The 57671-nt window shown below is 45.5% G+C and carries 36 protein-coding genes (1 of these 36 running past the window's edge); 19 read left to right on the top strand and 17 right to left on the bottom strand.

All coding sequences use genetic code 11. From position 1 onward, the window contains the following. On the top strand, nt 1-1009 hold the final stretch of the coding sequence (locus QUB77_RS26085) for a DUF4347 domain-containing protein (protein ID WP_333178730.1). The gene continues 2237 nt to the left of window position 1, outside the view; 1009 of the gene's 3246 nt are visible here — the last part of the coding sequence; the start codon falls outside the window, past its left edge; it ends in the stop codon at nt 1007-1009. 265 nt (nt 1010-1274) lie between these two features. Here QUB77_RS26085 and QUB77_RS26080 read toward each other — a convergent pair whose 3' ends face one another. The 5 genes from QUB77_RS26080 to QUB77_RS26060 form a co-directional block, all read right to left on the bottom strand. Next, entirely contained in the window at nt 1275-4805 is a 3531-nt protein-coding gene (locus tag QUB77_RS26080) for a WD40 domain-containing protein (RefSeq protein WP_333178733.1), read from the bottom strand. A 27-nt stretch (nt 4806-4832) separates the two neighbouring features. Continuing rightward, nucleotides 4833-8372, bottom strand: coding sequence for an AAA-like domain-containing protein (locus tag QUB77_RS26075; RefSeq protein WP_333178736.1), 3540 nt, complete (start codon nt 8370-8372; stop codon nt 4833-4835). A gap of 27 nt (nt 8373-8399) precedes the next feature. Beyond that, entirely contained in the window at nt 8400-11876 is a 3477-nt protein-coding gene (locus QUB77_RS26070; protein ID WP_333178738.1) for a WD40 domain-containing protein, read from the bottom strand. Nucleotides 11877-11903: 27 nt separating this feature from the next. After that, the gene (locus QUB77_RS26065) at nt 11904-15485 is read right to left on the bottom strand and encodes a WD40 domain-containing protein (RefSeq protein ID WP_333178740.1); all 3582 of its coding nucleotides are present in this window, start codon (nt 15483-15485) and stop codon (nt 11904-11906) included. Between the two features lie 357 nt (nt 15486-15842). Then, a complete protein-coding gene (locus QUB77_RS26060) occupies nt 15843-17165 on the bottom strand; it encodes an AAA-like domain-containing protein (RefSeq protein WP_333178742.1) in 1323 nt (440 codons plus the stop codon). Between the two features lie 650 nt (nt 17166-17815). On the opposite strand from QUB77_RS26060, the gene QUB77_RS26055 reads away from it, so the two are divergent. The 3 genes from QUB77_RS26055 to QUB77_RS26045 all read left to right on the top strand — a co-directional run bounded on the left by QUB77_RS26055 (nt 17816) and on the right by QUB77_RS26045 (nt 24569). After that, nucleotides 17816-19384: an ATP-binding protein gene (locus tag QUB77_RS26055; RefSeq protein ID WP_333178744.1), complete on the top strand. Its 1569-nt coding sequence runs from the start codon at nt 17816-17818 to the stop codon at nt 19382-19384. A 92-nt stretch (nt 19385-19476) separates the two neighbouring features. Further along, nucleotides 19477-23157 (top strand): GAF domain-containing protein, encoded by a 3681-nt coding sequence (locus QUB77_RS26050; RefSeq protein WP_333178746.1) that lies wholly within the window; start codon nt 19477-19479, stop codon nt 23155-23157. Between the two features lie 194 nt (nt 23158-23351). Then, entirely contained in the window at nt 23352-24569 is a 1218-nt protein-coding gene (locus QUB77_RS26045) for an adenylate/guanylate cyclase domain-containing protein (RefSeq protein ID WP_333178815.1), read from the top strand. Nucleotides 24570-24618: 49 nt separating this feature from the next. Here the strand turns inward: QUB77_RS26045 and QUB77_RS26040 are convergent, their stop codons facing one another. Both QUB77_RS26040 and QUB77_RS26035 read right to left on the bottom strand, forming a co-directional pair. Next, nucleotides 24619-25899, bottom strand: a complete 1281-nt coding sequence (locus QUB77_RS26040) for a recombinase family protein (protein ID WP_333178749.1) — start codon at nt 25897-25899, stop codon at nt 24619-24621. A 3-nt stretch (nt 25900-25902) separates the two neighbouring features. Then, nucleotides 25903-26262 carry a VOC family protein gene (locus QUB77_RS26035; protein ID WP_333178752.1) on the bottom strand — a complete coding sequence of 120 codons (360 nt, stop codon included), beginning with the start codon at nt 26260-26262 and terminating at the stop codon, nt 25903-25905. Between the two features lie 175 nt (nt 26263-26437). Here QUB77_RS26035 and QUB77_RS26030 point away from each other — a divergent pair, with 175 nt between their 5' ends. The 4 genes from QUB77_RS26030 (at nt 26438) to QUB77_RS26015 (ending at nt 31037) form a co-directional block, all read left to right on the top strand. Next, nucleotides 26438-28582, top strand: coding sequence for a SpoIIE family protein phosphatase (locus tag QUB77_RS26030; protein WP_333178754.1), 2145 nt, complete (start codon nt 26438-26440; stop codon nt 28580-28582). Between the two features lie 156 nt (nt 28583-28738). Next, a complete protein-coding gene (locus QUB77_RS26025) occupies nt 28739-29974 on the top strand; it encodes an adenylate/guanylate cyclase domain-containing protein (protein WP_333178756.1) in 1236 nt (411 codons plus the stop codon). A gap of 31 nt (nt 29975-30005) precedes the next feature. After that, complete coding sequence (locus QUB77_RS26020; RefSeq protein WP_333178759.1) at nt 30006-30617, top strand: DUF6272 family protein; 612 nt, start codon at nt 30006-30008, stop codon at nt 30615-30617. Nucleotides 30618-30683: 66 nt separating this feature from the next. Continuing rightward, nucleotides 30684-31037: a slr1659 superfamily regulator gene (locus QUB77_RS26015; protein ID WP_333178762.1), complete on the top strand. Its 354-nt coding sequence runs from the start codon at nt 30684-30686 to the stop codon at nt 31035-31037. 303 nt (nt 31038-31340) lie between these two features. On the opposite strand, the gene QUB77_RS26010 is transcribed toward QUB77_RS26015, so the two are convergent. Both QUB77_RS26010 and QUB77_RS26005 read right to left on the bottom strand, forming a co-directional pair. Next, a complete protein-coding gene (locus QUB77_RS26010; RefSeq protein ID WP_333296128.1) occupies nt 31341-32759 on the bottom strand; it encodes an ATP-binding protein in 1419 nt (472 codons plus the stop codon). A gap of 193 nt (nt 32760-32952) precedes the next feature. Beyond that, a complete protein-coding gene (locus QUB77_RS26005; RefSeq protein WP_333178767.1) occupies nt 32953-33783 on the bottom strand; it encodes an alpha/beta hydrolase in 831 nt (276 codons plus the stop codon). 158 nt (nt 33784-33941) lie between these two features. On the opposite strand from QUB77_RS26005, the gene QUB77_RS26000 reads away from it, so the two are divergent. Both QUB77_RS26000 and QUB77_RS25995 read left to right on the top strand, forming a co-directional pair. Next, the gene (locus QUB77_RS26000) at nt 33942-34142 is read left to right on the top strand and encodes a hypothetical protein (protein WP_006634481.1); all 201 of its coding nucleotides are present in this window, start codon (nt 33942-33944) and stop codon (nt 34140-34142) included. A gap of 168 nt (nt 34143-34310) precedes the next feature. Then, nucleotides 34311-36212: a BamA/TamA family outer membrane protein gene (locus QUB77_RS25995; RefSeq protein WP_333178769.1), complete on the top strand. Its 1902-nt coding sequence runs from the start codon at nt 34311-34313 to the stop codon at nt 36210-36212. 506 nt (nt 36213-36718) lie between these two features. Here QUB77_RS25995 and QUB77_RS25990 read toward each other — a convergent pair. Both QUB77_RS25990 and QUB77_RS25985 read right to left on the bottom strand, forming a co-directional pair. Then, nucleotides 36719-38053: a HEAT repeat domain-containing protein gene (locus tag QUB77_RS25990; RefSeq protein WP_333178771.1), complete on the bottom strand. Its 1335-nt coding sequence runs from the start codon at nt 38051-38053 to the stop codon at nt 36719-36721. A 45-nt stretch (nt 38054-38098) separates the two neighbouring features. Continuing rightward, nucleotides 38099-38650 (bottom strand): CPBP family glutamic-type intramembrane protease, encoded by a 552-nt coding sequence (locus QUB77_RS25985; RefSeq protein ID WP_333178774.1) that lies wholly within the window; start codon nt 38648-38650, stop codon nt 38099-38101. Nucleotides 38651-38706: 56 nt separating this feature from the next. Between QUB77_RS25985 and QUB77_RS25980 the strand changes: the two genes are divergently transcribed. Continuing rightward, entirely contained in the window at nt 38707-39021 is a 315-nt protein-coding gene (locus tag QUB77_RS25980; RefSeq protein ID WP_333178776.1) for an acylphosphatase, read from the top strand. 131 nt (nt 39022-39152) lie between these two features. On the opposite strand, the gene QUB77_RS25975 is transcribed toward QUB77_RS25980, so the two are convergent. Continuing rightward, a complete protein-coding gene (locus QUB77_RS25975) occupies nt 39153-39803 on the bottom strand; it encodes a phosphoribosylanthranilate isomerase (protein ID WP_333178779.1) in 651 nt (216 codons plus the stop codon). Nucleotides 39804-39936: 133 nt separating this feature from the next. Between QUB77_RS25975 and psaK the strand changes: the two genes are divergently transcribed. The 4 genes from psaK (at nt 39937) to QUB77_RS25955 (ending at nt 44342) form a co-directional block, all read left to right on the top strand. Further along, entirely contained in the window at nt 39937-40221 is a 285-nt protein-coding gene (gene psaK, locus QUB77_RS25970; RefSeq protein WP_333178782.1) for a photosystem I reaction center subunit PsaK, read from the top strand. An 80-nt stretch (nt 40222-40301) separates the two neighbouring features. Then, complete coding sequence (locus tag QUB77_RS25965) at nt 40302-41498, top strand: site-2 protease family protein (protein ID WP_333178785.1); 1197 nt, start codon at nt 40302-40304, stop codon at nt 41496-41498. A 4-nt stretch (nt 41499-41502) separates the two neighbouring features. Further along, nucleotides 41503-43545, top strand: a complete 2043-nt coding sequence (locus QUB77_RS25960; protein WP_333178787.1) for an adenylate/guanylate cyclase domain-containing protein — start codon at nt 41503-41505, stop codon at nt 43543-43545. Between the two features lie 17 nt (nt 43546-43562). Continuing rightward, nucleotides 43563-44342, top strand: coding sequence for a DUF928 domain-containing protein (locus QUB77_RS25955; RefSeq protein WP_333178790.1), 780 nt, complete (start codon nt 43563-43565; stop codon nt 44340-44342). Between the two features lie 265 nt (nt 44343-44607). Here QUB77_RS25955 and QUB77_RS25950 read toward each other — a convergent pair whose 3' ends face one another. Continuing rightward, nucleotides 44608-45360, bottom strand: a complete 753-nt coding sequence (locus tag QUB77_RS25950; RefSeq protein WP_333178793.1) for a biotin/lipoate A/B protein ligase family protein — start codon at nt 45358-45360, stop codon at nt 44608-44610. 144 nt (nt 45361-45504) lie between these two features. Here QUB77_RS25950 and QUB77_RS25945 point away from each other — a divergent pair, with 144 nt between their 5' ends. Further along, nucleotides 45505-45831 carry a thioredoxin family protein gene (locus tag QUB77_RS25945; RefSeq protein WP_015177073.1) on the top strand — a complete coding sequence of 109 codons (327 nt, stop codon included), beginning with the start codon at nt 45505-45507 and terminating at the stop codon, nt 45829-45831. 224 nt (nt 45832-46055) lie between these two features. Beyond that, complete coding sequence (locus tag QUB77_RS25940; RefSeq protein ID WP_333178796.1) at nt 46056-47288, top strand: LL-diaminopimelate aminotransferase; 1233 nt, start codon at nt 46056-46058, stop codon at nt 47286-47288. A 244-nt stretch (nt 47289-47532) separates the two neighbouring features. Here the strand turns inward: QUB77_RS25940 and QUB77_RS25935 are convergent, their stop codons facing one another. Beyond that, nucleotides 47533-47931 (bottom strand): hypothetical protein, encoded by a 399-nt coding sequence (locus tag QUB77_RS25935; protein ID WP_333178799.1) that lies wholly within the window; start codon nt 47929-47931, stop codon nt 47533-47535. Nucleotides 47932-48058: 127 nt separating this feature from the next. Further along, nucleotides 48059-48865, bottom strand: a complete 807-nt coding sequence (gene surE / locus QUB77_RS25930; protein ID WP_333178802.1) for a 5'/3'-nucleotidase SurE — start codon at nt 48863-48865, stop codon at nt 48059-48061. 223 nt (nt 48866-49088) lie between these two features. Here surE and pheS point away from each other — a divergent pair, with 223 nt between their 5' ends. Beyond that, nucleotides 49089-50093 (top strand): phenylalanine--tRNA ligase subunit alpha, encoded by a 1005-nt coding sequence (pheS, locus tag QUB77_RS25925; protein WP_333076865.1) that lies wholly within the window; start codon nt 49089-49091, stop codon nt 50091-50093. Nucleotides 50094-50408: 315 nt separating this feature from the next. Here the strand turns inward: pheS and QUB77_RS25920 are convergent, their stop codons facing one another. Next, nucleotides 50409-50855 carry a hypothetical protein gene (locus tag QUB77_RS25920; RefSeq protein ID WP_333323589.1) on the bottom strand — a complete coding sequence of 149 codons (447 nt, stop codon included), beginning with the start codon at nt 50853-50855 and terminating at the stop codon, nt 50409-50411. 565 nt (nt 50856-51420) lie between these two features. Next, a complete protein-coding gene (locus QUB77_RS25915; protein WP_333178809.1) occupies nt 51421-54945 on the bottom strand; it encodes a response regulator in 3525 nt (1174 codons plus the stop codon). 1652 nt (nt 54946-56597) lie between these two features. Here QUB77_RS25915 and QUB77_RS25910 point away from each other — a divergent pair. Then, nucleotides 56598-57221 carry a GNAT family N-acetyltransferase gene (locus tag QUB77_RS25910; RefSeq protein WP_333178813.1) on the top strand — a complete coding sequence of 208 codons (624 nt, stop codon included), beginning with the start codon at nt 56598-56600 and terminating at the stop codon, nt 57219-57221. The last annotated feature ends 450 nt before the right edge of the window (nt 57222-57671 follow it).

Here is a 57671-nt window from a genome sequence, read left to right as displayed (position 1 = left end):
CGAACCGACACCCACGCCCACCCCAACTCCGGCGGTAGATGATTGCCTACTCGATAGCCTCAACGCCCCGCAACTAGATCCTGCCACCATCACCCCCAACCCCGTCCAACAAACTATCAACGGCGGCGACACTACCGATTTCATAATGGGCGGTGGCATCAACGACTCAATTAACGGACAAGCCGGCAACGATACTCTCTACGGCATGGCCGGCAATGACAACATTGACGGCGCAGCAGATAACGACTCAATCTTCGGCAATGAAGGCAGCGATTTCATCTCTGGCAGCGCTGGCAACGATACCATCTACGCTGGCAAGGATAATGACACTGTTGTTGGTGGTGATGGCGACGACTTGTTGAGGGGAGATTTAGGCAATGATACAGTTGCCGGCGGCGTTGGTAACGACAGCATTTTCGGTGGCAAAGATGACGATATCTTGCTGGGTGAAGAGGGGGACGACTACATTTTAGGCAACTTAGGAAATGACACAATTAATGCCGGAAACGGCAACGATATTGCCTTTGGCAATGAAGGTGCAGACCTGATTTTTGGCGAGGAGGGAAATGACACGCTTTACGGAGGCCAAGAAAACGGCAGTCTCGATGGCGGTGAGGGCAACGACTTGCTGTTTGGTGGCAATGAAAACGATGTGCTTTGCGGCGACATCGGTAACGATACCATCTACGGCGGCAAAGGTAACGATCTTCTCAGCGGTGGCAGCGGTTCCGATTTCCTTTCCGGGGAGCTTGGGGACGATACATTGACTGGTGGTTCGGGAAATGATGTATTTGTCCTCAGTCAAAGCATGGGTAGCGACATCATTAATGATTTTCGCAAGGGAGAGGATTTAATTGGGTTGAATCCGGGTTTGAGTTTCAATCAACTCAGTATTACTTCCAGCAACAATCAAACTTTGATTACTGTGACGAATACCAATCAATTGTTGGCGAAGCTTAACAATATTACCCCCGGTATTCTCGCCGCTAGCGATTTCATTACTCTGTAGTTATTATAATTAAATCCGGTTTGTCTATACCCTCGCTCGTGCTGCGTATCCTTCGGCGGTTGAAACCAGGGAAACCACGGGGGGATTGCCCCTACAAAAACGAAGTCCGCCTCTGCCGACTGAGAGATAAAGGGAGTAGTTAAGCCGGGTTTGTTATTATACTATATTTCAATAAAAAGTAGCCAAGCATGATAAATATTCTCTAATCTGCTGATGCTCTAGCCACACATATTAATCTATTATTCCTAATCAAGCGGACTTGATATTATTCGGTTTTAATACGATCGCACAAATGTCTATCCTCCTCCTTCACTTCGGCATTCGTCCGCAGGTAATCTCGCACGCGATCGCACGCATAACCTAATAAATCCAGGTTGAGAATTCGCGGTACATTCCACAGAATCAGGGTGTTATCGTCACCGACGGAAGCGACAAACTTTCCATCAGAACTGTACGCCACTCCCCTAATTGCCGCAGTGTGACCCCTAAGCGTCGTCAGTTCCGTACCGTCTAGCTTCCATAACTTCACCGTGTTGTCTACGCCGCCAGAAGCGATAATTTGACCGTCGGGACTAAACGCCACTCCCCACACTGCTGCTGTGTGACCTGAAAGCGTTCTGAGTAATTTACCGTCAATTGTCCAAAGCTTAACGGTTTTGTCTCCACTGCTAGAAGCGATGATATTACCTTGACGGTTAAAAGCAAGTCTCCAAACTGCCGCAGTGTGACCTCGGAAAGTTCTCACCAAACTACCGTCAAGCTTCCACAACTTTACAGTACCGTCTCCCCCGGCGGAGGCAACTAACTGACCGTCGGGACTAAATGCTACCTGCCAAACAGGAGCGTGATGTCCGGTCATGGTATGCAATAATGTACCGTCGCGCCGCCAAAGCTTAATTGTCTTATCTAGACTTCCCGTAGCAATAATTTGAGCGTCTGGACTGAAAGCGACTGTAAAGACGGTAGCTTGATGACCTGTTAAAGTTGCGATCGCTTCCCCATTTCGATCCCAAATATTCACCTTATTATCGTTTCTGGTAGCAGCAATTAACTTGCCATCCGCACTGTTAGCAACACCAACACCATAGAGTACGAAGTTCTTTCCAGTGAAAGTCGCCAAACATTTGCCTTCCCGACTCCAAAGTTTAACTGTACCGTCCTCGCTACAAGTAGTGATCGTAGAACTATCAGCACTGATATCGATTCCCCAAATTGCACCTTTATGGGCAGTAATAGTTGTCTGTAAGGGATTTTGACTTTCCCACAATCTGACGGTGTTTTCTGCACCCGCCGAAGCAATATAGCTGCCGTCGCGACTCCAAGCTACATCCCAAATCGACGCGCTGTGACCGCTGAAGGTAGTCAGTTCTGGGCCGTCAATATGCCAAATTTTGATAGTTTTATCCCGACTAGCCGAGACGATTTTTTGGCCGTCGGGACTAAACGCCACTGAAGATACGACAGCAGTATGACCTACAAGCGTCCTGAGCAAAGTACCATCAAGCTTCCAAAGTTTTATGGTTTTGTCTCCACTTGTTGATGCAATTATTTTGCCATCGGGACTAAACGCCACCGAAGATACGACAGCAGTATGACCTACAAGCGTCCTCAGCAAAGTACCGTCAAGATTCCAAAGTTTTATGGTTTTGTCTCCACTTGTTGATGCAATTATTTTGCCATCGGGACTAAATGCCACTGAAGTTGGGGTACCACCAGTACGAGCTGGGAAAGTTTTTAATAAAGTACCGTCTAACTTCCAGAGTTTCACAGTGTTATCCTGACTTGCAGAGGCAATTATTTGACCGTCAGGACTAAAAGCAACTCCCCACACGGCAAGACTGTGGCCCGGAAGAGTTTTCAGCAAAGTGCCGTCTAACTTCCAGATTTTTACGCTATTATCGTCACCTCCAGAAGCAATTAGCTGACCGTTGGGGCTAAATTTGACTCTGCGAACGAGTGCTTGATGACCTTTGAGGGTGGCAATTTCCGTTCCATCTCGCCGCCAAAGTTTAACGGTTTTATCTACGCTTGCCGAGGCAATTAGCTTGCTGTCAGGACTGATATCGACTGTCATCACAGCCGCTTGATGCCCGAAAAAACGGTTGTATTCATCTGCTTGATAAACAGCTTGCCTGAGTGCATTTCCAAGTGTGCGATCGATGCTGGCATCTGCCAATCCTAATCTTTGTAATTTTCGTTTAGCTTTGATGGCTTCTATCAGGGCGTCTAATCTTTGGTTTGAGGCAAACAATCCCTCAGAAGAGGATACTAGCGCTCGAATTTCACTAATTCTGGCTTGACGTTCGCTTTCTGTTACACGCCGATACTGAAAATAAGTTATTACTCCTAATCCGCAGGCAAGAATAAATGCTGCGCTGACTGCAAACAGCAATATTTTTTGGCGTTTTGCAGCTTCTTTTTCTTGAATTAATCGTCTTTGTTCTTCTTTTAATCGCGCTTCTACTTCTTTAGTTCGTTCTGCCTCTAGAATCAGTTGGAATTCTTTGCTATCGAGTTCTTGACTGGCTGCGATATACTGATAATCCAAGTCACTCAAGCTTTTTCCCTGCGCCCAAGTTTGGGCATCTTTTAAAGCTTGTCCTCGCAACAGTCGCGAATAATCTGTTTGTTTTGATGCCAACCAAGCATCAAATACTTGGGAGTAGGGGCGCAGTTTCCCTAATTGCTTTTCTACCCAGTCGAGATTAAATACTTCTCGATAAATGCGGTTTTTTACCTGTAAACAACCTTGCTGTTTGATAACTAATCCCGATAGCAATAGTTCAATTTGCTCTCCACAGTCGTCTGTAGGTACTTCTACACCTTGTAATATTTGCTGGTAAATTCCGAGCAATCTTCCGGCGCGTTGTTCGTTGCGAAGAATGCGATCGCGGATGGTTTTCAAATGCTCCGGTTCGTCTTGGGATTCCCAGTTGTCGATGATGTGCGATCGCACTATCGATTCCACAAAAAATTCCTCTGTTCCAGGTGGTATTTTTAAATGGCCGTTACGAGATTCTCCTACCGTTTTTACTAGCAAATCGCAGATTTTTTGAGTTAAGAATGGTTGCCCTTCTGTCCGAGTTAAGATTTCTTTGAGAATTGCTTGCGGATTATTGACTACATTTTCTAATCCTGGGGCTAGGGGCTGTGCTTCTGCTAAACTAAATCCTGACAAATCGATCGCCACTCCGATATTAAAAGGTGTCCGATTTTTATCGGCGATTAAATCGCTGGGTGTAGCTACTCCGAAAATTGCGAAAGTAATGCGGCTATATTCGGGATTGATAGCTCGTTGATTGTAGCAGAAACGAATCAAGGCGAAAAAATCATCTACCGGAAAATCTAAACTTAAAATACTATCAATCTCATCCACAAATATAATAATTCGATTTTTCGCAAATCCGGTTAATAAAATATCTTCAATAAACAGACTCAATCTTTGCAGGAGAGAAACTTCTTCTTGTTCTTTCCACCAAGTTTTAAAATTAAGTTTTCCTAATAAATTAAAGCTGCGCCACAAATCACCAACGATTCCTTTGTACCATTGTAAAGGAGTAATGTTTTCGCTGCCGATGCGGGTCATGTCGATCGCGCTACATTGAAACCCTTCGGCTTGCAGTCGGTGCAGGGTGCGAACGAGAAGGGAAGATTTGCCCATTTGCCGGGAATTGAGAACGTAGCAAAACTCGCCAGCTTTTAAGGCTTGATAAAGTTCGATATCTGCTTGTCGTTGGACGTATGTAGGCGCATCATTTGTGAGACTACCACCAATTTGGTAAGAGTAATTTTTCATAATTGATAGTTCATGGTTTCGGATAATTTAACGATCGCCCACGGCATCGCACAAATGTCTATCTTCCTCTTTCACATCAGCATTTGTTCGCAAATAATCTCGCACGCGATCGCAAGCATAAGCCAGTTCATCGAGTTTGAGAATCCGCTCCACATCCCACAGAATGATTGTGCGATCGTCCCCAACAGAAGCAATCTGTTTGCCATCGGGACTAAACGCAACTCCCCAAACGTTCCCTTCATGTCCAGTTAGCGTCGTTATTTCTGTCCCGTCGGTTTTCCAGAGTTTGAGTGCGCCAGTTGAGCCTCCCGCCACCAGTATTTGACCGTCAGGACTGAAATCAACAGCCATCATGCCTCTAGTATTTCCCTTGATGGTTTTGAGCAACGTGCCATCGATCGTCCAGAGTTTAATCGTGTCATCCATGCTGGCAGTTGCCAAAGTGCGACCATCTGGACTGATAGCCACTTCCCAAACCCCACTGCCATGACCTTTCAAAGTCTTGGAAAAGCGACCGTCCACATTCCACAACCGAACTGTACCATCTGCACTGACGGAAACGAGCCTCTTTCCGTCGGGGGTAAAGTCCACATCGTAAACCCTAGCTTGATGCCCTTGGAACGTTCTCAGTAAAGTACCGTCCTCGTTCCACAGTTTTACTGTTTTATCGTCGCTGCCAGAAGCCAGTAGCTGACCATCTGGACTTGCGGAGATGTCCCAAACTCCCGCCCCATGCCCTGTTATGGTTTTCAGTAACGTCCCATCGAACTGCCAGAATTTAATAGTTTTATCTGTACTGGTGGCAGCAAGGATAGGCGCGATCGCTTCTTTGGCAAAGCTGGCACGAGAGAGGAAAGCAACGGAGTAAACGGCAGCTTTGTATCCGTCAAACGACTTTAGCAACGTACCGTCTTGTGCCCACACTTTGAAGCTGCGATCTGCACTAGCTGAAGCGAGCATCTGACCTTCGGCGTTGAAATCCACATCCAAAATCGTGCCGCGATGCCCGTGCAGGACTTTCGAGAAGGGATTTGTCGGATTCCAGACTCGAGCGGTATTGTCATCGCTGGCGGAAACTAGGAGTTGACTGTGGGGAATAAAGGTCACGCCGCGAATTCCAGATTGATGCCCTTTGAGGACTTTCAACAGCGTCCCGTCTGGCTTCCAAAGGCGAACGGTTTGGTCGGCGCTAGCAGAAGCAATCATATCTCCTGCGTTGCTGACAGCGACTTCAAACACATCCCCACTATGGCCGCTGAGAGTTCTGAGCAGCGTTCCGTCGGGTTGCCAAAGTTTAACAGTGTCAGCGCTGGTAGAGACGATGATAGGACGTTTTGTTCCGCTCTTGTCGGCAAGTAAGGCAAACTCAACATCCACAACGACGGCACTTTGCTCTTCCAGGGTTCGCACCAGTCTGCCATCTAAAGTCCAAACCTTGACCGTACCATCTAAGCTGCCAGAGGCGAGCAAATTTCCATCTGGACTAAAGGCAACACCCCAAACCCCATCTTGATGTCCTCTCAGAGTCTCAATCAGTTTGCCATCAACACTCCACAGGCGAATGGTTCTGTCTTCACTGGCGGAGGCGATGCGTTGGCCATCTGGACTGACGGCGATCGCCCAAATCACTGCCCTGTGTCCCTGAAAGGTTTTGAGAAGCTTACCTTTCCGACTCCACAGATAAATGTTGCCGTCCAAGCTGGATGTCACTAGGCGCTGGTTGTCGGGACTAAAACGGAGAGCGAACACGGTACCCTTGTGCTGGAGGGTTTGGCGCAGGGTGCCATCAGGCTGCCAAAGCTTGACTGTTCGGTCGCTGCTGCCGGTGGCGATGAGTTGACCGTCTGGACTAGCATCAACTGCCAGAACTGGGCTGAGATGCCCCGACAGGCGATTGAATTCTGCCGTTCCATAGATGGCTTGTTGCAGCACTTGCCGAACTTGAGATTGCAAGTGGGGGCTGGAATTAGCAAGATTGTCGAGTCTGCGCCTTGCTGTGATGGCGCTCCGTAGGGCTTCTAATCGTTGTTGGGAGGCGAATTGCCCGGAGGATGAGGAGGTGAGGGCTTGAATTTCGCTGGTGGCGGCCTGATGATATTGCCAGAGGGCGAGTATGGCGGATGCGATCGCAATTATCAGTGCTCCACTCAGCGCTCCAATAAACCTCCGCTGTCGCTTCGCTGTCTCTCGCTCTAAAACTAACCGCTTGCGTTCTTCTGCCAGTCGGGCTTCAACTTCTCTGACCCTCGCTGCTTCCAGCGTTTGCTGAACTTCCAGCCTGTCTAATTCACCAGAAGCGGCTAAAAAGTGATAGTCCAAATCGCTCAAACTTTTTCCCTGCGCCCAGTAGGAAGCGTCTTTTAGCGCTTGTCCGCGCAACAGTCGCGATTCATCCTGTTGTTTTGAAGCGATCCAAGCATTGAAAGCTTGGGAGTAAGGGCGCAGTTGCCCTAACTGTTTTTCTACCCATTCCAGGTTAAAGACTTCTTGATAAATTGGGTTTCTTACCTTCAACAAACCTTGTTGTTTTACTACCAAACCCGATAGCAGCAGTTCGATCTGCTCTCGACTATCATCCGCTCCAATTTCACTCCCTTGTAAGAGCTGCTGATAGATGCCTAAGCTACGTCCCGTGCGTTGCTCGTTGCGAACGAGGCGATCGCGGATGGTCTTTAAATGCTCGGGTTCATCTTGCGATTCCCATTTATTGATAATATTTTTTCTCACCAAGGCTTCCACAAAAAATCCTTCTGTTCCCGGTGGTATTTTTAAATCACCCCTGTGGGCTGACCGCGCCATTTTTACCACTAATTCACATATTTTTTGCGTTAAAAATGGCTGTCCTCCCGTCCAATATAAGATTTCTTTGAGAACTGCCTGCGGATTGGCTATGAGCTTTTCTAACCCTTTCGCTAATGGTTGCGCTTCTTCTAAGCTAAATCCTGACAAATCGATCGCTTGTCCTATATTAAAAGGTGTCCGATTTTTATCTGCGATTAAATCGCTGGGTGTAGCTACTCCGAAAAGGGCGAAGGTAATTCGATTGTATTCTGGATTAATGGCGCGTTGGTTGTAACAATAACGAATCAAGGCAAAAAAATCATCGACGGGAAAATCTAAACTTAAAATGCTATCAATCTCATCGACAAATATAATAATTCGCTCCTCCGCAAATTTCTCTAATAATATCTCTTCAATAAATTGACTCAATCTTTGCAGGAGAGAAACTTCTTCTTGTTCTTGCCACCAGGTTTTTAAATTGACTTTTCCTACAAGATGGAAACTGCGCCACAAATCGCCAACGATTCCTTTGTACCACTGTAAGGGAGTAATGTTTTCGCTACCGATGCGGGTCATGTCAATGGTACTGCACTGAAACCCTTCGGCTTGCAATCGATGGAAGGTGCGAACGAGAAGGGAAGATTTGCCCATTTGCCGGGAGTTGAGAACGTAGCAAAACTCGCCTCGTTTTAAGGCATCATAAAGTTCGATATCTGCTTGCCGTTCGACATAGGTAGGCGCATCAGTTGTGAGACTGCCACCAATTTGGTAAGAGTAATCTTTCATAATTGATAGTTCATGGTTTCGGATAATTTAGCGATCGCCCACTCGATCGCACAAATGTCTATCTTCCTCCTTGACATCGGCATTTGTTCGCAAATAATTTCCGACCCAATCGCATCCATACTTAAGAAGGCTATTGGGCTGCAAAACTTTATCTAAATTCCACAGGATAACAGTTCCGTCGTTACTAGCCGAGGCAAGGGTGTTACCATCTGAGCTAAATGCGATGTGTTCGACCGTAGCAGTATGCCCGTTGAGGGTGATTAGCAATGTACCGTCGAGTTTCCAGAGTTTCACAGTGCGATCGCCAGAAGATGAGGCAATTATCTGACCGTTTGGGCTAAATTTCACATCCCAAACTGTCGAAGTATGCGCTGTTAGGGTTTTTATTAATGTGCCATCACTCTTCCAGAGTTTGACGGTGTTATCCGTTGAAGCGGAAGCGATCGTTTTGTCATTCGGGCTAAAGTCCACACCAAGAACTGCTCCTGTGTGTCCCTTCAGCGTGGTTAACAACTGCCCGGAGGAGTTCCAAACTTTCACTGCATTGCCATCAATACATCCTGAAGCCATCATCCGACCGTCTGGGCTGAACGCGAAGCGCCTTGTTAGCTCGCATCCAGCAATAGTTTTGAGTAGGTTTCCCTGTCGGTTCCAGAGTTTGAGCGTTCCATCCCAACTGGCAGAAGCAATAGTTTTTCCGTCGGGACTAAAGGCGACACTTTCAATTTTTTCAGTGTGTCCCGTCAACGTGTTTACCAAAGTTCCATCAATACTCCAGAGTTTGATGGTGTTGTCTTGGCTCGCCGAGACAATTGTATTACCATCAGGACTAAAGGCCAGACCTCTGACCTCAGCCCTGTGTCCCTTGAGAATTTTCAGTAAGTTTCCTCGGTTATCCCAGAGGTTGAGACTGCCATTTCGGTTGCCTGTGACGATCGTTTTATTAACAGGACTGACTGCTAGACCCGTCACCTGTGGGCCTTGGCGCAGGATCGTTAAAAATGGCATTCCCTCGGGTCGCCACAGCTTGACAGTACCATCTGTATTAGCAGAAGCAATGATTTTACCATCCGGGCTATAGGTCACTCCCCGGCTTTCACCGTCATGTCCCATCAAAGTTGCAAACAGCGTACCGTCCTTGCGCCAGAGTTTAACGGTGGCATTTTGACCGACTGAGACAAAGGTTTTACTATCTGGACTAAAGGCGATGTCGAAGCCGATTCCTGGATCTGCATTCAAAGTGGCTAACAGCGTACCATTCGATCGCCACAACTTAATCGTGCCGTCTCCATCAAAAGAGCCAAAGATTTGTCTGTCGGGACTGAAGGCAATGCTAACAATATGAGCCAGATGTCCAGTTAAGGTTTTTAATACCGTGCCATCCAAGTTCCGAAGTGTGACAATTTTATCGTTTCCTCCTGAAGCAAGGACTTTACCATCGGGACTGAAGGCAATTGCATAGATGGCGTGAGACTCTTTGAAGGTTTTTAGTAGTGTCCCATCTCGTTTCCAAAGGTTAATTTTGCGATCGAGGCCCGCTGAGGCAATCAGTTGTCCATCCGGGCTAAATACAACGCCAATCGCCCCCCATTGATGATTCTTGAGGGTTCGTAGGAGTAGTGCCTTTGTGCGTGCCTTGCGATCCAATTGCCAAAGTTTGACTGTACCATCTGCACTGGCGGAAGCGAGGAGGGAATTGTCAGGGCTGAAGGCTACTCCCCAAACTCTATCGGTGTGTCCTAAAAGTGTTTGTAGTTCAGTCCCGTCTGGTTTCCAGAGTTTGACTGCACCATCTAGGCTGGCTGTTGCAATTAGTTGACCGTCTGGGCTAAAGGCGACGCCATGAACCCCTTTGCTGAAGTTGGATAGGCGGTTGAACTCGATCGCACCGTACACGGCTTTTTGCAGAGCGAGATCGACTAAGTTGTTCACTTCGGTATCGGCAGTACCGAGTTGCCGCAGTTTTTGTTTTGCTTTGATGGCTTGGATGAGTGCCTCCAGTCTTTGGCCCGAGACAAATAAGGCTTCAGAGGAGGTAGCGATCGCTTCTACCTCACTCAATGTAGCTCGACGATATTGCCAATAAGCTGCTGTTCCTAAACCGAGAGCGAGCGCTAATGCCGTGCTAAGTCCAGCAATAAACCACTTTTGCCGTCTGGCATTTTTTTCTACTTCTTTTAACCTTTCTGCTTCTAAAGTCAGTTGCATTTCGTGCTTGTCGAGTTCGGCGCTAGCTGCTAAAAACTGATAGTCTAAATCGCTCAAACTTTTTCCCTGCATCCAGATTTGAGCATCTTTTAAGGCTTGTCCCCTCAAAAGGCGCGAATCATCTGTTTGTTTGGCAGCGATCCAAGCATCGAAAGATTGGGAGTAAGGACGCAGTTGCCCTAATTGTTTCTCTACCCATTCTCTATTAAATACTTCTTGATAAATTTTGTTTTTTACCTGCAAATACCCTTGCTTTTTTATCACTAAACCCGATAGCAATAGTTCGATTTGTTCTCGGCTGTCATCGGTTGGTATTTCGACATTTTGTAATATTTGCTGGTAAATGCTGAGCAATCTTCCGGCACGTTGTTCGTCACGGAGGAGGCGATCGCGTATCGTTTTCAGATGCTCCGGTTCGTCCTGCGATTCCCATTTATTTAGGATTTGCGATCGCACCAGCGATTCGACAAAAAATCCCTCTGTTCCCGGTGGAATTTTTAAATCACCGCTGTGGGCTGACCCCGCCATTTTTACTACTAATTCACATATTTTTTGCGTTAAAAATGGCTGTCCTCCAGTCCAAACTAAGATTTCTTTGAGAACTGCTTGCGGATTGACTATGACATTTTCTAGCCCTGTCGCTAATGGTTGCGCTTCTTCTAAGCTAAATCCTGACAAATCAATCGCCACTCCGATATTAAAAGGTGTGCGATTTTTATCGGCGATTAAATCGCTGGGTGTAGCTACTCCGAAAATCGCGAAGGTAATGCGGTTGTATTCGGGATTGATAGCTCGTTGATTGTAGCAGAAACGAATCAAGGCGAAAAAATCATCTACGGCAAAATCTAAACTTAAAATACTATCAATCTCATCGACAAATATAAAAATTTGATCCTCCGCAAATCTGGTCAATAAAATCTCTTCAATAAACAGACTCAATCTTTGCAAGAGAGAAACTTCTTCTTGTTCTTTCCACCAAGTTTTTAAATTAACTTGTCCTAATAACTTAAAGCTGCGCCACAAATCCCCAACGATTCCTTTATACCACTGTAAAGGAGTAATGTTTTCGCTGCCGATGCGGGTCATGTCGATCGTACTGCACTGAAACCCTTCGGCTTGCAGTCGGTGCAGGGTGCGAACGAGAAGGGAAGATTTGCCCATTTGCCGGGAATTGAGAACGTAGCAAAACTCGCCAGCTTTTAAGGCTTGATAAAGTTCGATATCTGCTTGTCGTTGGACATAGGTAGGCGCATCAGTTGTGAGACTGCCACCAATTTGGTAAGAGTAATCTTTCATAATTGATATTTAATTGTTTTGGATAATTTAGCGATCGCCCACGGCCTCGCACAAATGTCTATCTTCCTCCTTCACATCAGCATTTGTTCGCAAATAATTTCCGACCCAATCGCATCCATACTGGAGGAAATCGAGCTGGAAAATTCGCTCTAGATTCCACACAATTGCTGTGGTATCCTGACTGGCTGAAGCGACTAACTTCCCATCAGGGCTAAATGTCACTCCGAATACCCCATCGCTATGTCCTTTTAAGGTTTCAAGCTCTTGACCATCGTACCTCCAAAGTTTGACAGTACCGTCAAAACTTGCTGAAGCGAGAGTCTTGCCATCGGGGCTAAATGCCACTCCGAATACCCCATTTTTGTGTCCCTTTAAAGCTCTAATTTCTGTACCATCCAACCGCCAAAGTCTCACCATGCTATCCATACCTGCTGAAGCGAGAGTCTTGCCATCAGGGCTAAATGCCACTCCCGCCACCTGACGGCGATGGCTTGTTAAAGTGTGTAGAAGCTTGTAGCTGGGCTTTCCAAATGCGATCGCATTATCCCACTGCCAAAGTTTGACAGTGCCGTCCACACTACCAGAGGCAATGAGCTTTCCATCTGGACTAAAGGCAACTCCATTAATGTGATCGGTATGCCCTGTGAGAGTTGCCAATTGGGTGCCGTCAATCCTCCAGACTTTGACCGTTTTATCCTCACCCGCCGAGGCGAGTGACTGTCCATCTGGATGGAAATCAACGGCGAAGACTCTACCTTGATGTCCAGTAAAAGTCTTGATTAAGGTTCCATCTAGTCGCCACAATCGAACAGTGCTGTCATAACCGCCTGTAGCAATCGTGTCTCCTTTTGGGCTGAAATCTACTCCGAAAACTTTATCAGCTTGTTTGGGAAAAGTGCGAACTAAGCTACCATCAAGCCGCCAAAGTTTAACGGTATTGTCACGACTGGCGCTGGCAATTGTCTTACCATCAGGACTAAATTTTATGGTGTAAATTGATGCTTGATGTCCGTTAAGAGTCTTAAGCAAACTATCATCAAGCTTCCAAAGTGCGATCGGGCCATCCCAACTCGATGAGGCAAAGATTTGCCCGTCAGGACTCCAAGCCAATCCAGAGACGACATCCTTGGCGACTAGCAGGGTTTTTAGCAGAGTCCCGTCAATCTGCCACAGTTTGACTGTTCTGTCTAGACTTGCCGAGGCAAGCAAACCACCTTGAGGGTTAAAAGCGATTTTGGTCACGGCATCGCTGTGTCCAGTTAGGGTTTGAATTAAAGTTCCATCAACATGCCAAAGTTTGACCGTTTTATCGGCACTCGCCGAGGCAATGAGATATTCTGAAGGGCTGTTGGCGTAGCCTGCGCTTGGCGCATAGGCAACATTCATAACTCTATCCGTATGTCCGGTGAGGGTTCGGATCAGTTTACCGTCTGCATTCCAGAGTTTGATGGTTTGATCTTTAGAAGCAGATGCAATAGTTTGACTGTCCGGGCTAAAGGCGACGCTGTTAACTTCATCTGTATGTCCGGTGAGAGTTCTCAGCAGTTTGCCGTCTGTACTCCAGAGTTTAATTGTTTTATCTTTAGAAGCGGAAGCAATAATCTGGTTGTTAGGAGCGATCGCGACTTGTGAAATATTATTGGTATGTCCTTTTAAAGTCTGCCACAAGCTATAACTCGGCTTGACCTTTGGTGAATTTGTAGTATTTTTGCGCCAAAGTTTAACAGTGTTATCCCCAGAACCAGAAGCAATCAGATCCCCTGTGGGGTTAAATACGACTCCCCAAACTGCATTGTTGTGCCCTTGAAGCCTTCCTAGTTTTGTACCGTCTTTTTCCCAAAGATCGATGGTTTTATCGGCAGAAGCTGAGGCAATGAGTTGCCCATCAGGGCTGAAAGTTACATCATTAACCACATTGTTATGCCCCGATAAGTGGTTATAGTCTACTGCTCCATAAACAGCTTGATGGAGAGCTTCTTTAACTGAGCGTTCGAGTTCTGGGTCTACAGCACCTAACTTTTGCAGTTGTCGCTTTCCTCTGATTGCCTCTATGAATGCGTCTAATTTTTGATTTGAGGCGAATAGTGCTTCGGAAGATTTGGCGATCGCTTTGATTTCGCTGACAGCAGTTTGCCGATACTGAAAATACACCGCTAGCCCCAATGCACAGGCGATAATTAATGCTATTGTTACTACAAAAAGCAAAAATCTTTGCAGCCTTGAACTTTTTTTCTCTACCGCTAACCTTTTTTGTTCTTCTGTTAGTCGGGCTTGAATTTCTTTAGCCCGTTCGGCTTCCAATCCTATCTGCATTTGTCTTCGGTCTAATTCTTCAGAAGCGCCTAAAAACTGATAATCTAAGTCACTCAAACTTTTACCCTGAGCCCAAGCTTGAGCATTTTTCAAGGCTTGTCCGCGCAAAAGTCGGGATTTATCTGTCTGCTTGGAAGTTATCCAAGCATCAAAGGCTTGAGAGTAGGGACGCAAGGAAGCGAGATTTTTTTCTACCCATTTTGTGTTAAATACTTCTTGATAAATGGGGTTTCTTACCTGTAAAAACCCCTGGTATTTTACTACCAAACCACACAGCAATAGTTCTACCTGTTCTCGCGAGTCATCGGTGGGGACTTCTACTCCTTGTAAGATTTTTTGATAGATGCCTAGTAGTCTTCCAGCACGTTGCTCATTTCTCAGGATGCGATCGCGGATCGTCTTTAAATGCTCTGGTTCGTCTTGAGATTCCCAATTCTGGATGATGTGCGATCGCACGACTGATTCCACAAAAAATCCCTCTGTGCCCGGTGGAATTGTCAGCACGTCACTGTGAGATTCTCGCGCCGCTATTACTATCAATTGACACAGCTTTTGGCTCAAAAATGGTTGCCCATAAGTCCAAGCTAATATTGCTTTGATAATTGCCTCGGCATTACTAAATACACTCTTTAACCCTTGACTTAAAGGAGAGGCTTCTTCCCAGGAAAACCCGTGCAAATCTACTGATTGGCCGATATTAAAAGGTGTCCGATTTTTATCGGCGATTAAATCGCTGGGTGTAGCTACTCCGAAAATCGCGAAGGTAATTCGGTTGTATTCTGGATTAAGGGCTCGTTGGTTGTAACAATAACGAATCAAGGCAAAAAAATCATCGACGGGAAAATCTAAACTTAAAATACTATCAATCTCATCGACAAATATAATAATTCGCTCCTCTGGAAATCTAGCTAATAATATCTCTTCAATAAATTGACTCAATCTTTGCAATAGAGAAACTTCTTCTTGTTCTTTCCACCAGGTTTTTAAGTTAAATTGCCCTAAAAGATGGAAGCCACGCCATAAATCGCCAACGATTCCTTTGTACCACTGTAAGGGAGTAATGTTTTCGCTACCGATGCGAGTCATGTCGATCGTGCTGCATTGAAATCCTTCTGCTTGCAATCGATGGAAGGTGCGAACAAGAAGGGAAGATTTGCCCATTTGTCGGGAGTTGAGGACGTAGCAAAACTCGCCTCGTTTTAAGGCATCATAAAGTTCGATATCTGCTTGTCGTTCGACGTATGTAGGCGCATCACTGGCAAGACTGCCACCAATTTGGTATGTTACCTGGGTCATGCGGTTTATGGGTGGGTTTAAAGCTGAGTATGTAGAGAATCTCTTTAGCTGTTTCATTCTCCCGAAACCCGCCCGGAACTTAAGTTCGGGGCTAATAGCGAAAGTCGTCTTTAGACGACTATATATTACTATCAGGACTTACGCACATCTAATGGAATTCTGTCATTGTGAGCGAAGCGAAGCAATCTCAAACCTTATACTGCCGTTACAATGCGTAAGTCCTGACTATGTGAGTCGTCTTCAGACGACTTTCGCCATGAGGCAGGGGTTTCAACCCCTGACGGATTGTAGTTTTGAGAGCCATGTTACAGCCGTGCTTTTTAAGGGGGTTTGGGGGATCGACTGCGTAAATCGTATCTAAATAAAGTTGTGCGAACCAAAATAGATGCGGTACAACTCGCAGCTTAGCGTACAGCGGTTGTTATCGATATGAATCAGCCCCATACTAAATAATTTAGAAGCCACTATCGGATCTAATTCCACTCCGTGTTCCGATTTTACCACTTGTTTAAGTGCAACCCCAAGTTCAGGGTACTCTTGCAATGTTGCCCAAAAACTCCGCAAGTAACCTTTATAAATTCCCGCTATTGTGGGAGCTTCTTGTAGTAGCTGATCTAGGGTTACACTGTTTTGACAGAGGTGGTAAAGAGCTAGCCGCACCAGATAAGGATGTCCCCCCACCATTGCCATGAGTCGATCGGCATCGGGGCTATCTGTCCAATCCAGTCCGTGACGCTGCGCTAAAGCAAGTATCTGCTCTTCTGTAAAATAGGGCAATTGCAGCGGTAAACCGACATTAAAAGGCGATTCACTGAGTTTTAAAGGAATATAAATTTCTGTGGAGTGAAGAACGATTAACCTCAGTTTTCCCAAACTTTCAATCCGCTTTGCTTCTTCATGCCAGCTTCGCAGGAGCGGCAAAAATTCTCGGGCAATTTTTGGATATTCAAAAATTATATTTACTTCATTTAAAGCTAACACAAGAGGGGTACTTATTTCTGCTAATACATATTGTTGCAAATAGATGGTACAGCTTACTTTGCTACCCATGTCTTCATCCCAATAATCATCTAATAGAGGTGGTAATTCTAGGTTACGGCTGATGTTGGCACAAAACCAGCGTAAAAATTTATCGAAATTGGCTAAAACAGCTTCCTCGGCTTGCTGAAAATCTAAACTTACAGTTCGATAGTCAAGAGAAGTCGCGCGCTCTAAAATCCGTAGCAGAAGGGAACTTTTTCCCATCTTCCTGGGAGCTTTAATCCGCAGCACACTTCCGGGTTTAGTAATCTCTCGATAGGCCAGTTCTTCAATTAGCGGGTGAGGGATATAAAAGGGCGAATCCAGGGGCACGGGAGAGCCGGGAAATTCTAAAGGTGTTGCTAGGCATTTGCTGCGGGTGAATGCTTCAATTAATTCTCGTTCCTCTGCGGTCAGGGAACGTGATTCTACACAAGAGCGAAAATTTGATTTGCTAATAGATGTCTGCAAGATTTGAGAGAGAGATTGCCACAAAGACGAGGCGATGTTTCTCAGGTAATGCTCTCCGTAATGAGAGCCAGATGCGATACTTGTATAAGTCTTTCCTTCCCAAACTTGGCGGAGTATGATTTCTTGTACGGGATATAAATCTTTTTGTAATCGGACACGAGTTAGCTGTAGTACCTCATCTATCGTCATAACTGGCAATAACCATATAAGTGTATCGTTGATATTATCACTTATGATTGAGTGTAAAGCTCAGAGCGATCGCCGATTGGATTGCGACACGATGCTGTCGCGACATTTTTCAGGGGGTAATTGGTCACATCGGTTAATTCTCCCCCAAAGAGTATCACTATCAATAAAGAATTCCCTCGCGGGGTGGGGGTGGGTGTATTTAACCTGTCTGCACTCTTCAAGAGTACAAGAGTGAACCCACCTCTACAGGCTTTGGAGAATGGTTCTCTTCGTTAAGTGAAATCCGTGACACCCTTTAAATCTGGTAATTTCCCGGTTGTCTGACGGATCGCTGAGTGCTATAACCTAATTTCAATGGGCGCTGGCGCTCCTACTGGAAACGAATCTGCGCTTAGTTTTTCTTGATCGTTGGCCAAAATGTCATGCCGGTGTCACAGTTGGTAGTGAAGGCCGAATTAAAAATGTGACAGTTGACTTTGCGAAAGCTGAGTCGATTGATGTTAATTTAATTAACAGTAGTTTCAGATCGCTGCATTTACTCATCACAAGCGTTAAGTCCAAAAGCATAATTCTTCTTTTTGTGCTAGCAGGTTTTTGGATTTCCCTGTAATCCTGTCTTAAAAAATTTAGCAAATAACCTACTTGATTTAATGCAAATGGTTCATAAAATTTTTCCTAATTATTTTATTCCTCACGGTCATTGCTACTTGTGGAAGCCTGGATTAGTGGGGCTGCACATTTTGTCCGATGGTTTGATAGCCGTCGCTTATTTTTTGATACCGATCACGCTGATTTATATTGTTAATAAGCGGAAAGACTTGCCTTTTGACTGGGTTTTCATGCTGTTTGGCTCTTTTATTATCTGCTGCGGGATTACCCATATTATGGAAATATGGACGCTGTGGCATCCTAATTATTGGTTCTCTGGTTTTCTTAAAGCGATTACGGCGCTGATTTCGCTAAGTACAGCAGCAGTGCTGGTGGAACTAATCCCAAAAATCTTGGCTATTCCCAGTCCCGATCAATTGGCGGTGGCAAATGTAGCTTTACAAAATGAGATTGGCGAGCGCAAACAAGCTCAAGAAGCACTCTCGGAATTAATGCTAGAATTGGAAAAACGGGTGATGGAGAGGACGATCGCTTTAGAATCCACTAATGAACTTTTGCTACAGGAAAATCGCGATCGCTCTTTGGCTGAAAATTCATTGCGACACTCGGAAGCGAAACTACTTGAACGAACTCAGCAGCTAGAGGAAACTCTGCAACAACTTAAAGGCGCTCAAACTCAACTCGTGCAAACTGAAAAAATGTCTTCTTTGGGGCAAATGGTAGCTGGGGTTGCTCACGAAATCAATAACCCTGTTAACTTCATTTATGGCAATCTGATTCCCGCGGAGGAATACATTAAAGATATTTTGGCATTGATTAAGGCTTATCAAGTTTATTACCCCACCCCGGTGCCGGAAATAGCAGACAAGATTCACACTATCGAACTCGATTTTATTTTAAAAGACTTGCAAAAACTTTTTGGTTCAATCAAAATAGGAGCAGAGCGGATTAAGGAGATTGTTAAATCTTTACGCACTTTCTCCCGTTTAGACGAAGCTGATATGAAAAAAGTAAATATCCATGAAGGGCTCGACAGCACTTTAATGATTTTGCAGCACCGCTTGAAAGAACAACCAAACCGTCCGCCAATTCAAGTGATTAAAGAGTATGGAGATTTGCCACTATTAGAATGCTACGCGGGGCAGCTTAACCAAGTTTTTATGAACATTGTTTCTAATGCTATTGATGCTTTAGAACAGAGTGTAGCGCAGGGGGATTTCCCCAACGGCTATTGGGAAAATAATTTCTCTGACAACTTACAAAATACCTATTGCCCACTGCTAAAAATTCGCATCCGCACGCTTTTAGTTGAGGGCAAGTGGGTGCAGATTCACATTGCTGATAATGGCACTGGCATAGATTATGATGCGATCGCTAAAATTTACGATCCATTTTATACAACGAAACCTATCGGTGCTGGTACCGGGCTGGGTTTGGCAATTTCTTATCAGATTATTAAAGCCCATGAAGGTTATTTGCGCTGCACTTCCGAGGTTGGGAGAGGTACTGAGTTTATCATTGAAATTCCTTTGCGATCGCAATTGGGCGATCGCCACCTAGTGCAGAAGCAAGCTGTTATGAACAAGCTGGGTTTAGGCGTTAATAAATAATCCTTAATCCCCAGCTACAATTTTCGGTTTTTTTTATTTTTTGCCTAACTTAGGCATCATCAAATCCATATTATCTGCCAATAACAAGTATTATGTGGGAAGCACTCAAAAATATCTTTTCCCCAACTCAGTATATGCCTCACGGTCATTGCTATCTTTGGCAAACGCCTTTAGTGTGGCTGCACGTAACTGGGGACTTTTTAATCGCGATCGCCTACTATTCAATTCCGGCGATGCTGATTTATTTTATCTTCAAGCGGCGCGATGTTCCTTTTTTAGGAATATTTGCTTTATTTGGTGCATTTATTATTCTCTGCGGCACGGGACACTTGCTAGACATTTGGACGTTGTGGCATTCTGCTTATTGGCTGTCGGGGATTGAGAAAGGAGTTACTGCACTGGTTTCCTGCTACACCGCTGCTTCGATGGTAACACTATTGCCCCAGTTTTTGTCTTTAAAAACCCCCCAAGAATTAGAAGCCATAAATCGCAAGTTGCAGAGTGAGATTGCGGTGCGTGAAGATGCAGAATTAGCGTTGCGCCACGCTTATGATGATTTAGAAATTAAAGTTCAAGAACGCACCGCAGAGTTGACAGAAATTAATGGTTATTTAGAAGCTGAAATAAGAGAAAGAATAGCTGCTGAATCCGCTTTGCGGGAACGAGAAACTAGGTTAACAGAACAACAAAATGGTTTGCTAGAATTAGCCAAAAATTCTAGTATCTACGAGGGAAATATCGGCGAGGCGTTGAGAGAGATTACGCAAATGGCAACTCGTACCCTGAATGTTGAGCGGGCAAGTATTTGGTTTTATCAGGAAGATAAATCCGCGATGTGCTGTGCCGATCTTTACGAACTGACACCCAATCAACACAGCGGGGGTGCAGAACTGAAAGTTGCTGACTATCCTAGCTATTTCCAAGCTTTAAATACAGAACAGGCGCTCGCAGCGGTTGATGCCACAACCGATCCGCGCACCCTAGAATTTAGCGAATCTTATTTGAGGCCTTTAAACATCTCGTCGATGCTAGATGTTCCTATTACCCATAAAGGGCAAATTGCGGGTGTAATTTGTTTAGAACATCAGGGAACGACCAGGAATTGGACGCTCGACGAACAAAGCTTTGCTAGCTATGTGGCGCAGATCGCAGCTTTAGCAATGGAAGCTCGCGATCGCAAGCAAGCCGAGTTAAACTTGCGTTCTGTCACCGAACGCTTGCAATATTTGCTGGCGACTACCCCGGCGGTGATTTTTAGCTGCAAATTAGGGGGAAATTATGACGTAACATTTGTCAGCGATAATATTGTTTCAATGATGGGTTATGAAGCGAGAGAATTTCTTGATGGTTCCCTTGATTGGCATAGCCTCATTCACCCAGACGATCGAGAAAATGTTGCAACTACATTCGCTCAAATATTGGAAAAAGAATCGATTTCCTACGAATACCGCGAACGGCACAAAGACGGTACTTATCGCTGGATATATGATGAGATCAAGTTAGTTAAAAATTCTGCTGGCATACCTGTGGAGTGCGTGGGTTATGGAGTAGATATTACTGCTCGCAAACAGGCGGAAGCAGCTTTGCAGCAACAAGTAAAAAGGGAGCGGCTCGTGAATTCTATCCAAGAGCGGATTCGCTCCTCTCTTAACCTAGAAGAAGTAATGACAATGGCTGTGGAAGAAGTGCGCCAGTTTTTGTCAACTGATAGAACAGTTATTTACCGCTTTAATCCAGATTGGAGTGGATTTATAGCCGTCGAGTCGGTATCCGTCGGTACGATGCCGATTTTGGGAATTGACATTAATGACCCTTGTTTTCGAGAACGCTACGTCTCTGTTTACGAGCAGGGACATCTGCGTGCGATCGACAATATTTATGCGGCAGGCCTTTCAGAGTGCCACGTTAATTTACTGAGTGAGTTGGAAATTAAAGCTAACCTCGTGGTTCCCATTTTGCAAGGGGAAAAACTATGGGGTCTACTCATTGCTCATCACTGCCGCAGTCAAAGGCATTGGAACTCTTCTGAGATAGAATCTCTCCAGCAAATTTCCGTGCAGCTAGCAATTGCCATCCAGCAATCCACCCTTTTTGAACAAGCCAAAACAGAAATTGCCGAACGCAAATTAGCAGAAACAGCATTACAAAAAGCTGTCGTAGCTGCTGATACAGCTAACCGCGCCAAGAGCGAATTCCTTTCTTCTATGAGCCACGAACTGCGAACTCCCCTGAATGCCATTCTCGGATTTAGTCAGGTGATGGTGCGCGATTCATCTCTCAACAATCAACACCAACAGCACCTAGAAATTATTAATCGCGCCGGTGAACACTTGCTTTCGCTAATTAATGACATTTTGGAAATGTCCAAAATTGAAGCCGGCCGAAGTCAGCTTAATGAAAGCAGTTTTAATTTAATGCGCTTGCTAAAAACCTTAGAAGAAATGTTTCGATTAAAAGCTAAATCTAAGAAATTGCAGCTAAATCTTGAAGTGGGTGACGGTGTACCGGACTTTGTTAGTGGAGATGAAGGTAAATTGCGCCAAATTTTGATTAATCTTGTAGGAAATGCGATCAAGTTTACAGAGATGGGTAGCGTTACTTTGCGAGTGAAAAAGAAGGTAGAAAAAAGTTTGGGGGCTGAAACCGCAGAGTTTTCGGGCACACAAACAAAACTTATCGGGGCGGGTTGTGAACATTCCGAAAGCTTAGCGGTTGAAACCGCAGCTATACAAAGAAAACCCGGATGGTGCACTGGTTTTAATCACTCCGAAAGCTTGGCCGACTGTGATTGTGTAGAGGCGAATCACCTTCACCCGGAATTGTTACGCCTTGAGTTTGAAATTGAAGATACTGGCCTTGGCATTGCCACAGAAGAAATGAATAAGTTATTTGAACCATTTGAGCAAACAAAAACAGGTCAAAAATCTCAACAGGGGACTGGATTAGGTTTACCAATTAGCCGCAAATTTGTACAAATGATGGGAGGAGATATTACTGTCAGCAGTACACCTCAGTTGGGAAGTAAGTTTGCATTTGATATTCAAATCAACCATGCCACTCCCACGGAGATTAAAATTCTTAAACCGCAGAAAAAAGTAATTGGTTTAGCACCGAATCAACCAGAATACCGGATTTTGGTTGTTGACGATCGCGCCGATAACTGCCTAGTAATAGAGAGATTATTGTCACCACTAGGCATCCTCGTGCGAGAAGCTAGAGATGGTCAAGAAGCTATTGCGGTATGGGAGGATTGGCAACCGCACCTAATCTGGATGGATATGCAGATGCCTGTCATGGATGGCTATGAAGCCACCAAAAAAATTAAAGCTCATCCTCTCGGAAAACAAACTGTAATAGTTGCTCTTACTGCGAGCGCTTTTGAAGAGGAACGACAAACTATTTTAGGAGCAGGATGCGATGATTTCATGCGTAAACCCTTCGAGGCAAAGATACTATTTGCGAAAATGGAAGAACTTTTAGGAGTACGTTACATTTACGAGGAATCTGTTGATGCACCACGAGAAAATGAAAACGAAATTAGCGGAGTGGATAGGAATCAATCTGTCGAGTCACAACTCGGTCAAATGCCTCTTGAGTGGGTAGAAAAGCTATCTCATGCTGCTCATGAATGTTGCGACGATAAAATTGTCAAGTTGATTGGGGAAATGCCGAGCGAGTTTGCTTTTGCCGCAGAATACTTAACTACTTTGGTGCAGGATTTCCTATTTGACGATATTATAGATATAGCGCAGTCAGCAGTTGCGACGAGGTAAAAATACCAGTTTTCAACTAATCTTAACTTGGGAGGCTATTTTATTTAAAAAAAACCTAACTTTACGCCCCAATACCGTCTCCTTCCCATCTATTTTTAGCAAGGTAAATCGGAATTTCTACCGTTGCTTTTTTTTGAGGTAAACTTCTTAAGTGTTAATATATTATATCTTGACAAACTACCGTGAGCGATCGCATGGACAGCCATCAATATCCTACAATTCAAGCCAACATTTTAGTAGTTGATGATAAACCCGATAATGTGCGGCTTTTATCTACAATCTTGACCGAACAAGGGTATCAGGTTCGTAAAGCGCTGAACGGGCAAAGGGCGATCGCTACAGTGCAAGAGTTTCCGCCGACTCTAATTTTGCTGGACGTGATGATGCCAGAGATGAATGGGTATGAGGTATGTGCAAAGTTGAAAGCTTCACCAAAAACCAGTTCCATTCCCGTGATTTTCTTAAGCGCCTTAGATGACGTTTTAGATAAAGTGAAAGCTTTTGATGTGGGAGCAGTTGACTATATTACTAAACCTTTTCATGGTAAAGAAGTATTGGCACGAGTGGCAAATCAGTTAACTATTCAAAGTCAACAACAGTTACTTCAACAGCAAACGAAGCAATTCCAAGAACTTGTGGAACGTTTGCAAAACGAAATTAAAGAGCGGCAGGGGGTGGAGGTAGCTTTACGGCTTGCTCAAACAAAGTCGGATCATTTATTGCTGAATATTTTACCAGCAGCGATTGTTGAAAATTTGAAAAAGGGCGAGGGTTATCCTGCCCAGAGGTTTGATTCAGCAACAGTTCTTTTTGCCGATATTGTCGATTTTACGTCTATTGCTGCTAGAATGTTACCTCTAGAATTGGTAAATGTACTGAACCAGATTTTTTCAAGATTTGACCAACTAACTGAAAAACACGGTTTGGAAAAAATTAAAACCATTGGAGATGCTTATATGGTGGCCGGGGGGTTGCCTGTGCCGAGGGCAGATCATGTAGAAGCGATCGCGAATATGGCCTTGGATATGCAGGAAGCGATCGCGGATTTTCAAACTGACAGAGGCGAACCATTTCAAATTCGGATTGGCATTCATACAGGGCCGGTAGTTGCTGGCGTAATTGGCACTAAAAAATTTATATATGACTTGTGGGGAGATACTGTTAATGTTGCTTCTCGGATGGAATGTCAAGGATTACCGGGATATATTCAAGTTACTACGGCTATTTACGAATTGTTAAAAGATCGGTATTTATTTGAGGAAAGAGGTGCGATCACGGTTAAAGGTAAAGGAGAGATGATCGCCTATTGGCTAAAGGCTACAAAAGATAATTCAGCGGGTGAAACTGATTATTGTCAAACGCAGTCCACTCCTACCGAACTAATAGAGTACCCAAATACCCGAATTATTTAAGAAGTCGGGCATCTAACGTAGGAACTCTGGATGAACGTCGAGCTAATTATTAAAAAATGAAAATAATTTGCAGATTCCAATTTGTATTTTCCCGGAGGATTTCAATGCGATCGATAAATTCTCGAAAGTAAAACCTGCGTTCTGATTCTGATAAATCGAGCCAAAATTGCGGCAGGGAAACTGTTTGGGCAGTTTCTCGCAAATTTACTGGGGGTAGTTGCGCTAATTTGCTTTGCAGTTCGGCAATTTCGGTGCGGATTTTGTAGGCTCTAAACTCTGCCGTTTCGGTGTCTAATATGCCGCTGTCAATCAGGGCGGGAAGTTGATCTATGATTTCTTGTTTCGAGGCGATCGCCCTGACAATTCCTGCTTTAATTCCATTCATATTCGGCATTTGCAACCCAGCAACAGCATCGGGTAAATCCCGACAAATACCGGCGATGGTTAATTGCAATACTTCATCGTAGGAAAGGCCGCTACATTTAGGCTGTTTTGGACAGTTAATCGGTCGCAAATAAAGGTATTCTTTTTGTTTGCGGTAGGAGGTGACTTTGGCAACTGTCATGGGCGATTTGCATTCTCCACAAATTGCTAAACCTGCGAGGGAACGTGGGGCGCTAGCGCTGCGAGGAGAAAGGCAGCGGTTGCGGCGCAGTAACCTGTCTATTTGGGCGGCTTCTTCTCTGGAAATAATCGGGACGTGGGTGTTAGAAATTACTTGGCCGTTTTGATATTCCAAATCGCCTCGGTAGGCGGGATTTGTCAGCCAGCGGCGACCGGTGCTTACAGAGATTTTCTTGTTGTATTTCTTGGCTAAATACCGCACGGAACCTCGCAAGGAACCGTAAATTAAAAAGTGTTCAAAAAAGTCTTTGACGGTGGGGGCGGTGGTTTTATCGATCGTATAACAATCTTTGCTGCGCCGGTAGCCGTAGGGAGCCTTACCCGGTGGAATCCGGGATTTGATGCGGTTGCGGGCGTGTCCTTTGCGAATACTCCGGCTGTGTTGGCTGCGCTGGATTTCTGCGAGGATTTGCAGCAAGTTTTGGCGGTTTCGCGGTTCTGTTTCTGCTTGTACGATGATTTCGACGCCGAGGTTTTCGAGTTGGGCGAGGTGCGAACACACTTGCTGTACGGTGTCGCCGAGTTCTTCAAAACGCTGAATTAACAGGTATTTGACTGGTTCTGTTTCGCAGTCTTTGAGGAGTTGTTGCAGTTGTTGTCGCCCTCCTAAGTCTTGATAGGTGCGATCGACTTCTTGACCCCAAATTTCCGGTGCGGGTGCTGCTTCGAGTAGCGGTTCGGTGTAAGAATAGGCGATGATTTTCATCTTTTACTCGCTGAGTTCGATGATGTTGCCATCGGGATCTTGGGTAAATAATGCCGATCGACCTGACGCGCTCATTTGGAACGGGCAATTGTGAGCGATTAACTGCTGTTTGGCTGCCTCTAAGTTAGCCACAGAAAATGCTAAGTGTCGGTTGCGTCCCCATTTGGCATGGTCTACGGCATCTGGGATAATTGTTGCACCTAAAATTAGGTGGAGTTGGAACTCGCCGATTTGATACCAGATTCCGGGAAATTTTAAGTCTCGATCGATTTTTTGCAGTTTTAGTACAGTGCTGTAAAAGTGTTGGGATTGTTCGAGGTTGGAGATGAGTAGGGCGCTGTGGAGGGATTGGGTAATTTGCATTTTTGTTGGGATTTATTTTTTTATTGTAACCGCTGATGGAGGCAGATGAGCGCTGATGAACGCAGATTTTTTGATGTTGGTTGAGTTTTTGATATGATAACATTGTGAGTCGCTCTTAATATATCCATTATCAAGTCTTGTAACAAAAAACTGCCCGCTGGGAGTGTTTTTAACAATGGTTTCTCAAAAAAGTGCGATCGTCTCCAAAGCGGGCAAATTCCGTCTCCGCAATGTCTTGGTAGTTCCCTTTGTTCTCCAAATTTTGGCTGCTGTTGGCTGCGTTGGCTATCTTTCTTACAGAAACGGAGAGCAGATAGTCAACGATATTGTTAGTCAGTTGCGGCACGAAGTGAGTGCGAGAGTTTACGAACGTGTTCAAACCTATCTGGAAGCTCCGCCACTGGTGAATCAGATCAATCAGGATGCTGTACCTTTGGGAGTGTTGAACTTTGACGATTTGGAGCAAGCTCGATCCTATTTTTGGAAACAAGTTCTGCAATTTAAATCGATCGGTCACGCCGGAATTGCCAACGAAAAAGGTCAGTACCTGCGTGTGGGTTGGGTAAATCGGCTGGTTGGACTTGAAAAACCTCAGCTTGCCCAGCAACTGATTCCGGGGGGCGGCGACTTGATATATTACAACCTTGACGATAATGGAAACCCGACAACAATCGAAAAAACCACCCCCAATTATGACGTTCGCACGCGCCCTTTTTACAAAGTAGCTGTTGAGAAGAAACAGGCAGCTTGGAGTGAAGTTTATATTAATTTTGGTTATGGTACGCTGCAAATTAATGCGAGTCTACCCTATTATGATGGCGAAGGGAAACTAATTGGCGTGCTGACTTGCCAGATGGGACTAGATCAAATTCGCCACTTCCTGCAAACCTTAAGGGTGGGTAATTCCGGTCAAGTATTTATCATTGAACCGCAGGGTGAATTAATAGCCACCTCGGTTAAAGAACAGCCTCTTTCGGTGGGAATAGGGAAAGATACAAAGCGGATCAAAGCACAGGAAAGTAGCAACCCGCTGATGCGTCAAACGGTGGTTTATCTGCTCGATCGATTCAAGCGTTTGGAAGACATCGATCAAACTGTTCAACTTGACTTTAAGCTGAACGGTGAGCGGCAATTTATCCAAGTTTCTCCGCTAACTGACAAGTACGGTCTCAATTGGCTGATTGTAGTAGTAGTTCCTGAAGCCGACTTTATGACGCAAATTTATGCTAATACTCGCCAGACCTTTTTGCTGTGTATTGTGGCTCTAATTGTCTCTGTTGGAGTGGGTATTTTCACCGCTAGCTGGATTACTCGCCCCCTGAATCAAATTGCTCAAGCTTCACAATCTCTAGCAGGTGGTGATCTCAACCAGAACGTTGATTCCAGCCGGATTTTGGAAATTGAAACCTTAACAAATTCCTTTAACAGCATGGCGAGACAACAGCAAGAATCCTTTGAAACTCTAGAAGATAAAGTCAAAGAACGCACCTCAGAACTCGCCAGAGCCGCTAAACTAATTGTCGCTCTCAACCAGCGCCTGAAAGCGGAAAACATCCGCATGAGTTCCGAACTCGATATGCTCAAACAAATGCAGCAGTTGATTCTGCCAAAACCTGCTGAACTCGCAGCCATTGAAGATTTAGATATTTCCGGATTTATGGAGCCAGCCTCGGAAGTAGGCGGTGATTATTACGACGTACTTTGTACTAACGGGGTGGTCACGATTTGCATTGGTGATGTCACCGGACACGGATTAGAAAGCGGCATTTTAATGGTGATGACTCAAGCTGCTGTCCGCACTCTTCAGGAAATGCAAGAATCCAACCCGGTGCGTTTTTTAGATACCATAAACCGCACTCTTTATAAAAATGTCCAGCGCATGAACTCCGACAAAAATATGACACTAGCTTTGCTCAACTATGCGGATCGCACAATTAGTATCAGCGGCCAACATGAGGAAACTCTTGTGGTCAGGAAAGGTGGTCAAGTCCAGCGGATAGACACCATGAATTTAGGATTTCCGCTTGCCTTAGATGAGGATATTTCCGATTGGATTAGCCATGTTTTAGTAGACTTAGAGCCTGGGGACGGGGTGGTGCTTTATACTGACGGCATCCCGGAAGCTAGAAATATGCACAAAAAATTCTACGGTATCGAAAGACTCTGTGAAGTGGTTTCTCAAAACTGGCATTTGAGCGCGGAACAAATCAAGGAAGCGACCATCGCTGATTTGCGAAAATTTATTGGAGAACAAAAGGTATTTGATGACATTACTTTGCTAGTATTGAAACAACAGGGAAATATTGTGCATAATTTATGATTGACGGTCGTCAACCCGGTTTCTACCAAGGGTCTTGGATTTAGTGGTCAAGCATCGACGCAGAAACAAGATTTCGAGTTCTGCGCCTGTAAGTTATAATAATTTACAGCGAGGAAGTAAAACAACTTTGCGCTTCCAGCTTCGGAAGTATAAATTATGAAACCACAAATAAATTTAGCACCATCTAAATCTCCAGAAGAACTCCATAACCAGCTACAGGAGTTGAGGGAAAAACTTGAGGAAGTAGAGGATGAAAAAAACAGCTATGAAACTTTAGTAGAAATTATCACGGAACACTCCACGGATCTGGAAAACCAGATCCGTCATAAAAACCGAGAGATGCAGACTTACATCGAGCAGGTAAAAAAGGTTATAGATGCAGCTATTGCTGTAAAAAATAATAGCTTTCAACCCCAGATATTGTCAGATGTGGCAGCGCGCAGTGATGCACTGGGAGAACTGGCACAGGTATTTTCCCATATGGTGCAAACGGTGAAAGCGCGGGAACAAGAATTAGAGAAACTTTTGCAGGCTTACGGACGTTTCGTTCCCGATGAATTTCTCCAATTTCTCGGCAAGCAGAGCATGGTTGATTTCCAGCTTGGAGATCACGTGAGCAAAGAGATGGCAATTATGTTTTCCGATATGCGTTCGTTCACCACGATGGCGGAGCAAATGACTCCTCAAGAAAACTTTGACTTCATCAATAACTATTTACAGCAAATTAGTCCCGTAATTCGTAAGCACAACGGTTTTATTGTCAAGTATATTGGAGATGGAGTTATGGCAGTTTTTCCTGATGGCGTGGATGATGCTATTGGGGCAGGAATTGTGAAATTGGAGCAGTTGCAGAAATACAATCAAAGCCGTAAAATAAATGGGGATATACCGCTGAAGATTGGCATTGGTATCCATGTGGGTGATACGATGGTTGGGATTATTGGTGACGCAAATCGGATGCAAGCAGATGCGCTCTCAGATCATGTCAATCTCACCGCTCGTCTGGAAGGCTTGACTAAGTATTATGGCGTATCTTTATTAATTTCTGGAGATGTGGTACAACGTTTGAGTCAACCCGAAAAGTATCATATCCGTTTTTTGGATCGGGCTATTGTCAAAGGTAGACAAGAAGCCATTTCAGTTTGTGAGGTGTTAGATGTTGAAGTAGAACCAGTGCGATCGCTCAAAATTCAAACTTTGCCTATATTTGAGGAGGGACTCCAAGAGTATTGTCAGGGAAATTTTGCTAAGGCCATAGTTTGTTTTAAACAGATAGTAGCCCTAAATCCAGATGACAAGCCCAGTCAACTTTACCTAAAACGCATCCAATCGCTGTTAGTAAATAGTATTCCTGCTAACTGGAATGGCGTGTGGAAATTCACCCAGAAGTGACATTAATACATCAATTTGAGGGAGAGAAATCATGACATCTGGAAGCTTAAAAACAATGACACAAATCTTTGGAGAATTCATTGAAGAATTTCCTCCTGAACACGATTCCCTAGAACTTACATTTACCCCCAGTTCTCGCCCCATCAAACAGCGCTGGCGCAACAATCGGCTTTCAGCTCATTTTGTAGCCGATTATTTGTCTAGCTTTCTACCGGTGGATGAGGAGGATGCTAGCAGCGAGAAACGGATCAAAGAAAGCAAGGGAGCTGTGAGCTACGTAGCCAACGAACTATTAGAAAATGCGATAAAGTTTAATAAGGATGATATCAATTACAAAGTCAAATTTGGCATACACTTTATTGGTGAAACAGAGGTGACGGCGGTAATTTTTGCCAGTAATAGTGTCAATCCAGAAGGGGCTAAGAAGTTGAAGGAGTTTATTGGAGAAATTCTGGAGTCCGATGATCCCAATGAACTTTATTTGCAGCAGCTTGAAAAGAATGCGGAAGCTGAAAGTGATACATCGGGATTGGGATTGCTGACGATGATTAATGACTATTCAGCTAAGATAGGTTGGAAATTCGAGCGCAGACCAGATAGTGATACCATCATTGTTACGACTGTGGTTCAAATTAGGGTGTAGTTTCTAGCATTTCCATATTTACTCTCTTGTGCGACCGCAATATTTTACTCAGGAAACAAAATCACAATGGGCATTCAAGAAATTAAAGGTGAAGATTACAGTATTCAGTACGATCCCGAATTAGTCACACTCACTTTCCAAGGCGAACTTAGCCTGAGTGGCCCTGCAGAGTATGCACCAATAGCCGAATTGTTAGATGAGGTCGCCAATGGCGAACCGCCTACTATTACCTTGAACCTAAAAAAATTGGACTTTGTTAACAGTTCTGGTATCAGTATGCTGTCTAAATTTGTAATTAGCGTCCGCAAAAAGAAAACGATTCAACTTTTGGTATTGGGTTCAAATGATATTCCTTGGCAACAGAAATCTCTCAGAAATTTAGAAAAGCTGTTGCCAAGTTTGAAGCTCGAATTAGGGTAGGATATGTTTCAGTTGACAGTTGACAGTGGACAGTTGACTGTTGACAGTTGACCGCAAGAGGGCGACCTCTACCTGGAAGTCCGAGGATTGGAGTAATGAATAGTCTTCTTTTAATTTCTCCCGCTCATGCTTGGGGCTTTAAACCAATTCTTTCTGGTAAAATTTTATTACAGCTAACACAGGCGGGACGCCCGTGCCACATACAGTTAACACAGGCGGGGCGCCCCTGCCACAGACAATTAACACAGGCGGGACGCCCGTGCCACACTTAACATAGATAAATTTGGATGATTAGTAAATTGCTTAAGTTTGCTGGATCGGCAGTTCAATGATAAACTCGGTTCCCTTGCAGGGTTCCGACTCGCACCGAAGCGATCCTCGGTGATTTTCTACTAAAATTTTGTAGACAATAGACAATCCTAAACCGGTACCTTTACCGATTTCCTTGGTGGTGAAAAACTGCTCGAACATTCGTTCTTTTATCTCTGGTGTCATTCCAGTTCCCGTGTCAGCAATCCGCACTCTCACGCGATCGGGCCCCGCTAATTCTGTGGCGATCAAAATTTTTAGCGCAGCATAGGGCTGATTTTGTGATACTTCGTCCAAAGCATCGATCGCGTTGGTAATTAGATTCATAAATACTTGATTGAGCTGTCCTGAATAACACTCTACAAGAGGCAATTTTCCATAATTTTTAACTACTTGAATGTCGCGACGGTCTATTTGAGAATTGAGACGGTTTCGCAAAATTAACACGGTGCTGTCAATGCTGTCGTGCAAATCGCACAGGGTCATGTTACTGTTATCGGTTCGCGAAAAGTTGCCCATAGATTTGACAATTTCGCGAATGCGATTGGAACCCATTTGCATGGAAGACATAACTTTAGGCAAGTCTTCAACTAGGAAACCAAGATCTATCTCTTCGATTTTAGCTGTGATTTCGGGACAGGGATTGGGATAGCATTCTTGATAGAGACACAGCAGGTTCAACAAATCTTGAGTATAAATTGCGGCATGGCTCAAGTTGCCGTAAATAAAACTAATTGGGTTATTAATTTCGTGGACGATACTAGCCATTAGCGCCCCCAGCGAAGACATTTTTTCGCTGTGGAGGAGTTGAGCTTGAGTTTGTTTGAGTTCGTAAAGTGCGCGATCGATCTCGGCCGCTTGAGCTTCTGCTTTCGCGGTAGCAGCACAACTTTCTTGATACAGTTCAACCTGTTTGAGGTCGATTTCAAATTGTTCTATTTCGCTTTCTTGCTGGTATTGACTCACCACGGCATCGAAAGCTTCTAGCAAGTCGCCGCCCGCTGCTTCGACAATGTACAGCAGATGGGGATTTTCCAGCATGAGTTCGGCATCGGGAACTTCCACCAATGCTTTTATTCGATCGATATATGCGCGCACTTGTTTGTCTAAATACAGTGGCGGCTCAAAATACATTGCCTTGAGGGCGGGTGAAGGGGGACTCACTAAGTTGATGCTGCTGCCAATATTAATTAAGTCGCGGTGCGATTTTTCCATAAGCTCGATCGCCTCTAACAAATTTCCCCGCAGTTTGGATCTTTCTACCCCATTCTGAGAGCAAACTAACCTCATGCAAAAAAAAGCCGTTCGTTGGGAAAGCATTCGCTGGCGGCCGCTGATGTTAATTACCGCAGCACTAATTTTTCTGGCTGTCGTAATTTCTTCCAGATTAAAATAGTTTCTCATTGCCGCCATTGGTAATATCCCCGACTCAACTAAATGTCTGTAGCTCCTGCTGACACAAGATTTTAGAGCCATAAGAAAAAATTGTACAATACACTAATCAATATATTCTGTATTTCCTAATAAAGTAGTATACTAAAACACAATTATTTTCAATGGGTGGCTTATCACAATTTTTATGATTCGGCTTATTGCACATTTTTTCTTAACTATTCAAAAATTTACAAGTCAACTTCGCCATAATTTGAGCTTGAGTTTGCGGCAATCCGTGAGCAGCATTGGGAATAATTACTAACTCAGCCCCCGGTATCTCATTAGCGTAGGTTTCACAGTGCCATAAAGGAATTGTTTCGTCGCTATCTGCTGCGATAACTAAGGTAGGAATTTGCAATTGGTGAATTTCTTTTTCTACTGTATCAACTGCGTCTTCCGGTCGCATCCGACTCATTAAAAATGACCTTGCTACTGGTTGAGACATTAACTCTCTGCGCCACCCGGAAATTTGCTGCAATTTCTCACTTTTTCCAGCTAAACTCGCAAAAGGTTTTGCCAAGTGCAAGGCCCAATCAACGGCTGGGGTTTCCCAAAGCAGCGGCCGCAAAGCATCGTATTGACCGCAAAAACTGTCGTCCCGAATTCCGGCTGGTGCTGCTAACACTAAACTGCTAACAGAATTAGGATATTTGAGAGAATATGCAGATGCTACCCAACCGCCAAAAGAATGTCCGATGATACAGCAGGGTTCGATATTTAGTTGTTCTACAACTTGCCGGACAAAATCAACTTCTACAGCTACGTCATAGCGGATTTCTGGTTTACTGGATTCTCCAAAACCTAACATATCTAAACTGATGCACCGAAACTGAGATTGCAATAACTCAATTAATGGCAGCCAGCAAGTCTTTTCTCCGAAGAAACCGTGCAGCATCAATAAGGGTCTGCCGCACCCGATGTCTAGGTAGGCGGCTGTTTGGGGGGTGCTATTGACAAATGTACTTAATGTGTGCTTGTGTCCTACAAGTGCTTGAGACTGCATGGGGATCGACTCCTGATAGGTAAGAATTTTTTGTAAATAATTGTAACAAAAAAGCAGTCCAAACGTTAAACTTCATTACGGAGTACACACTTAGAAATAGACCATGATATTCTCTATGATTATTAGAAAATTCTACAAACTCAAAGCAGGAGAACACTTTGAACTCTACTTTAAAACAGTACCCGGCTTGCTCTCTTCGCGAAGATGTCAGTGAGTACGTAGCACACCTACAGCTTCACATGACGTTACAAGCTCGCAACTTGCTCCCTACCATTACCACCGCTAAGGATAGTCGCGAACAACTGTTGCAGCAGACTCAGGCTCATTTTGAGAAACGAGTTTCTCGCCAAGCTATTTAAACAAATTTTCGGTTTCCCCAATTTACGATCGCCCGCGATCGAACTTTCCAAAATTTCAGCATCCCAGAAACCCGGTAGCCTCAAAAATACCGGGTTTCTTTTCGGCTAATTATGCAGGGGGCCCGGTTTTGGGTAATATGCGTTGGGTGTGCTTTAAATTTAATGTGTATGCGAATTCCAATTATTGCATTTTTGACTTTGGCTGCGCTGGCTGGCGGCGAATTGGCAGCGCGGGCGATCGATCCGAGTGCCGCACCGACTGAGGCGGAGTTTAGAGAGGGAACCGCAGAGGCGCAGAGGGCGCAGAGGGAGGAGGATGAGGTCATTGCTGACAACTTAACGTCAAACCCACCATCTCTGTTGTTGGTAGCGAAGTCTAGATCCCCCCTAACCCCCCTTAATAAGGGGGAGAGAAGAAATAGTCTCAAAGTCCCCCTTGTTAAGGGGGATTTAGGGGGATCTAGACTCGACTACAAGCGACATTTATTATCGGTTTCAGTCTTAAGTTCTCATCAATCGTCGGATGAGGTGAACCCAACTGTGCGGGATTTGCCGGCATCGGATGAGCTTGCAGCTTCTGGAGAAGTACGCGCGGCGCAGCTATCCCCTAGGGAATCTCTCTCTCTCAAGTCCAGCCACAATAAAGATTTTACATCTCTGTTCAAAACTCCGGCGACGATCGCGGCCAACGCCGAAATCCCCGAAGCATTAAATAGCAACGCCCGACAGCTAGGCGGTAGTCTACAAATCACTCAAGCGGGCAATGCTGAAGGCGTTTACGTTGCAGAGGTGAAAATTCGCTTTGTCAATTCCAGAGGCGAAGCTGTTGATAAAAAAGGGAATCCGGTTGAGGGCAGAATTTCGGAAGACTTTATCCGAGGCGAACTCAAACTCAAGGCGGGGGATAACTACAGCCGGGAAGTTGTACGATCGGACTTGCAGCAGTTGCAGCAATTGGGATTGTTTGACAAAGTGACGGTTTCGATCGAAGAAGTTGGCACGGATGTTAATGTAATCTACAACGTTCAAGAGCGATCGGCTCGCTCTTTTAGCGTGAGTGCCAGTCTTAGTGATGATGTTGGCGTTGCTGTTCCTCTTTCATATACCGATCGAACTTTCGGCACCAACCCCCAGCGACTAGCGGTGGAACTTGAACCCAGCCTCCGAGGTATCCAGTACGATGTCGAGTTTGTTAGCCCTTACGTTGCCGCCGAAGACCGTTTGGGATACAGTGTGAGAGCTTTTGGCGATCGCAGAATATCGGAAATTTTCAACAAAGATATTGATTTGCCCAACGGGAACCGAGTTCGGGAAATTCGGGTGGGGGGAAATCTCAGGTTTACCAGACCTTTGGGCGATTGGCAATCCACTTTGGGACTGAATTATACAAACATCAGTACGCGCGATCGCAACTTAAATATCGCCCGCCGCGACGAACTTGGCAATCCTCTCACATTTAGCGGATCTGGCGTTGACGAATTATACACTGTTTCTTTTGGTGCGGTGCTCGATCGGCGGAACAATCCCTTCAACCCCACCAGCGGCTCGATTCTGGGCCTCAGCACGGAGCAGTCGATACCTCTGGGACGAGGTAACATTGTGAGCAACAGGCTGTTAGCGAATTATATACATTATGTACCAGTAACTTTGCTGGGCATCAGCGAGTCTGAAGCCTTGCCCGAAATGCTGGCTTTTAACTTGCAAGCGGGTACGGTAATCGGGGATTTGCCACCAACAGAAGCTTTTCGCCTCGGCGGCCGCAATTCCGTGCGGGGTTACGATAGCGGGGATATTGGCAGCGGTCGGAGTTATTTTTTAGCTTCCGGCGAATATCGGTTTCCTGTGGGTCAGGATGTCGGTGGCGTGCTATTTGTTGATTTTGCGTCGGATTTGGGCACAGGAGATAGCGTACTCGGAAAACCGGCGGTAGTCAGGGACAAACCGGGTACTGGGGCAGGTGTTGGGGTGGGTGTGAGGGTGCGATCGTCCTTTGGATTAATTCGCTTAGATGTGGGTGTTAGCGACTCCGGCGACCTCAAATTGATACTCGGTACAAAGCAACGTTTTTAAATTAGTCATTAGTCAGGAGTTAACTGTAGGGGCGGGTTTTACCAACAATATTTGATAACCGCAAACAATCTTGTAAACCCGCCCCCACACAACCGATAACCCAGATTAACCTGATATTCGATCGAATCCAAAAAATGTAGATTCGGATTTGTCGTGTTCGTGGGGGCGGGTTTATTATATTGTTAGTTTCTGACATAGATGACTGGTAAAACCTGCCCCTACAGGATGCGTGTAGATAGAAGAAGCGATTTCAATTGCCACTTGCTAAAAAAAGGTTTCAGCCTAGGGTTTTAAACAGCGCAGTGTCGGTGATTTCTGGGTCTGATGGGGCGAGTTGTCGATCGAATAATTGAGTTGGATTTCTTTACTCAACCCACCCTCCAAAGTTTGTAGTAGTAATCGAAATTGAGTGAAATACAGCACCTCGGTAAGGACACAACAATGTTGTATCCCTACTGTGTTGTAGGCAATTGACAATTGCTATATTTATTTAGACTCGTAAATGCTTAACGCTTTGGTTTCTTCACATCAACAGTTTTCGGCTTAGCCGGCGGAGTGCGCGGATAAAACTTAAACTTAGTGAGCGCAGCACTTGCCGATTTAGCCACACCGCTATCTATATCTCGCAAAGCTTTTTGTAGCAGCGGAATCACTTTTTCAGACTTAATCATTGCTAGTGCTTCCACAGCAGCTTGGCGCACCTCCGGCTGAATATCTTGAGCTAATTTTCCCAAGGTTTCTATTGCCCGCTGACCTTCGGCTCTCAGAGCATTAGCAGCAGCCATTTTACCTAAAGCAGACGCTGCAAACTTGCGGGTTTCTTTGTCCTGACTTTGAACACATCCCATCAACTGCGGTAGGGAATAGCTTGGTGCTTGTCTGGTAATTGGAAGCTGTTGTTCGACTGCTGGTTGATGTAAATCAATTGGTTGTGGTTCCGAAAAATCTGTGTAATTTAACTCTTCTTCAACTTCTGTTTGATTTAACTCACTTGACAGTTCCTGCCAAACTTCTTCTTGGGATAAACCTTCGGCAAATTCTGTTGAATTTAACTCACTGAACTGCTGCTCCGGGACTTCTTGTTGTGGTACATTACTTTCGTACTGCTCTTGCAAAGACCTGATAGTAGCTTGCATCTGAGCTTCGTGCTCTCTCAACTGCTCGTGAGCCGCTTGCAACTGACTCTCGTATTGCTCTTGCAAAGCCTCCATATTTAACTGCATCTCAACCTCGCGGTTCTCATATTCCTCGGCAATTTGCCTTAAGCGAATTTCGTGTTCATTTTGCAAGTTTTGCAAATGTTGCTCCATCTGAGCTTGATAACTTAGATGCAATTCGTCAGCAACTCTGAGTAAATGATGTTCGTGTTCTGCTTGCAAAGATTGGATATTTTGCTGCATCCTAGCATTGTTAGCGGCTTCTAATTCCTCGCTGATTTGTCGTCGCAACTCGTACTCGTCTACGCTGGCAAGTGATTGGATCTGACTCTCGCGTTCGGCCAAAACTTGTTGGAGCTGACTGTCGCGTTCGGCCCGAACTTGTTGGAGCTGATTTTCGTATTGAGCCGCAACTTGTTTGAGCTGGTTTTCGTATTGGGTAGTAACTTGCCTGAGTAAATTTTCGTGTTCGATAGTAGCTTTTCTAAGCTGATTTTCCCGTTCTCCTTGCTGAGATTCGACAGCTTGTTGCACCCGAGACATCTGAGCTAATTCTATTTCCTCACTAATTCTGCGAGTTTGCTGCAAGTATTCTTGCTTTTGCTTCTTTAAGCGCTTTTCCACTAACCAGTAAGCAACTGCTACCCCTGCCAAAAAACCTACGATCGCTCCTATGATACCCACAACTGAGATCCTCCCGACAAAATAGTGATGCTGGACTTTTTACATTTAACCATAGAGCCTCCTGTAACCGCCCAGTAGCAACAGCCAGCCTGTCACTGCCAGCCAGTGAACTGCCACCGCAGGCCAGATAGAACCGCTTTGCAGGTAGGCGATGGAGCACGCAACTCCCAAAATTGCCGCCAGTAGCAAAAATACTGGATTCATAAAGGTCGATCGACCAACCGGATAAAAAGTCAGCGCGTTCAGCGGGTGGTAAACTACAAAAGTCGCCAAACTCGCGCATCCCCAAAACCACAGCATTAAGCCAGAAGCCTTCTCGAACGGGTGTGGCAGCATTAACACCCTGAACAATAATTCCTCGGTGATGCCCGGACTTAACAAACAGCCAATGAGCACTCCCACAATTGTACGTCGAGAGGTTTGCACGTCTACTTTTAGAAATCCTGACCAAAAACCAATGGAAAGAGCGATCGAAGTGTAAACCAGCGCGATCATAGCTGCAACCAGCCAATTAGTGAAATCGGGAATAGTTGAAAAAGCTAGGGTGATGCGGCGTATCAGGAATCCCGGCAGCGCGATGGCACTAAAATTTAACATAATCAAACTGATCCTTAAAATTTTCAAACAGATGTTAGCCGTAAGTTAACCAGTTTATGCAAAAGCAATCACCCCCACCCGTCAGAGTCCACGTTTTTGTTTCGGGATTAGTTCAAGGAGTAGGATACCGATATTCAACGATGAATCAAGCAAAGTATTTCGGCCTGGGCGGCTGGGTAAGAAATCTCCCTGATGGCCGCGTCGAGGCTGTCTTTGAAGGACCCAAAAAAGCTGTGGAAGGAATGATTAGTTGGTGCCGCCGCGGCCCCACCGGTGCTACGGTTAGTGAGTTGGTTTTGGAATACGAAGACCCGGAGGGCGATTCCCTTCGGGATAGCTCCGCTTCACGCACTTTTGAGAGCCGCCGATAAAACAATAAACGGCATAAACTGCGGTTGAAACCGCTACTGTAGAAACGAAGTCTGCCTAGTCTACGGCAGGCTTCGCCCACGCAGACTAAAGAATGAATCCGATAAAAAGTGCGGATATGTGGTATTACCAATTAGCAACGACCGGCGACTTGAGTTAATTGAGCAAACAACTGAGCAACTTTGGTCAAATCTTTATCTCCCGGCGCTATTTCTACGCCGCTAGAAAGGTCAACACCGCTGAAGTTATTGCCGATCGCGCTATCAATTGCATTTAAAATATTATCGGGTGTTAAACCGCCCGCCAGCAGCCAAGGACACTGCGGTCTAAACTCTGATAACATCATCCAGTCGATCGTTTTACCAGTACCGCCCAATTGCTGTGGATGGTAAGCATCCAGCAGTAAAGTATCGACACGAACAGCATAAACAGCAGCGGTGGCTAGAGTTTCAGGAGTCTTAACTCTCAGGGCTTTGATAATTTCAATTCCCGGCAAAAACTGCCGCAGCCGATCGCAATATTCCGCTGTTTCATCTCCGTGTAACTGCACCCCGCTTAAATTTGACTCTGCCGCTACTTGACAGATATTTTCTATTGTGGTGTTGGCAAAAACGCCGATGCGATCGACATTTTGTGGCAACTGCTCGACAATGAGGCGAATTGTTTCTGGGCTGACATAGCGCGGGGAAGCCGGCACACAGATAAACCCTAAAGCCTGGGCTCCCAAACGGGCGATCGCAATTCCTTGGTCTAATTTAGTGATTCCGCAAATTTTAACCCGCACTCCGACTCCTCCCTTCCGAATTTGTATCAAAATATAAACGAATTGTTAACTATTAAAACAAATCTTAGTTTAATGCAAAACGCTTTTTATAATCTTGGAAATCAATTGATCTGTAAAATCAGGAGATAAGAACGTGATCAACTCATCTTTGCTGTTAGCCATACAATCTACCGCTCCCTCAACACCGGAGTGGTCGCCACTGGTAGGACTGACAATGATTTTATGTAATTTGCTGGCGATCACGATCGGCTACTACGGCATCTCCAAGCAAAACCGAGGCAAGGGCCCAGCTTTACCCGTTGCACTCCCTGGAATGTTCAAAGGCTTCGGCGTACCAGAATTGCTGGCAACAGCCAGCTTCGGTCACTTGCTCGGAGCTGGAGTAATCTTGGGCTTGGGTAACGCCGGAGTTCTGTAAAAACCTAGGGAAAGGCAAAGGCAAGGGGTAGAAAAGATATAATAGAAACTCTTTCTTGCTCTCCTTTCCCAGGAAACTTCATGCAGACAGGTTGGCGAATCGGCTCTTTATTTGGCATCCCCCTAGTTATAGATTATTCGTGGTTTATAATTTTAGCCTTAGCAACCCGCGAATACGCCAGCAGTTACCGCCTGTGGGGGCCTGCGCTCTCGTGGAGTGCGGGGTTAGCAATAGCTCTGCTACTGTTTGCTTCCGTGCTCTTGCACGAACTCGGACACAGCTTGGCGGCGATATCGCAAGGCATTAAAGTTAATTCTATTACCTTATTCTTATTTGGCGGAGTAGCTTCGATCGACTCGGAATCAAAAACTCCCGGTCAAGCTTTTCAAGTAGCTATTGCCGGCCCTCTCGTGAGCTTTGCGCTGTTTTTAATCCTCGGTTTGGGTTCTCAAGTTCTTCCCCCGAAAAGTTTGCTAGCAATTGTCACCGAAAGGGTAGCACTAATCAATCTCGTTTTGGGATTATTTAACTTAATTCCCGGTCTGCCTTTGGATGGAGGACAAGTTTTAAAAGCAGCAATTTGGAAAATCACCGGTTCTCGATTGGCCGGCGTTCGCTGGGCGGCAAAAACAGGACAAGTTTTAGGTTGGCTGGCTGTTGCTTTGGGTCTGAGTTTATGCTTTTTAGCCCGCGAGTACGGCGGCTTGTGGATTGCGCTGATCGGCTGGTTTGGCATTCGCAATGCCACTGCTTATAGTAGATTGACTTCACTGCAAGAAGCATTGGTTAAAATTAAAGCCAGCGATGCGATGAGCCGCGAGTTTCGAGTTGTAGATGCAGATTTGACTCTGCGAGAATTTGCCGATCGCTATTTGTTAGAAGTCAATCCGTTTCCATTTTACATTGCTGCGACCAACGGCCGGGATTTGGGCTTAGTGTCGATCGACGATATCCGCTTCACAGAACGCAGTCAATGGCAAGTTCAGACTTTGCACAACATTTTGAAACCCCTGGGAAAAACCCCCACAGTCTCGGAAAAAGCATCCATCGCAGAAGTAATTAACAGCATGGAAGCCCGTCAACTCCCCCGAATCATCGTCCTCTCGCCGATTGGTTCAGTAGCGGGGACGATCGATCGGGGCGACGTGGTTAAAGTTTTGGCAAAATACCTCAAACCCCAGATTTCAATGGCCGATATCAAGCGCAGCAAAGAAGAAAACAGCTATCCGCAGGGATTGCACTTAAGTGCGATCGCCAAAACCGCACAAGAAAATTAAAATTTTGGCATCAGTAAGGGGCATTTACGAGCGCACCAATGTTAGATTGTTGAAACCAACAATTATTAATATGCCCAAATTCTTTCATCAATTTCATCGTCAGTGGAAGGAGAGAGGGTGGAGTTGGAAAAACTTAACTTATTCCTTCCCCTTCGCTGACTTGCAACCTCTTGCTATTATCTGGATTGTCCTGACCGGAACTCTATTGGGAGTGCGGCATTTAGGCGGTTTACAGCCACTAGAATTAAATGCTTACGACCTCATGGTGCAGTTGCGACCAGATCGGGGTCCTGACCCCAGGTTGCTGATAGTTGAAGTCACAGAGCAGGATATTAATACTATTGAAAAATGGCCAATTTCCGATCGCACTTTAGCAAAAGCGATCGCAGAAATAGCACGTCTTGAACCCACAGCTATTGGCATCGATATAATTCGCGACATTCCTTACGAGCCCGGGAATGCAGAATTAGCAACTCAATTGAAAAACCCAAAAGTATTTCCGATTACCTTCCTTGGCCAATCAAAGTACCAGCAAGTGCCACCCAATCCTAACATACCAGAGAAGCGGGTAGGATTTAACGATTTAGTCTTCGATCCAGATGGTATAGTGCGCCGCAATTTGATGTTTGCAAAGAATGGTAAAACGACAATGACTTCATTTTCAATGCGGCTAGCTTTTGCCTATTTAGATAGCAAAAAAATAGATTCTAAATTGACAGACAAACAAGAAATTCAGGCAAATAAAATAGTATTTTCAAAATTGCGAGAGGACTCAGGAGGTTATCAAAACATTAATGCCCAAGGCTATCAAGTTATACTCAATTACCGCTCGGCGGAAAAAATAGCAAATAGCGTGACACTCACTCAAGTTTTGCAGCGAAAAGTAGAGCCGAAATTGGTGAAGGGTAAAATAGTCTTAATCGGTGTTACAGCCCCAACTGTAAAAGATATTTTTTCTACTCCTTACAGCGCTACTAAAAACGGTAATATCCCGACGCCTGGGGTATTAATTCATGCAGCGGCAACCAGCCAAATTCTCAGTGCAGTGTTAGACGGCAAAGGGCTATTTTGGTATTGGGACGAATGGCAAGAAGTTCTTTGGATCGCTGTTTGGAGTGCAGTGGGCGGCTGTTTAGCTTGGCGGCTAGAAAAATCGCTGAATTTGATCGCGATCGCGATCGTAGCTTGCGGTTCATTATTCGGATTCACCTTTCTCCTCTTCATGCAACAGGGGTGGATACCTGTAATGGCCCCTACCCTGGCACTTTTAATCACCGCAGCAGTTGCAGTTACCTATAAGTACGAGCAGTCTAGGCAACAGCAAGGAATTGTGATGAAATTATTAGGACAACAAACATCACCTGCGATCGCAAATGCCCTGTGGAAAGAGCGCGTCCATCTGCTCGAATCAGGGTTATTGCCAGGGCAAAAAGTTACTGCTACCATCATCCTCACCGACTTGCAGGGTTTTAGTACAATCTCCGAAAAACTACCACCAGAAGTGGTAATGAGTTGGTTAAATGAGTATTTATCAGCAATGGCCCAAGAAGTCCAAGCACATCAAGGCGTGATTAACAAATTTACCGGAGATGGAATGCTGGCAGTATTTGGCGTACCCATTCCCCGCACCACTCCAGAAGAAATTGCAGAAGATGCTCGCCTCGCCGTCTCTTGTGCTCTAGCCATCAGTTCCCGCTTGCTAGAAATGAATCAAAATTGGCTCGCGCGCGGTTTACCGAGCGTAAAAATGCGAGTAGGCATCTTTACAGGGCCTGTTATGGTGGGTAGTCTGGGAGGCACAACCCGTTTAGAATATGGAGTGATCGGCGACAGTGTAAATATTGCTTCTCGACTAGAAAGCTGCGAAAAGGAGCGGCAAGAGGACACTTGCCGGATATTGATTGCAGAAGAAACCTTTCTGCATCTGGCAGACAAATTTGAGGTAGAATCTTGGGGGCCTTTGCCTTTAAAAGGCAGGGAACAAAAAGTTAATGTCTACCGGATTTTGGGAAGAAAAAAGAAAGAGAAAGAGAGAATTTATCCCTAAAAATTCATGGAGTCAATATGAAAAAAATTACTAAGTTTCTCATCACTCTGACCTCAGTTGGCTCAATAGTATTGATAGCAACACTTAATGGTTCCCAATTAGCAGTTGTGGGACAGCCGACTCCAGAAGTAGATGGCAAGCCACCCACTGTACCGGGAGGCCCGCGCTTCATTCAGCCCCGTGAAGATAATCTGTCACCGGGCGATGTACCCAGAACGACGCGCAAAGCAGGTCAATGCGTCAAGGGTAAGCTAAATCTAACAGCCTTAGCCCCTGAAAATAGAATCGGACGGACTGTTTCGGAATATCCTGTATTCTTTTTCTACTTGCCTCAAACAGAGGGGGAATTAGCCGAGTTTGTCCTACTAGATCAAAGCGGCAACCAAATTTATAAACAGGATGTCAAAATTAGCAATTTATCAGGGGTGATCGGCGTTAGTATCCCGGCTAACCAAAATGTGCCACCCTTGGAAGTAGGCAAAAGTTACACTTGGAAAGTCTCAGTGGTTTGCGACCCTAATGACAGATCGGGCGATCTGCTCGAAAGCGGTGTTGTACGGCGTGTTGAACTCAGTGCAGATATCCTCCGTCAATTAGATCAGGCTGATCCGCGCCAGAAAACTGTCATTTATGCTGAAAATGGGATTTGGCAAGATGCCCTCAGCACCCTAGCTGCCGCTCGCCAAGCCAATCTTAACGATACAGAATTAGCTGCTGACTGGGAAAGCTTGCTGGATTCTGTGAAATTGGGCGAAATTGCCAAAGAGCCGATCGTTCCAACTCAGCCACAACCCTAAGCTGTACTGCATTTAAATTTAACTTTTTTGGCGTCGGAGCAACGACCCACAAGAGTTTTAATAAAAATAAGTGTACAAATTTTTAACTGCTCTCAGTAACAGCCAAGATGGCCGTTCCACAAGAAATAATTTTTCTTGTAAAATCGCCCTCTTGGCTGTTACGAAAAGGCGGTATATCCCACAATAATTCTCCCATAAATATGTGGAACGGCCATCTTTGCTGTTCCGAAAAGGTGGCAGGAAAGCCCGTCGCCCAATATGCAGATTAAATGTCAAACAGCTTATTACTTGTTAATTCCCCAATATCCTGCCATTCCCCATCCGAAAGTGGCTGCACCTCCAAATCAATCCCAAAACAGCGACAAGCCGCCGCACTCAAACCATCAATTACAGTTGCAATCAAATCATCTCCCCTTTCAGATATAGGTAATTTTACAGGAATTAATTCCTCCCCAAAAACTTGAGAAAACAAACGAAAATCTGGCTGCAAACGCATCGAACCGTGCTGCAAAATAGCATCACCCCGTCGCAATTGCGCGCTACCAATTAACTTGCAGCCATCAAGTGTAACTAAATCCGCACCCGTCGCAGTACCAAAACAATTCGGATTGTGAATATAACCCCTTCCAGCTTCCCCGTATTGCAAATCCAAACCCATCGCCCTCCAACCCTCAATCAAAAACTCGCAAATAGTCTGATAAGCTTTCATACGGCTGCTTCCAAATCCCGACGCCACAACAGCATAAGTTAAATCCCCTTGGTGAAGTACGGCGCGCCCGCCGCTGGGCCTCCTCACCAACTCCACAGGCATTCCCCGCCAAGACAAATGTTGCCAAAACTCCGGCCACCTGCGCTGGTGGTAGCCCAAGGAAATCGCCGCCGGTTGCCAAGTGTAAAATCGCAGAGTTGGCGGATGTTTGCCCGCTAGATGCTGTTCCAGCAGCCATTGGTCGATCGCCATCTGCACGCTACCAGACACCGACAACAGTGGAATTAAACGCCATACAGAATTAGCCATCAGTCCCCTGTCCTGAGTTTGCACTCAATAATTCACAGAATGTTTTAAAATTAGTAACAGTTTTTTGGGCCTGTCTTCTCAGTTGATGCAAGTTTCACGCCCGTCGGTGCTTTAGAAATAAATAGAAAAAATAATCGCAGAACCATGAGCAACAGTGTAATTGTCATTAACGACGAAAAATTTGAAACAGAAGTCCTGAAAGCTGAGCAACCAGTGCTTGCCTATTTTTGGGCGAGTTGGTGCGGGCCTTGCAAACTGATCGCGCCTTCGGTAGACTGGGTGGCGGCCAACTACAGCGATCGGCTGAAAGTGGTTAAAATGGAAATTGACCCCAATCCTAATACTGTCAAACAGTATAAAGTAGAAGGAGTCCCAGCTCTCAGGCTGTTTAAAAATGCCGAAGTAGTGCTTTCTCACGAGGGAGCTATTACTAAACAAACTTTGGTCGGTTTGCTCGACGCTCACTTATAAAGTTTGGAAATGATTCGGGAGTTTCCAACTCCCAACTCACAACTATAGCAATCGAAAATATTTTTTAACCTCTCTCTTTTATCCTCAATATTCCTCTCTGACTCTGCGCCCTCTGCGCTCTCTGCGGTTATAAAAAAAACCTTTACAAAGCAGCACATAAAAATGAAAAAAAACTAAATCAGCCATGTAAAAAATATTAATATGCCCAAAAAGTTAGAAAAAATATGCAATTTGCTAAACGTTTAGATCCACTTCAATTTAATGTATTTGCCGATATGGATCGGGCAAAAGCTCAAGCTAGAGCAGCGGGGCAAAATGTGATTGACTTGTCTCTGGGTTCTTCGGATTTGCCAGCGGCTGCTCACATTACAGATGCGATCGCACATTCTCTGTCCGACACCAGCACCCACGGCTATTTGCTATTTAACGGGACAAGAGATTTTCGGGAAGCAGCAGCTATTTGGTACGAGCAAAAATTTGGAATTGCAGTCAATCCAGAAACAGAAGTGCTGCCGTTAATTGGTTCCCAAGAAGGCACGGCGCATATGCCTTTAGCTGTACTAAACCCTGGAGATTTTGCCTTGTTGCTCGATCCGGGATATCCTTCCCACGCAGGCGGCGTGCATTTGGCCGGCGGTCAAATTTATCCGATGCCGATATTAGCAGAAAATGCGTTTTTGCCGATATTTGAAGATATTCCGACAGCAGTGCTGGCTGAGTCAAAGATGATGGTTTTGAGCTATCCTCACAATCCTACAACTGCGATCGCCCCGGTTGCTTTTTTTGAGAAAGCTGTGGCTTTTTGTCGAGAACATCAACTTGTTTTAGTTCACGATTTCCCTTATGTGGATTTGGTGTTTGACGATTCTGTAGGGGCGGTGCCCCCGTGCCCGCCCTCTGGTAATGAGGAAGAATATCGAAAATTGATGGCGCCGTCAATTTTTCAGGCGGATCGAGATAAGAGTGTGGCGATCGAGTTTTTTACACTATCCAAATCCTACAGTATGGGAGGTTTTCGGGTCGGATATGCGATCGGCAATTCCGAATTAATTGCAGCGCTGCGACAGGTAAAAGCGGCAGTGGACTTCAACCAATACCGAGGGATTTTGAACGGAGCGATCTCCGCATTAACAGGCCCTCAAGATACCGTCAGAACCAGCGTAGAAACCTTCAGAAAACGGCGGGATGCCTTTGTAAACGCGCTACAGGGCATCGGCTGGCAAGTGCCCGTACCCCCCGCCACCATGTACGTCTGGGCAAAACTGCCGGAACCTTGGGCCCAAGATTCCGTGAAATTTTGCACTCAGCTAGTACAGAGTACAGGAGTCGCAGCTTCCCCCGGTGCCGGTTTCGGGAAATCAGGAGAAGGCTACGTGCGATTTGCCTTAGTCGAGTCGCCAGCAATTTTGGAAACAGCAGTTAGAAAAATTGCTGAGTTTCTCAATAGAGCGATGTGATAGGTGTCAACTTAACATCAAAAACCCTCGTGAGACTTAAGCCCACCAGACTCGATCTTTGAGGCAGGGGTTAAAACCCCTGCCGCACTGGGGGTTTTGACATTTTTGGACATAGGATGAAGGGCACGGCGTCTAAGTGCTTACCCGTAGCTCAAGATGGATGCAATTGCTAAAATAGTGTGATTTCTACCTAAAGGAATAGATATTTGCACGCAGTATCTGTCAAAATTTCAGTTAACAAATGTTAACGTGAGACATCTTGGGAATTACCAGTTCCGCTCACCCACTCTAAAAATCCTTGAAGTGAATTCTCTCGGGGTAGCGATTGTTCCGTAGCTGCTAGCGCACACCCGAAAAAGACCACACTGCCCAAAATTGCAATCAGCGGAAAAGGCTTACCCAGCCCAAAATCCCGCTGAAGGCGAGCTAACGGTCTGCTCTCGCGCCTGAGCATCTTTCCCACCGTCAGTTGTTTGAGACTAAAAGGATCGCGCACAAAATGACCGCTCCAGCTAATTACCATATGAGAATGGCAGTGGGGACAAGTGAATAGTCCACTGACCATCCCGACGGGGCCTACGACGCTAGAACGGTTGCAGATCGGGCAAGTGACAGAATGAGTGTTATAGGTGGGAGCGTTCATAAGTGTTTTTCTTGATTAAAAAAAACTAACAAGTAATTGGGAGCCTGTGTTAACGCTTAAGGTATAGACCTTTAGAGGCACTTTTCCTTAATTCCTAGTTTACCGCTCCGATCGGGTCGATCGGAGCTCACTGCTTGGGAAAACCTTCAAATTGCCAATCCCGCAACGAGTGCAAGTCTGGAGCACAGGTGAGATTATATTGCAAGGGAGTTACAGTTATTCTGTTGTCGCGAATAGCTTGTACGTCTGTAGGAATATCATGCGGCACCGCCGAATCGGCGATTTCTTCTACATCTTCTAACAATTCCCCAGCCAGCCAATAATAAGTTTTGCCGCGCGGATCAGTGCGCTTTTGAAATATGTCGAAATAGCGGCGAATGCCTTGACGGGCGATCGCAACTCCGGTAATTTCTGCTTGTGTGACTGCTGGTATGTTGACATTCAACAGCATCGGTTTCGCCATTGGCTGTTTTTCCAACTGTGCCAGCAAGGTGACAGCGAAATCCACCGCCGGTCCAAATTCCTGCGAAGTAAAGCTGGCGAGGCTGAAAGCAATGCTGGGAATTCCTTCCATAATTCCTTCCATTGCTGCCGAAACCGTACCCGAACAGATGATATCCGTGCCTAAATTGGGCCCGTGGTTGATACCGGAAAGAACAAAATCCGGCGGTTTGTCAAGTAAAGCCCACAAAGCGAGTTTCACGCAGTCGGCGGGAGTACCCGAACAGGCCCAAGCTTGGACTGCAGGCTCAAAAATAGATTCGACAATTTCAGCGCGGATGGGTTGGTGCAGGGTAAGGCCGTGGCCGGTAGCAGAACGCTCTCTGTCGGGACAAACTACGCTCACGTCGTGGCCAGCGTCGGCGAGAGCGTTGGCGAGGCTGCGGATGCCTTGTGCAAAGATGCCGTCGTCGTTGCTAATTAAAAGTTTCATTGAAATTTTTATAGGCCTTATAACAATACTAAACTAGATTTAACTAGCGCGATCGCTCTAACATCGAATTACCTATTACAAATTATCCGTAACTGCCGAAAATCTAAAATCTAAAATCTAAAATCTAAAATCAACAAGACTGTAGAGCCAAAATTGCGCTAAACTCAACTTGGCCCAAAACTGCCATCAATCTAAAATCTAAAATCTAAAATCTAAAATCAAAATGACTGTCCAGCTAAGCGACATTGAAACTCAACTAGAAATTCTCGGTCAAGAGTCCAAAAGTGCGATCGCCACTGCCAATACCCTCGAACAACTCGAACAGTTGCGCGTCGGCTACCTCGGCAAAAAAGGCCAACTCTCTCAAATTTTAGGCATGATGGGCAAACTGTCGCCAGACCAGCGACCCAAAGTAGGTGCGATCGCCAATACAGTCAAAGAAGCCCTGCAAGCCGATTTAGAAGACAAGCGCGCCGCCCTCCAAACCGCCCAAATTCAAGCCAAATTAGCCTCAGAAACCATCGATGTCACCATGCCGGGGATTTTTCGCCCCCAAGGCCGCGTTCACCCCTTAAACGCCGTCATAGACCGCGCTCTCGATATCTTTGTCGGCCTTGGTTACACCGTCGCCAACGGCCCGGAAATGGAAACAGATTATTACAACTTCGAGGCGCTCAACACACCGCCCGACCACCCAGCGCGGGATATGCAAGATACATTTTACCTACCAGGCGGCGACTTGCTGCGGACTCAGACATCATCAGTGCAAATTCGCTACATGGAACAGCACAAACCGCCGATTCGGATTGTCTCTCCCGGCCGCGTTTACCGCCGCGATACTGTTGATGCTACTCACGCGGCAGTTTTCCACCAAATTGAACTTTTAGCAATTGATGAAGGTCTGACATTTACTGACTTGAAAGGCACAATTAAAGAGTTTTTGCGGCAAATGTTCGGGCAAGATTTGCCGATTCGTTTCCGCACGAGTTACTTTCCGTTTACCGAACCTTCTGCTGAAGTTGATTTGCAGTGGAACGGCAAATGGTTGGAAGTTTTGGGCTGCGGAACGGTCGATCCGAATGTTCTTAAAGGAGTCGGTTTAGACCCAGAAAAATATACTGGGTTTGCGGCCGGTTTTGGAGTCGAGCGGTTCGCAATGGTACTTTATGAAATCGACGATATTCGCCGGGTTTATGCTAGCGACTTGCGCTTTTTGCGGCAATTTTAAAGCATGGTTTGGGGTCGGTTCTACCCACCCTCTAGAGATTTTGCTTAAGCTATAGCAGTTCTCAATAAAGTGAGGTATGCCCTATGCCCTAGATTGGAGATTACCTTATGTTACTGAGAAAGGCTATACATCAATTTTTCAGTTTCAAGTAAGCAGACAAGAGCGACAAAACCATAAGATGTGGTGGGCGGGTGAGTGCAAGTAGCTCTTGCTATCAGACTTTTTTCAGGTCAAAACCCGCCCCCTCACATCAGTTTATTCATGCCCGCTTACTTAAGTAGACAAGGGCTTTGCACTTACCTACTTATTTATTTTCTAATTGTTAAAAACATCCTTGATGCTGTCAACAGCGCGCTCTACAGCATTCTTGGTATTATCTACTGCTTCCTGAGTCCGAGCTGAATCTTCCGATGCTCTTTTCTCAATTGTGGCTGCGTCTTTCTTAGCTTTGCGCTCTACTACACTACCATCATCCGATGCTCGATCGACTTTAGCAGCATTTGTCTTGGCAGTTTCCTTAACCTTCTCTTCTGTATCTCGGATGAAGTTCTTGGCTCGTCCAGCATCTTTGCTGGCTTTTTCTTGAACCGCATCGCCCGCATCTGCTGCTGCGATCAAGTTTACAGCAGGAGAGGCCATTGCTGCGGTGTTAGAGAAGAACCCACCAGACCACACGAAAGCCATCGCACAGACGCAAAGAACAGTTGCAGCGATCGAGCGCCCTAAAGTCGAAAGCCGTTTCGTAAAATAATTCAGTTTCATAGAATACAAAGCAAGATATGACATTCTATTTTTACTCGATCGGAGCGATCGGCGTAACCGTTCTCTAGATAGAGGTTATCCACCGACAAGCGGTTAAAAAAGTTCCCTCTTTTGATAGATTCAAGCAAGGAATGTCAGTCACTTTTAGATTTTAGATTTTAGATTTTAGATTTTAGATTTTAGAGTTGACTCCCCAGCCCCCATTTGGAAGCTTGAACTTTGGTGAGTCGATTAAAGATTAAAGATTAAACAATTGACTCCACAGCGGGAGCGCAGATCCGCGCGCTTAAGTAGATAGGCGGAAAAAATTATCTCTCTGCAACTAAAAATTAACTAGCGTAATTCAAGTTAAATTTAACACATTGTTTACGGCCAGTAAGTAGGTGCGACAGTCAAGCTATCATCAATCGGGCGATTGTTTTCATAAAATATCGCTTCTAAAGAGCGTTTCACGGAGTGACCATCGCTTTGAACTACATACATATTTTGCCGCTCATCTACTTATTTAGGAATATGTTGTTCCCGAAATTGTGCGTGGGATATCAACATATAATACTTATAATGACTAATCACAATTTAGGAGAAAAGTCAATACCGTTTCATCAATTCCCTTTAGTTTCAAAGGCTTATATTTAACAATGCGATTTTCCTCAACATAATCCGCCACCGCCGCCGAAATTAGCACCGTGTTTGGTTCCGTCACTTCTTGCAAGCGGGCGGCAATATTTACGCTCGGCCCGATCGCAGTATAATCCGATCGATCGGGGCCGCCAAACATCCCCACCACCGCAGTACCTTGGTGAATTCCGCAGCGAAACCGCACCGGAGGCACCCCATTTTCCCCAACAATTCCCTGCTCCAACCAGCCCTTGTTAAGCTCCTTCAGAGCTTGCAGCATTTGGCCAGCAGCAGCCACAGCGCGGCGTACTTGCTCGTTAGGCGTGAGTTCCTCCGGCGCGCCAAAGAAAGCCATTACCGCATCTCCAACAAACTTGTCAACCGTACCGCCACTGTCAAAAATAGCCTTAGTCATTGCCGCCAAATATTCATTCAACAGCTCAGCTACCCGGCGCGAGCGCAGCGTATTTGCCATTTGAGTAAAACCGACAATATCGCTAAACAAAATAGTAATCAATCGCGGTTCCGGGCGCAAATCCAAAGCCAAATCTCCAGCCGCTGCGGCCTTCACCATCGCCGGCGGTAAAAATCGGCGCAGCACCGACTCAGTTAAATAACTGTTCAACTGCTGCACTCGGCGCTCGTTTTGTTTGAGAGCGATCAAATTCCGCACTTCCGCCAACAATTCTCGATCGTTAAAAGGCTTGGACAAATAAGCATCAGCACCCCGTTCTACTCCTTCAATTCGAGTATCTTCGTCGGCTTTAGCAGTCAGCAAAATAGCCGGAGTTCCCTGCAATTCCTCATCCTCTCGAATCATGCGAATTAAATCCAAGCCCGAAATCAAAGGCATCATCAAATCCGTTATAATTAAATTAGGGCGACGTTTTTTAGCCACGGCAAATCCTTCTTCTCCGTTGCGGGCGAGCCAAACTGCAAAGCCGGCATCTCGCAGAATTGCCGACACATAAAAGCGCAAATCAGGATTGTCGTCAACCACCAAAACCGTTCCCACTGCAGTTTCTGATCTGATCGGTTGGAGTGCCTCAAAGTTATTATTTTCTGCCTCATTTTCCGACAAATCTGCCTCCACATCTGCCAGTTCCACTGCAGCTTTGGATGAGTGAAACTCTGCTGGTATTTCTAGTACCTGTTCCGGAGGCAAGTGAGTCGAACCAAAGTGCAGCCAAACGGTAAAAGTAGTACCTTCGCCGTAAACTGACTCAACTGAAATTTGACCGCCGTGGAGTTCGACTAATTCTTTGACAAGTGCCAAACCTAAGCCGCTGCCTTCGTAGGAACGGCTAGCTGAACCTTCGGCTTGGCGAAAGCGCTCGAATAAATAGGGAATTTGTTCGGTGCGAATGCCGATACCAGTATCTTTTACTTGCAACAAGCAGTGAGCGCCGGCCGATTCAACTTTCAGGGTGATAGTTCCGCCTTCTGGAGTGAATTTAACAGCATTTGACAGCAGATTGTAAATAACTTTGTCAAATCTTTCTAGGTCCAAATAAAGTAAAGGACATTCTTGCAGTTGGGTAATTAAGTGCAGTCCTTTTTTCTCGCAGTAGGCGCGGAACGACTCTGCGGTAGAGTAACAGAAACCGACTAAATCGCAGGGGCGAAAACTCGGCTGCATTCGTCCGGCATCAAGTCGCTGCAAGTCCAGCAGTTGATTTACCAAGCGCAGGAGGCGGCGGGAATTACGCAAAGCGATTACGGCTTGTTCGTAGGGCAAGTCTTCTTGGAGCCTGCAAGCTGATTCGAGAGGGCCGATAGTTAGAGTGAGAGGGGTGCGGAACTCGTGGGAGATATTTTGGAAAAATTCGGTTTTGAGCCGATCGGCTTCCAGAAGCCGTTCTGCCTGCTGTCTGGTAGTCTGGTAGAGGCGCGACTGCTGCACGGCCAGAGCAGCTTGAGTTGCAACTATTTGAGCCAGGTCAATGTCTGAGATGTTCCACCGGCGGATGGTGTGATTTTGGCGCAGGGAAATGCTGCCGATGATTTTGCCTTCTGAGAGTAAGGGAACGACTAACAGGGCGCGGGCTGGCGATCGAACTTGCAGTTCTGTAACATTTAACTCGGGGTGTTCGTCGAGATCTTCGATCGCCACCGGCTCTTTTGATACCATAACTTGCAATAACACCGGATTGCCCCGAATCGGCACCAAAGACTGTGGCAAAGAAGGATGGGCAAAAACCCAGGCGCGAGTGTTCTCAGCAGCATCGCCAGAAGCCGTCTCGTAGCCCAGAGAGTTCACAACTACCTCTGGATTGGCAATAAAACCCTGTTCTACAGCCACGGTATCCCTATTTGTGTCGTATAGCCCCACGCATTGGACGTATTCATCATCTTCTGTCCACAGAGATAGGGCGCAGCCGTCAACTTGCAAAGCTTGGCCGAGTTGTTGAGTAATGGCTGCAAAAATATTTTGGGGATCGAGACTCGATCGAATTGCCGTAGTAATAGTATTGACTAAGGCCTCGCGCTTTGCCAGCGCCCGCACCCGTTCGTAAGCCCGGGCTTGAGAAAGCGCCAAAGCCGCTTGGTCTGCCACCGTAATTACCAACTGTACCTCGTGGTCTTGCCACTGGCGCGGTCGCTCAAACTGGTGCAGCGCCAAAACTGCCATCAGTTCGATTTTGTAAAACAGCGGTACAATCAAGCTCGATCGAATATTTGCAGCTTCGTAAGCCTGCTGTCGTTGCTGATTATCCCAGTTTAAAACTCGTGAGTCAGTTTGGGCATCTTGAATCACCTCCACATCCAGAGTTTCCCAAACCAAATCCGGCAGCAAATCTGGGGAGAGTTCTGCGGCACAAGCATCTCCGGGCGTGACTTCCTCATCGCCCCCCAACCCTTTAGTTTCTGCCTTTTGGTAAACGAACCACTCATCGGCCACCCGGCCGTCTTGGAACGGCCGCAGCAGACAGCAACTCACCTCAAACATCTGCCCGACAGTTTCCACAATTCTTTGCAGCATTTGCTGGTAATTGGGAGCCGATCGGATAGTATTGGTAACGGCATAAAGCAGCGATTCTTGACTCAAAGCACGGCGCAGTTCATTGGTGCGCGTTTTCAGAAGATTGTGAGTCTCAACAGCTTGACTGACAAGATTTATCAGCTCTTGAGCATCCCAAGGCTTGGTAACGTATTTGAATACTTTGCCAGCATTAATAGCTTCAACTAAATCTTCAACATCCGTATAGCCAGTTAAAATAATTCGGATAACGTCGGGGTACTGAGCTGCCGTCAGGCTGAGAAACTCCGTACCGCTCATTTTTGGCATTCGCTGGTCGGAGATAATCACCGCAACTTCTCCCTCTTTTGCCAAAATTTCGAGAGCAGCGGGGCCAGATTCGGCTCTGAGCACTTTGTAGTCTCGATGAAAGGTGCGGTAAAGCAAGTCGAGGTTATCCGGTTCGTCATCGACGATCAGAATTTTTAGCTTAGGATTTTCTTGGGAATTCATGCACCGTTCTCCTGTGCCCCGGGGCTGTTCGATTTAATAAGTCTGATTAAAGGAAGAATTCGCAGATTTAAATTGCTGAAGTCATACCATTTTCGATTTTCGATTTTCGATTTTCGATTGCGAATGACTGATGACATAAGGGTTGGGATTTTGCCTAGAGTGCCATTATTTTGGGAAAATGGTATCACAATAATTCCTGGACATGAAGTTGTTGTGAGTGTGCGAGGCAACCATCAACCTTAATTTTTGATGTCTGGGTTTTCAATTCGGAATTCTTCTGAGCCACAGTTATCTGTCGTGCACCCCAATTTTATTATTTAATGATATTCATATAAACCCGTCTCCCGATAATTTTCTTTCACCCCTTACCTTTATGCCGCAGGAGAGCAAACACAAATTTGACCATTTTAACTGCCGTCTGGATATTTCAGAATACATAGGAATACCGTCCTGATTGTGAGTTGATTTGCCAAATTTATGTTTGCTCCTGGCTCCTGGGACTATTTTATTTGGTATGTGAAAGCTGCCCGCAACAAGATACAATAGACAACCAACATCTTCGCCTGTGTTTTTTCCCACAAGTAACAGCAACTTTAACAGTCAGCCAAGGATATCGCCCACAATCGGGCGCCCACCCCCTGACTGATATTCGGGGGTGGCCCACAGACCACAGAGGTGTCTGTGGGAGTGACGCAATTGCTGTACCATTTTAGTTAGACTTGCACTTTTTTCCCTGATCTCGGCATGTTTTGTGCCTCCTGCAGACCAACGCCCAAGCCAATTACTGCGGCGAAACACCGCAAGCTCCAGCATCCATCTGTTAATCTTAGCTAGGGATGTACTCTGTGGAAACCGATCAGTCGATTTTAGATTTTAGATTTTAGATTTACTCCACAGATGAATCGGGGAGCTTGAACTAGGGTCTAAAATTTTGATCTGTCCCCGACGAGTGTCGGTGGCTTGTATCGGTTCTTGGGCGGAGTCAATCAGCTCGCTCGATCGAGGTTTTGAAGGTCTCGCTAGCGCGCAGGTTGCAAAAGTACCCCCTAGCTCAACAGGTAAGGCCGGTTCGCGAGGGGACGGGCGATGGATTGCCCAGAACTGGTGAAAGCTGGCGTGCCAGGTCGGGGGGGCGGCAGGGAACATCCGACGCGCCAGCCCGCCCGGTGTTAGTCTGATCGGTCGTTGAGTTTTTCAACTACCGCTTGACGGATAAATTATATTCGATCGGGTATTTCCGTAAGCAGAGAGCGGTAAGATTCCGGGAACCTGACATTAAAACCTTTGTGATTGTTTTTAATACCTTGCCCGCTAAGCTGTCGCGCATTTAATTTGTAAGCTACTGTTTGCTTAAACTCTTGTGATGCCGGCCGAAAGCCAGGGATCGAGCTTCAATTTAAAGGCCAAATAGCTGATCCACAAATCTAGTATTAGGGGATGAGTTTTATTTTTTCATAGCTCGATCATTAAATGCTAAAAATTTTCCCTTTACCTCAAATAATAGTTCTATTCAAGCACAAAAAAATGTAATTTAATCTGGCTACTAAACTATGCCTATAAGTTACGTTATAAGATCAGTATAACCTCAGTGAAGTTTCTAAGATGGTAGCTTAGAAACCAGCGTAAAAAAATTAATATAGTGGCCTGGCATTGTGAATCCTTCATTTTTTTCCTCACCATCTCACCAACAACAAACTCCCGGACTTTCTGGTTTTTCGATCCGGGTCGCTGCGCCCAACGACTTAACGCAGCTAGCTGATATTTTAGCCATGAGCTTTCACTCCCGCGAGGGGTTTGTAGAATGGGTGTATCCAGTGTTGCGTTTGGGCATTTACGAAGATTTAAAAAATCGACTGCGTTCTAAGGCAGAACATTACATTTGTCTGGTTGCTGAGCTAGTCTCGCGCGAGGAGGGAACGCCGAATTATAAATCGCACCGAGCTCAGCGCATGGCAGGAACAGTAGAAATGGCTCTGCGTTCTCGCTTTCCTTGGCAAATACCGAGTTCTGACTATCCTTATTTGTCGAATTTAGCCGTTCACCCGGAGTATCGGCGGCAGGGGGTTGCTCAACAATTGCTCAGCAACTGCGAGGAAACAGCCAGAGAATGGGGATTTTCTGAGATTTACCTCCACGTTCTGGAAAATAATCACGCGGCGCGACAGTTGTACTATCAAGCCGGCTATCGCTTGCAACAGGTGGATTGGAATTGGACTGGTTGGCTGTTCGGTCAGCCGCGCCGCCTGTTTTTACGCAAGCAGATTTCGCTATCTTAAACTAAGTATTGGAATTGATCGTGGGGAATTGGGAGGAAGCAGGAAAAAGGAAAAAATAGCTATCCGTGTATCTTTAACCAAGAATTTCTTGATGGTACAAGCCCCGGATTTATCCGTGGAATCAATCCAAAATCTAAAATCTAAAATCCTCAATCCCCCGAATTTATCCGTGGGGTCAATCCAAAATCTAAAATCTAAAATCTAAAATCTAATGACTTCCGAATTGTGAATCAAGGGAATGGGAATGGGGAATGAGTGATGAGTTTTAGTTTGCTCTTAAGCCCGATCGCACAACATCCTAAAATTATTTGGTAGTAAAAACTTGAGCTACCAACCCTTGTGTACCTGGGAACACCTCAAAAACCCCATACAAAGTTATAGTCATTTCAAATAAGTATGAGACACTCTTTATGCACAATAAGCACGAATAACTTCATCAAGAGATGTGCC

This window comes from Microcoleus sp. AT9b-C3, from assembly GCF_036705485.1.
Classification (GTDB): domain Bacteria; phylum Cyanobacteriota; class Cyanobacteriia; order Cyanobacteriales; family Microcoleaceae; genus Microcoleus.
This window is presented reverse-complemented; position numbering and strand designations above follow the sequence as displayed.

Coding starts and splice junctions, on each gene's coding strand:
- QUB77_RS26015 (WP_333178762.1), top strand. CDS start 30,684: ATGGGCATTCAAGAAATTAAAGGTGAAGATTACAGTATTCAGTACGAT.
- QUB77_RS26045 (WP_333178815.1), top strand. CDS start 23,352: ATGGACAGCCATCAATATCCTACAATTCAAGCCAACATTTTAGTAGTT.
- QUB77_RS26080 (WP_333178733.1), bottom strand. CDS start 4,805: ATGAAAAATTACTCTTACCAAATTGGTGGTAGTCTCACAAATGATGCG.
- QUB77_RS26070 (WP_333178738.1), bottom strand. CDS start 11,876: ATGAAAGATTACTCTTACCAAATTGGTGGCAGTCTCACAACTGATGCG.
- QUB77_RS25935 (WP_333178799.1), bottom strand. CDS start 47,931: ATGAACGCTCCCACCTATAACACTCATTCTGTCACTTGCCCGATCTGC.
- QUB77_RS25915 (WP_333178809.1), bottom strand. CDS start 54,945: ATGAATTCCCAAGAAAATCCTAAGCTAAAAATTCTGATCGTCGATGAC.
- QUB77_RS25980 (WP_333178776.1), top strand. CDS start 38,707: ATGCAAAAGCAATCACCCCCACCCGTCAGAGTCCACGTTTTTGTTTCG.
- QUB77_RS26040 (WP_333178749.1), bottom strand. CDS start 25,899: ATGAAAATCATCGCCTATTCTTACACCGAACCGCTACTCGAAGCAGCA.
- QUB77_RS26010 (WP_333296128.1), bottom strand. CDS start 32,759: ATGGCGGCAATGAGAAACTATTTTAATCTGGAAGAAATTACGACAGCC.
- QUB77_RS25940 (WP_333178796.1), top strand. CDS start 46,056: ATGCAATTTGCTAAACGTTTAGATCCACTTCAATTTAATGTATTTGCC.
- QUB77_RS26030 (WP_333178754.1), top strand. CDS start 26,438: ATGGTTTCTCAAAAAAGTGCGATCGTCTCCAAAGCGGGCAAATTCCGT.
- QUB77_RS26075 (WP_333178736.1), bottom strand. CDS start 8,372: ATGAAAGATTACTCTTACCAAATTGGTGGCAGTCTCACAACTGATGCG.
- pheS (WP_333076865.1), top strand. CDS start 49,089: ATGACTGTCCAGCTAAGCGACATTGAAACTCAACTAGAAATTCTCGGT.
- QUB77_RS25920 (WP_333323589.1), bottom strand. CDS start 50,855: ATGAAACTGAATTATTTTACGAAACGGCTTTCGACTTTAGGGCGCTCG.
- QUB77_RS26055 (WP_333178744.1), top strand. CDS start 17,816: ATGCAAATGGTTCATAAAATTTTTCCTAATTATTTTATTCCTCACGGT.
- QUB77_RS26020 (WP_333178759.1), top strand. CDS start 30,006: ATGACATCTGGAAGCTTAAAAACAATGACACAAATCTTTGGAGAATTC.
- surE (WP_333178802.1), bottom strand. CDS start 48,865: ATGAAACTTTTAATTAGCAACGACGACGGCATCTTTGCACAAGGCATC.
- QUB77_RS26060 (WP_333178742.1), bottom strand. CDS start 17,165: ATGACGATAGATGAGGTACTACAGCTAACTCGTGTCCGATTACAAAAA.
- QUB77_RS25985 (WP_333178774.1), bottom strand. CDS start 38,650: ATGTTAAATTTTAGTGCCATCGCGCTGCCGGGATTCCTGATACGCCGC.
- QUB77_RS26035 (WP_333178752.1), bottom strand. CDS start 26,262: ATGCAAATTACCCAATCCCTCCACAGCGCCCTACTCATCTCCAACCTC.
- QUB77_RS26005 (WP_333178767.1), bottom strand. CDS start 33,783: ATGCAGTCTCAAGCACTTGTAGGACACAAGCACACATTAAGTACATTT.
- QUB77_RS25995 (WP_333178769.1), top strand. CDS start 34,311: ATGCGAATTCCAATTATTGCATTTTTGACTTTGGCTGCGCTGGCTGGC.
- QUB77_RS25955 (WP_333178790.1), top strand. CDS start 43,563: ATGAAAAAAATTACTAAGTTTCTCATCACTCTGACCTCAGTTGGCTCA.
- QUB77_RS25965 (WP_333178785.1), top strand. CDS start 40,302: ATGCAGACAGGTTGGCGAATCGGCTCTTTATTTGGCATCCCCCTAGTT.
- QUB77_RS26065 (WP_333178740.1), bottom strand. CDS start 15,485: ATGACCCAGGTAACATACCAAATTGGTGGCAGTCTTGCCAGTGATGCG.
- QUB77_RS25950 (WP_333178793.1), bottom strand. CDS start 45,360: ATGGCTAATTCTGTATGGCGTTTAATTCCACTGTTGTCGGTGTCTGGT.
- QUB77_RS25945 (WP_015177073.1), top strand. CDS start 45,505: ATGAGCAACAGTGTAATTGTCATTAACGACGAAAAATTTGAAACAGAA.
- QUB77_RS26050 (WP_333178746.1), top strand. CDS start 19,477: ATGTGGGAAGCACTCAAAAATATCTTTTCCCCAACTCAGTATATGCCT.
- QUB77_RS26025 (WP_333178756.1), top strand. CDS start 28,739: ATGAAACCACAAATAAATTTAGCACCATCTAAATCTCCAGAAGAACTC.